The 56774-nt window shown below is 71.1% G+C and carries 59 protein-coding genes (1 of these 59 running past the window's edge); 29 read left to right on the top strand and 30 right to left on the bottom strand.

Translation table 11 applies throughout. The annotated features are described in order from the left end of the window. Positions 1-768 carry the final stretch of an aconitate hydratase gene (locus JOD51_RS09265; RefSeq protein WP_204607993.1) on the top strand. Its footprint begins 2070 nt before the window's first position, so only the last 768 of its 2838 coding nucleotides appear in the window; the start codon falls outside the window, past its left edge; its stop codon occupies positions 766-768. A 176-nt stretch (positions 769-944) separates the two neighbouring features. After that, a complete protein-coding gene (dxs, locus tag JOD51_RS09260; protein WP_204607992.1) occupies positions 945-2876 on the top strand; it encodes a 1-deoxy-D-xylulose-5-phosphate synthase in 1932 nt (643 codons plus the stop codon). Positions 2877-2981: 105 nt separating this feature from the next. Here dxs and JOD51_RS09255 read toward each other — a convergent pair whose 3' ends face one another. From JOD51_RS09255 to JOD51_RS09240, 4 genes are all read right to left on the bottom strand, one after another. Continuing rightward, positions 2982-5120: a 3-hydroxyacyl-CoA dehydrogenase NAD-binding domain-containing protein gene (locus JOD51_RS09255; RefSeq protein ID WP_204607991.1), complete on the bottom strand. Its 2139-nt coding sequence runs from the start codon at positions 5118-5120 to the stop codon at positions 2982-2984. 2 nt (positions 5121-5122) lie between these two features. Continuing rightward, positions 5123-6334 (bottom strand): thiolase family protein, encoded by a 1212-nt coding sequence (locus JOD51_RS09250; RefSeq protein ID WP_204607990.1) that lies wholly within the window; start codon positions 6332-6334, stop codon positions 5123-5125. Between the two features lie 126 nt (positions 6335-6460). Then, positions 6461-7843 carry an HRDC domain-containing protein gene (locus JOD51_RS09245; protein WP_204607989.1) on the bottom strand — a complete coding sequence of 461 codons (1383 nt, stop codon included), beginning with the start codon at positions 7841-7843 and terminating at the stop codon, positions 6461-6463. Continuing rightward, positions 7836-8432, bottom strand: coding sequence for a DUF3000 domain-containing protein (locus JOD51_RS09240; RefSeq protein WP_204607988.1), 597 nt, complete (start codon positions 8430-8432; stop codon positions 7836-7838). Before JOD51_RS09240 ends, JOD51_RS09245 begins: the two co-directional genes overlap by 8 nt. Positions 8433-8547: 115 nt before the next feature. On the opposite strand from JOD51_RS09240, the gene JOD51_RS09235 reads away from it, so the two are divergent. Next, on the top strand, positions 8548-9741 hold the full coding sequence (locus JOD51_RS09235) for an alpha/beta hydrolase family protein (RefSeq protein ID WP_204607987.1): 1194 nt from the start codon (positions 8548-8550) through the stop codon (positions 9739-9741). Between the two features lie 168 nt (positions 9742-9909). Here JOD51_RS09235 and JOD51_RS09230 read toward each other — a convergent pair whose 3' ends face one another. The 17 genes from JOD51_RS09230 to JOD51_RS09150 all read right to left on the bottom strand — a co-directional run bounded on the left by JOD51_RS09230 (position 9910) and on the right by JOD51_RS09150 (position 25002). Continuing rightward, entirely contained in the window at positions 9910-10704 is a 795-nt protein-coding gene (locus JOD51_RS09230) for a hypothetical protein (protein ID WP_204607986.1), read from the bottom strand. Between the two features lie 47 nt (positions 10705-10751). Continuing rightward, positions 10752-11147 (bottom strand): DUF6188 family protein, encoded by a 396-nt coding sequence (locus JOD51_RS09225; RefSeq protein ID WP_204607985.1) that lies wholly within the window; start codon positions 11145-11147, stop codon positions 10752-10754. A 38-nt stretch (positions 11148-11185) separates the two neighbouring features. Continuing rightward, positions 11186-11596, bottom strand: coding sequence for a DUF6188 family protein (locus JOD51_RS09220; protein WP_204607984.1), 411 nt, complete (start codon positions 11594-11596; stop codon positions 11186-11188). Further along, positions 11593-12393 (bottom strand): hypothetical protein, encoded by an 801-nt coding sequence (locus tag JOD51_RS09215; RefSeq protein WP_204607983.1) that lies wholly within the window; start codon positions 12391-12393, stop codon positions 11593-11595. Before JOD51_RS09215 ends, JOD51_RS09220 begins: the two co-directional genes overlap by 4 nt. A 122-nt stretch (positions 12394-12515) precedes the next feature. Beyond that, on the bottom strand, positions 12516-13037 hold the full coding sequence (locus JOD51_RS09210) for a hypothetical protein (RefSeq protein WP_204607982.1): 522 nt from the start codon (positions 13035-13037) through the stop codon (positions 12516-12518). After that, positions 13037-13363 (bottom strand): hypothetical protein, encoded by a 327-nt coding sequence (locus tag JOD51_RS09205; protein WP_204607981.1) that lies wholly within the window; start codon positions 13361-13363, stop codon positions 13037-13039. Before JOD51_RS09205 ends, JOD51_RS09210 begins: the two co-directional genes overlap by 1 nt. Then, positions 13360-13872 carry a hypothetical protein gene (locus tag JOD51_RS09200; RefSeq protein ID WP_204607980.1) on the bottom strand — a complete coding sequence of 171 codons (513 nt, stop codon included), beginning with the start codon at positions 13870-13872 and terminating at the stop codon, positions 13360-13362. The genes JOD51_RS09205 and JOD51_RS09200 overlap by 4 nt, the downstream gene beginning before the upstream one ends. Before the next feature lie 25 nt (positions 13873-13897). After that, on the bottom strand, positions 13898-14344 hold the full coding sequence (locus tag JOD51_RS09195; RefSeq protein ID WP_204607979.1) for a hypothetical protein: 447 nt from the start codon (positions 14342-14344) through the stop codon (positions 13898-13900). 105 nt (positions 14345-14449) lie between these two features. Then, positions 14450-14971 (bottom strand): Imm26 family immunity protein, encoded by a 522-nt coding sequence (locus JOD51_RS09190; RefSeq protein WP_204607978.1) that lies wholly within the window; start codon positions 14969-14971, stop codon positions 14450-14452. A 75-nt stretch (positions 14972-15046) separates the two neighbouring features. After that, entirely contained in the window at positions 15047-15565 is a 519-nt protein-coding gene (locus tag JOD51_RS09185) for a hypothetical protein (RefSeq protein WP_204607977.1), read from the bottom strand. A gap of 274 nt (positions 15566-15839) precedes the next feature. Then, on the bottom strand, positions 15840-16457 hold the full coding sequence (locus JOD51_RS09180) for a hypothetical protein (RefSeq protein ID WP_204607976.1): 618 nt from the start codon (positions 16455-16457) through the stop codon (positions 15840-15842). 243 nt (positions 16458-16700) lie between these two features. After that, positions 16701-17180: a hypothetical protein gene (locus tag JOD51_RS09175; protein WP_204607975.1), complete on the bottom strand. Its 480-nt coding sequence runs from the start codon at positions 17178-17180 to the stop codon at positions 16701-16703. Between the two features lie 96 nt (positions 17181-17276). Continuing rightward, a complete protein-coding gene (locus tag JOD51_RS09170) occupies positions 17277-17681 on the bottom strand; it encodes a hypothetical protein (protein WP_204607974.1) in 405 nt (134 codons plus the stop codon). A gap of 55 nt (positions 17682-17736) precedes the next feature. After that, positions 17737-18045: a hypothetical protein gene (locus JOD51_RS09165; protein ID WP_204607973.1), complete on the bottom strand. Its 309-nt coding sequence runs from the start codon at positions 18043-18045 to the stop codon at positions 17737-17739. Beyond that, positions 18042-23438 carry a DUF6531 domain-containing protein gene (locus tag JOD51_RS09160; RefSeq protein ID WP_204607972.1) on the bottom strand — a complete coding sequence of 1799 codons (5397 nt, stop codon included), beginning with the start codon at positions 23436-23438 and terminating at the stop codon, positions 18042-18044. Before JOD51_RS09160 ends, JOD51_RS09165 begins: the two co-directional genes overlap by 4 nt. A gap of 206 nt (positions 23439-23644) precedes the next feature. Further along, a complete protein-coding gene (locus JOD51_RS09155) occupies positions 23645-24094 on the bottom strand; it encodes a SufE family protein (protein ID WP_204607971.1) in 450 nt (149 codons plus the stop codon). Beyond that, a complete protein-coding gene (locus tag JOD51_RS09150; protein ID WP_204607970.1) occupies positions 24091-25002 on the bottom strand; it encodes a sulfurtransferase in 912 nt (303 codons plus the stop codon). Before JOD51_RS09150 ends, JOD51_RS09155 begins: the two co-directional genes overlap by 4 nt. A 148-nt stretch (positions 25003-25150) precedes the next feature. On the opposite strand from JOD51_RS09150, the gene zapE reads away from it, so the two are divergent. Both zapE and JOD51_RS09140 read left to right on the top strand, forming a co-directional pair. Then, positions 25151-26278 (top strand): cell division protein ZapE, encoded by a 1128-nt coding sequence (gene zapE / locus JOD51_RS09145; RefSeq protein WP_239539821.1) that lies wholly within the window; start codon positions 25151-25153, stop codon positions 26276-26278. Positions 26279-26465: 187 nt separating this feature from the next. Next, the gene (locus JOD51_RS09140; RefSeq protein WP_204607969.1) at positions 26466-27740 is read left to right on the top strand and encodes an ammonium transporter; all 1275 of its coding nucleotides are present in this window, start codon (positions 26466-26468) and stop codon (positions 27738-27740) included. Between the two features lie 147 nt (positions 27741-27887). On the opposite strand, the gene JOD51_RS09135 is transcribed toward JOD51_RS09140, so the two are convergent. After that, on the bottom strand, positions 27888-28859 hold the full coding sequence (locus JOD51_RS09135) for an aldo/keto reductase (RefSeq protein WP_204607968.1): 972 nt from the start codon (positions 28857-28859) through the stop codon (positions 27888-27890). Positions 28860-28974: 115 nt separating this feature from the next. On the opposite strand from JOD51_RS09135, the gene JOD51_RS09130 reads away from it, so the two are divergent. Together JOD51_RS09130 and JOD51_RS09125 are read left to right on the top strand one after the other, a co-directional pair. After that, the gene (locus tag JOD51_RS09130) at positions 28975-29367 is read left to right on the top strand and encodes a ChaB family protein (protein ID WP_204607967.1); all 393 of its coding nucleotides are present in this window, start codon (positions 28975-28977) and stop codon (positions 29365-29367) included. Between the two features lie 61 nt (positions 29368-29428). Beyond that, on the top strand, positions 29429-30397 hold the full coding sequence (locus tag JOD51_RS09125; protein ID WP_259556946.1) for a beta-ketoacyl-ACP synthase III: 969 nt from the start codon (positions 29429-29431) through the stop codon (positions 30395-30397). Between the two features lie 99 nt (positions 30398-30496). Here the strand turns inward: JOD51_RS09125 and JOD51_RS09120 are convergent, their stop codons facing one another. From JOD51_RS09120 to JOD51_RS09100, 5 genes are read right to left on the bottom strand one after another with little or no spacing between them, the layout of a single operon-like run. Then, positions 30497-31345 carry a hypothetical protein gene (locus tag JOD51_RS09120; protein WP_204607965.1) on the bottom strand — a complete coding sequence of 283 codons (849 nt, stop codon included), beginning with the start codon at positions 31343-31345 and terminating at the stop codon, positions 30497-30499. Positions 31346-31396: 51 nt separating this feature from the next. Next, positions 31397-31789 (bottom strand): flagellar assembly protein FliW, encoded by a 393-nt coding sequence (fliW, locus tag JOD51_RS09115; RefSeq protein WP_204607964.1) that lies wholly within the window; start codon positions 31787-31789, stop codon positions 31397-31399. Beyond that, positions 31786-32670, bottom strand: coding sequence for a flagellin N-terminal helical domain-containing protein (locus tag JOD51_RS09110; RefSeq protein ID WP_204607963.1), 885 nt, complete (start codon positions 32668-32670; stop codon positions 31786-31788). The genes fliW and JOD51_RS09110 overlap by 4 nt, the downstream gene beginning before the upstream one ends. Positions 32671-32672: 2 nt before the next feature. Next, a complete protein-coding gene (flgK, locus tag JOD51_RS09105) occupies positions 32673-34124 on the bottom strand; it encodes a flagellar hook-associated protein FlgK (RefSeq protein ID WP_204607962.1) in 1452 nt (483 codons plus the stop codon). A gap of 2 nt (positions 34125-34126) precedes the next feature. Beyond that, positions 34127-34612, bottom strand: a complete 486-nt coding sequence (locus JOD51_RS09100) for a flagellar protein FlgN (protein ID WP_204607961.1) — start codon at positions 34610-34612, stop codon at positions 34127-34129. A 380-nt stretch (positions 34613-34992) separates the two neighbouring features. On the opposite strand from JOD51_RS09100, the gene JOD51_RS09095 reads away from it, so the two are divergent. The 19 genes from JOD51_RS09095 to JOD51_RS09005 all read left to right on the top strand — a co-directional run bounded on the left by JOD51_RS09095 (position 34993) and on the right by JOD51_RS09005 (position 51355). Further along, positions 34993-35811 carry a sigma-70 family RNA polymerase sigma factor gene (locus JOD51_RS09095; protein WP_204607960.1) on the top strand — a complete coding sequence of 273 codons (819 nt, stop codon included), beginning with the start codon at positions 34993-34995 and terminating at the stop codon, positions 35809-35811. Between the two features lie 128 nt (positions 35812-35939). After that, positions 35940-36827 carry a flagellin N-terminal helical domain-containing protein gene (locus JOD51_RS09090; RefSeq protein WP_204607959.1) on the top strand — a complete coding sequence of 296 codons (888 nt, stop codon included), beginning with the start codon at positions 35940-35942 and terminating at the stop codon, positions 36825-36827. A 122-nt stretch (positions 36828-36949) separates the two neighbouring features. Continuing rightward, complete coding sequence (gene fliD / locus JOD51_RS09085; protein ID WP_204607958.1) at positions 36950-38350, top strand: flagellar filament capping protein FliD; 1401 nt, start codon at positions 36950-36952, stop codon at positions 38348-38350. Positions 38351-38367: 17 nt separating this feature from the next. After that, positions 38368-38850, top strand: a complete 483-nt coding sequence (gene fliS, locus JOD51_RS09080) for a flagellar export chaperone FliS (protein WP_204607957.1) — start codon at positions 38368-38370, stop codon at positions 38848-38850. After that, the gene (locus tag JOD51_RS09075) at positions 38840-39187 is read left to right on the top strand and encodes a hypothetical protein (RefSeq protein ID WP_204607956.1); all 348 of its coding nucleotides are present in this window, start codon (positions 38840-38842) and stop codon (positions 39185-39187) included. Before fliS ends, JOD51_RS09075 begins: the two co-directional genes overlap by 11 nt. A 159-nt stretch (positions 39188-39346) precedes the next feature. Then, a complete protein-coding gene (locus JOD51_RS09070; RefSeq protein WP_204607955.1) occupies positions 39347-39691 on the top strand; it encodes a flagellar basal body protein in 345 nt (114 codons plus the stop codon). Then, a complete protein-coding gene (locus tag JOD51_RS09065) occupies positions 39688-40083 on the top strand; it encodes a flagellar basal body rod protein FlgC (protein WP_111044204.1) in 396 nt (131 codons plus the stop codon). Before JOD51_RS09070 ends, JOD51_RS09065 begins: the two co-directional genes overlap by 4 nt. Next, positions 40083-40415, top strand: coding sequence for a flagellar hook-basal body complex protein FliE (gene fliE, locus JOD51_RS09060; RefSeq protein WP_204607954.1), 333 nt, complete (start codon positions 40083-40085; stop codon positions 40413-40415). Before JOD51_RS09065 ends, fliE begins: the two co-directional genes overlap by 1 nt. Next, entirely contained in the window at positions 40415-42091 is a 1677-nt protein-coding gene (fliF, locus tag JOD51_RS09055; protein ID WP_204607953.1) for a flagellar basal-body MS-ring/collar protein FliF, read from the top strand. The genes fliE and fliF overlap by 1 nt, the downstream gene beginning before the upstream one ends. Next, positions 42088-43125, top strand: a complete 1038-nt coding sequence (gene fliG / locus JOD51_RS09050; RefSeq protein WP_204607952.1) for a flagellar motor switch protein FliG — start codon at positions 42088-42090, stop codon at positions 43123-43125. Before fliF ends, fliG begins: the two co-directional genes overlap by 4 nt. Further along, positions 43118-43738 (top strand): FliH/SctL family protein, encoded by a 621-nt coding sequence (locus tag JOD51_RS09045; RefSeq protein WP_204607951.1) that lies wholly within the window; start codon positions 43118-43120, stop codon positions 43736-43738. The genes fliG and JOD51_RS09045 overlap by 8 nt, the downstream gene beginning before the upstream one ends. After that, positions 43735-45078 carry a FliI/YscN family ATPase gene (locus tag JOD51_RS09040; protein ID WP_204607950.1) on the top strand — a complete coding sequence of 448 codons (1344 nt, stop codon included), beginning with the start codon at positions 43735-43737 and terminating at the stop codon, positions 45076-45078. The genes JOD51_RS09045 and JOD51_RS09040 overlap by 4 nt, the downstream gene beginning before the upstream one ends. Further along, positions 45078-45503 (top strand): flagellar FliJ family protein, encoded by a 426-nt coding sequence (locus JOD51_RS09035; RefSeq protein ID WP_204607949.1) that lies wholly within the window; start codon positions 45078-45080, stop codon positions 45501-45503. Before JOD51_RS09040 ends, JOD51_RS09035 begins: the two co-directional genes overlap by 1 nt. After that, positions 45500-46255: a C40 family peptidase gene (locus JOD51_RS17360; protein ID WP_204607948.1), complete on the top strand. Its 756-nt coding sequence runs from the start codon at positions 45500-45502 to the stop codon at positions 46253-46255. The genes JOD51_RS09035 and JOD51_RS17360 overlap by 4 nt, the downstream gene beginning before the upstream one ends. Next, on the top strand, positions 46252-47757 hold the full coding sequence (locus JOD51_RS17355; RefSeq protein ID WP_204607947.1) for a flagellar hook-length control protein FliK: 1506 nt from the start codon (positions 46252-46254) through the stop codon (positions 47755-47757). Before JOD51_RS17360 ends, JOD51_RS17355 begins: the two co-directional genes overlap by 4 nt. A gap of 28 nt (positions 47758-47785) precedes the next feature. Further along, complete coding sequence (locus tag JOD51_RS09020) at positions 47786-48226, top strand: flagellar hook assembly protein FlgD (protein WP_204607946.1); 441 nt, start codon at positions 47786-47788, stop codon at positions 48224-48226. A 44-nt stretch (positions 48227-48270) separates the two neighbouring features. Continuing rightward, positions 48271-49446, top strand: coding sequence for a flagellar hook protein FlgE (locus JOD51_RS09015; RefSeq protein WP_204607945.1), 1176 nt, complete (start codon positions 48271-48273; stop codon positions 49444-49446). 322 nt (positions 49447-49768) lie between these two features. Beyond that, positions 49769-50551 (top strand): SDR family NAD(P)-dependent oxidoreductase, encoded by a 783-nt coding sequence (locus tag JOD51_RS09010; RefSeq protein ID WP_204607944.1) that lies wholly within the window; start codon positions 49769-49771, stop codon positions 50549-50551. Between the two features lie 147 nt (positions 50552-50698). Beyond that, positions 50699-51355: a hypothetical protein gene (locus JOD51_RS09005; RefSeq protein ID WP_204607943.1), complete on the top strand. Its 657-nt coding sequence runs from the start codon at positions 50699-50701 to the stop codon at positions 51353-51355. On the opposite strand, the gene JOD51_RS09000 is transcribed toward JOD51_RS09005, so the two are convergent. After that, a complete protein-coding gene (locus JOD51_RS09000; RefSeq protein ID WP_204607942.1) occupies positions 51352-52467 on the bottom strand; it encodes a sensor histidine kinase in 1116 nt (371 codons plus the stop codon). The two genes, JOD51_RS09005 and JOD51_RS09000, sit on opposite strands and share 4 nt — an antisense overlap. Beyond that, on the bottom strand, positions 52464-53162 hold the full coding sequence (locus tag JOD51_RS08995; protein ID WP_204607941.1) for a response regulator transcription factor: 699 nt from the start codon (positions 53160-53162) through the stop codon (positions 52464-52466). Before JOD51_RS08995 ends, JOD51_RS09000 begins: the two co-directional genes overlap by 4 nt. 123 nt (positions 53163-53285) lie before the next feature. On the opposite strand from JOD51_RS08995, the gene JOD51_RS08990 reads away from it, so the two are divergent. Together JOD51_RS08990 and JOD51_RS08985 are read left to right on the top strand one after the other, a co-directional pair. Beyond that, on the top strand, positions 53286-54437 hold the full coding sequence (locus JOD51_RS08990; RefSeq protein ID WP_204607940.1) for an acyltransferase family protein: 1152 nt from the start codon (positions 53286-53288) through the stop codon (positions 54435-54437). Positions 54438-54611: 174 nt separating this feature from the next. Continuing rightward, positions 54612-55028 carry a DUF4259 domain-containing protein gene (locus JOD51_RS08985; RefSeq protein WP_204607939.1) on the top strand — a complete coding sequence of 139 codons (417 nt, stop codon included), beginning with the start codon at positions 54612-54614 and terminating at the stop codon, positions 55026-55028. A gap of 13 nt (positions 55029-55041) precedes the next feature. On the opposite strand, the gene JOD51_RS08980 is transcribed toward JOD51_RS08985, so the two are convergent. Beyond that, the gene (locus JOD51_RS08980; protein ID WP_259556901.1) at positions 55042-55959 is read right to left on the bottom strand and encodes an aminoglycoside phosphotransferase family protein; all 918 of its coding nucleotides are present in this window, start codon (positions 55957-55959) and stop codon (positions 55042-55044) included. 116 nt (positions 55960-56075) lie between these two features. Here JOD51_RS08980 and JOD51_RS08975 point away from each other — a divergent pair, with 116 nt between their 5' ends. Then, positions 56076-56687: a class I SAM-dependent methyltransferase gene (locus tag JOD51_RS08975; RefSeq protein ID WP_204607938.1), complete on the top strand. Its 612-nt coding sequence runs from the start codon at positions 56076-56078 to the stop codon at positions 56685-56687. Positions 56688-56774 lie beyond the last annotated feature (87 nt).

Below are 56774 nucleotides of genomic sequence, written 5' to 3'. Positions count from 1 at the left end.
TTCGAGGGCATGACCATGCAGCCGGACGCGGTCTCGGACATCTCCGGCGCCCGCGTGCTCGCGAAGCTCGGCGACTCGGTCACCACCGACCACATCTCGCCGGCCGGTTCGATCAAGGCGGACAGCCCGGCGGGCAAGTACCTCGCCGACCACGGTGTCGACCGCAAGGACTTCAACTCCTACGGCTCGCGTCGCGGCAACCACGAGGTCATGATCCGCGGCACGTTCGCGAACATCCGCCTGCGCAACCAGCTGCTCGACGGGGTCGAGGGCGGCTACACCCGCGACTTCACCACGCCCGACGGTGCCCAGTCGTTCATCTACGACGCGTCCGAGCACTACCAGGCGCAGGGCACCCCGCTCGTCGTCCTGGGCGGCAAGGAGTACGGCTCCGGGTCCTCCCGTGACTGGGCGGCCAAGGGGACGAGCCTGCTGGGCGTCAAGGCCGTGATCACCGAGAGCTTCGAGCGGATCCACCGGTCGAACCTGATCGGCATGGGCGTCGTCCCGCTGCAGTTCCCGGCGGGCGAGTCGATCGAGTCCCTCGGGCTCGACGGCACCGAGTCCATCTCGATCTCGGGCCTGACCGCGCTGAACGACGGCACCACGCCGAAGACGGTGCACGTCACGGCCGAGCCGACCGAGCACTCGCCGGCCGGCAAGCAGCCGATCGAGTTCGACGCGGTCGTCCGCATCGACACCCCGGGTGAGGCCGACTACTACCGCAACGGCGGCATCCTGCAGTACGTCCTCCGTTCGCTCGTCTGACCCCTCCCGCAACACGCAACCTGGGCGGCTGCCCGCAGCGGTACTCCGTTGCGAGCAGTCGCCCAGGTTGCGTTTCGCGGAGGACGGGAGGCGCGTGGCGGGCTGGCACCGCGCCTCCAGTCCGTCTGCTGGTCGCGCGCATAGAGTGGGCCGACAGCCGTACGAAAGGAGCGCCCGTGAGCCTGCTCGCCAGCATCACGTCGCCGCGCGACCTGAAGCGTCTCTCCGACGCACAGATGATCGACCTCGCCGCCGAGATCCGCACCTTCCTGGTCGCCGAGGTCGCCAAGACCGGTGGGCACCTCGGGCCGAACCTCGGCGTCGTCGAGCTGACCCTCGCCATGCACCGGGTCTTCGACTCGCCGCACGACCCGTTCGTCTTCGACACCGGCCACCAGTCGTACGTGCACAAGCTCGTCACCGGCCGCCAGGACTTCTCACACCTGCGTGAACGCGGGGGCATCGCCGGCTACCCGCAGCGCAGCGAGTCGGAGCACGACATCGTCGAGTCCTCGCACGCGTCCTCGTCGCTGTCCTGGGCGGACGGCATCTCCCGCGCGTTCCAGCAGACCGGGCAGTCCGACCGCACGGTCGTCGCGGTCGTCGGTGACGGTGCCCTCACGGGTGGCATGACGTGGGAGGCGCTCAACAACATCTCGGACCAGAACGACCGCCGACTGGTGATCGTGGTCAACGACAACGGCCGGTCGTACGCGCCGACGATCGGTGGGATGGCCCGGTTCCTCAGCTCGGTCCGCACCCGTCGCGAGTACCGCACGCTGTACGAGAAGAGCCGTGCGGCTGCCGACCACTTCGGCGCGCCCGGGCGTGCGGTGTACCGCGGCCTCCGGGGCGGGCTGCACGGCTTCCTGTCGCGCTTCACGAACAACGAGGCGCTGTACTCCAACCTCGACATCAAGTACATCGGGCCGGTCGACGGACACGACCAGCAGGCGATGGAGGCGGCGCTCCGGCAGGCGAAGGGCTACGGCTCGCCCGTCATCGTGCACGTGATCACCGAGAAGGGGCACGGCTTCGAGCCCGCCCTGCGTGACCAGGCGGACCAGTTCCACGCCGTCGGGCACATCGACCCGGAGACGGGCGAGTCGCTCGACAAGGCGTCAGGGCCGTCGTGGACGTCGGTCTTCGCCGCCACGCTCGCCGAGGTCGGCCACGAGGACCCGCGGATCGTGGCCATCACGGCCGCGATGCTCCGGCCCACCGGCCTGCACCTGTTCCAGCAGGCCCACCCCGACCGGGTGATCGACGTCGGGATCGCCGAGCAGCACGCCGTGACGACCGCCGCCGGCCTGGCCTACGGCGGACTGCACCCCGTCGTCGCCCTGTACGCCACGTTCCTCAACCGGGCGTTCGACCAGGTGCTGATGGACGTCGCGCTGCACCGGGCCGGGGTCACGTTCGTCCTCGACCGGGCCGGCATCACGGGTCCGGACGGTCCCTCGCACCACGGCATGTGGGACCTGGCGCTGCTGCAGGTGGTGCCGGGCGTGCGGATCGCCGCCCCGCGTGACGCCGTCACCCTGCGTGAGGAGTTCCGGGAGGCAGTGGCCGTCGACGACGCGCCCACGGTCCTCCGGTGGTCCAAGGGTCAGGTCGGGTCGGACATCCCCGCACTCCGGCGGCTGGACGACGGCGTGGACGTGCTGCACGACGCCGCCGACGGGGTCGAGGACGTGCTCATCGTGGCCGTCGGGTCGATGGTGCCGACCGCGCTCGAGGCGGCTGCACTGCTCGAGGCGCAGGGCATCGGCGTGACCGTCGTCGACCCGCGCTGGGTGGTCCCGATCCCGGCGTCGCTCATCGACCTGTCCCGCGACCACCGGCTGGTGATCACGATCGAGGACGGCGTCCGCGTCGGCGGCGTCGGGACCCGACTGCGGCAGGACCTGCGCGCTGCCGGTGTCGACACGGGGGTGAACGAGCTCGGCCTGCCGGACGAGTTCATCGCCCACGCCAGCCGCAGTCAGATCCTCGCCGACGCCGGGCTCACGGCGCAGGCGATCGCGCGCGACGTCATCGACCAGGTCGTCGGCACGAAGGTGCCCCAGGCGAAGCCGGCGCGTTCGCGGGAGTCCGCGGAGCGCTGACGCGCGGCGCGCCCGGCCGCCCGGCCCGCAAAACACCGGTGTTCGTCCGTGACACCGCGTCATGACGCGATGTGTTGGACGAACACCGGTGTTTTGCAGAGGGGGCTAGCGGGAGGCGGGGCCGACGATCGGCGGCTCGTGGAACGTGCCGCCGAAGACGCGCTCGGACGCCCCGCTGCGGTCGAGGTACGGGCTGATGCCGCCGGCCTGGAACGGGTAGCCCGCGCCGAGGATGAGCCCGAGGTCGATCTCCTCCACGTGCTGGACGACCCCGTCCTCGAGCATGCGGTGCACCTCGTCGGCCAGGGCGTCCTCGAACCGGCGCTGCATCTCGGCAGCGTCGACCGGGTGGGCGTCCTTCTTCGACGGGGTGACGAGCTTCACGGCAGCGGAGTCGTACCCGGTCGCGTTGCCCTTCTTGTCGCGGGTCAGGATCGTCCCGTGCTCGGCGATCTTCTTCAGGCCGTCGCCGGGGTAGAAGCGCTCCGGCCAGGCCGCGTGGTGCGAGTCGAGCACGTGCGCCCCGACCGGCAGACCGACGAGCTCGAGCAGCTCGAACGGCGACATCGGCAGACCCAGGGGAGCGGCGCCCTCGGCCACGGTCTCGAACGAGGTGCCCTCCTCGACGCCACGCATGGCCTCGCCGAGGACGCGTGCGAGCACCCGGTTGACGACGAAGCCCGGCTGGTCGGCCGTGACAATCGCCGTCTTCTTCAGGGTCTTCGCGACGGCCAGCGCGGTGGCGACGGCCTCGTCGGAGGTCTTCGCCGCACGCACCACCTCGAGCAGCGGCATCACGGCCACCGGGTTGAAGAAGTGGAAGCCGACCAGACGCTCCGGGTGCTCGAGCACCGACGCCATCTCGTCCACCGACAGGGACGAGGTGTTCGTCGCGAGGATCGCGTCCGGTGCGATGACCTGCTCGATCTTCCGGAACACCTCCTGCTTGACGCCCATCTCCTCGAAGACGGCCTCGATCACCCAGTCGGCGTCCGCGAAGGCGTCGTACGACACCGAACCGCTGACGAGCGCGGTGATGCGGTTCGCGTCGTCCTGCGAGACCCGGCCCTTGGCGAGCATCTCGTCGACGGACTGGCGGATCCGGGCGACACCGGCGTCGACGCGCTCCTGCGAGACGTCGGTGATGACGACGGGGACCCCGAGCCGGCGGGCGAAGAGCAGCGCGAACTGGGAGGCCATCAGCCCGGCGCCGAGCACGCCGACCTTCGTGACCTTCTTCGCGTCGACGCCCCCGGGAGCGCCGACCGGACGCTTGGCCCGCTTCTGCACCAGGTCGAACGCGTACATCGACGCCGCGAACTGGTCCCCGGCGAGCAGGTCGGCGAGGGCGTCGTCCTCCCCGGCGAAGCGTTCCTCGAGCGACCCGGACTTGGCGGCGGCGACGAGGTCGAGCGCGCGGAACGGCGACTTCGGGACGCTGCCGATCTTCGACGTCACCTGCTGGCGGGCGACCTTGACGACGGTGCCCCAGGCGGCCTTCTCGATCATGCCGGGTTCGTTCTTCCGGACGACCTTGGTGCGACCGGACACGACGCCGTCGGCCCAGGCGACCGCGGACGGCAGGAAGGTCACCGAGGGGATCAGCGCGTCGCCGATGCCGAGGTCGACCGCGGCCTTCCCGTCCATCAGGCGGTTGTTCTTCAGCGGGTTCTCGACGATGACCCGCAGGGCCTTCTCCGGACCGATCAGGCGGGGGAGCAGCGTCGCGCCGCCCCAGCCGGGGATGATGCCGAGGAAGACCTCGGGCAGGCCGATGCCCTGGGCAGCGGACGAGAACACGCGGTAGGTGCAGTGCAGCGCCACCTCGAGCCCGCCGCCGAGTGCGATGCCGTTGACGAACGCGAACGACGGGACACCGAGCTCGCTGAACTTCCGGAGCGTGGCGTGGCCGAGCACGCCGAGCTCGTGCGCGACCTCGCGGGACGGCAGCGCGGCGGCCTGGGACAGGTCGGCGCCGGCGGCGAAGCAGTACTGCTTGCCGGTGATCGCGACGGCCTGGACGGTGCCCGCCGCCGCTGCAGCCTGCAACCCGTCGAGCACGTCGGACAGCTCACGCATGGTGCGCGGACCGAGCGTCGAGGGGCGCTTGTAGTCCTTGCCGTTGTCGAGCGTGATGAGCGCGAGCGTGCCACCGGAGGGCAGCGCGACGTGCTTGACGTACGAGTGGGTGACGACCTCGTCCTCGCTCAGGGCGGTCAGCTGGTCGATCGGGGTGGTGGTCATGGTCAGGCCGCCTTCCGTGCCGCGGACTTGCTGAAGTTCGGGTTCTCCCAGATGACGGTGCCGCCCTGGCCGAGCCCGATGCACATCGTCGTGATGCCGTACTTGACGTCCGGACGCTCGGCGAACTGCGCCGCGAGCTGGGTCATCAGCCGGACGCCACTCGAGGCGAGCGGGTGCCCGACGGCGATCGCACCACCCCAGGCGTTGACGTTCGGCGAGTCCTGCGCGATGCCGTAGTTGTCGAGGAACGCGAGCACCTGGACCGCGAAGGCCTCGTTGATCTCGAACAGGCCGATGTCGTCGATCGACAGTCCTGCCTTCGACAGGGCCTTGTCGGTCGCGGGGACCGGGCCGACGCCCATCACCTCGGGCTCGACGCCCGCGAAGGCGAACGAGACCATGCGCATCTTCGTCGGCAGCCCGTGCTCCTTGGCGCCGGCGTCCGAGGCCAGCAGGCTCATCGTCGCGCCGTCGTTCAGGCCGGCGGCGTTGCCGGCGGTGACCCGTCCGTGGGACCGGAACGGCGTCTTCAACGCGGCCAGGGCCTCCAGGGTGGTGCCGGGACGCGGCGGCTCGTCGGCCGAGACGATGTCCCAGCCCTGACCGGTGTTGACCTCGACCGGGATGACGTCCGGCTGCAGCTTGCCGGCGCCCCAGGCGGCGGCGTAGCGCTGCTGGGACTGCACGGCGAAGGCGTCGGTGCGGTCCTTCGTGATGGCGGGGAAGCGGTCGTGCAGGCGCTCGGCGGTGTTGCCCATCACGAGCGCGTCGGGTGCGACCATGCGCTCCGCGACGAAACGCGGGTTCGGGTCGGCGTTGAAGCCCATCGGGTGGCGACCCATGTGCTCGACCCCGCCGGCGATGGCGACGTCGGCGGCACCGAACGCGATCGCGCCGGCGAGGGTCGTGACGCTCGTCATGGCCCCCGCGCACATGCGGTCGATGGCGTAGCCGGGGACGGACTTCGGCAGACCGGCGAGCATCCCCACGGTGCGTCCGAGGGTCAGGCCCTGGTCGCCCTGCTGGGTGGTCGCGGCGACCGCGACGTCGTCGACGGCGGCTCCGTCGAGGGAGCTGTTCCGGTCGAGCAGCCCACGCATCGCGTGCACGGCGAGGTCGTCGGCGCGGGTCCGCCAGAACACCCCCTTCTCACCGGCGCGGCCGAACGGGGTACGGACACCGTCCACGAACACGACGTCTGATGTCTTCGGCAATGCGAGCCTCCAGATCCACAACGATCGGGCCGGAGCGACGTGTCACCCCGACCGGCCGGGCCTCGCCCGGCGACGCTCCGACGCTAGTACCCCCGGCTGGGCGGGGGCACGTCGGTTGGGCGGTTCCTACGAGGCGGTCGTCCCGGTGGCGTCGTCGGCCTGTCCGTCTGCGACAAGCGCGGCGTCGCCCGCCTGCACGTCGGCGTCCGGGTCCTCGGTCGCCCCGAGCGTGTTGGCGTCCGCCGTCGTGTCGTCCGGACGGGAGGCCGTGGTCGCCGTGACCTCGGCCGCCGGGTCCTCGACGGACCGGTCCGCGGCGACCTCGAACGCGTGTGCGATGACCGACGCGGTCTCCTCGACCTGCCACGGTCGGGCGTCGTGCGACGCGAGCGTCGCCCCGACGGTCTCGGTCGCCACGGTCTTCGGCGGCGTCCAGGACACCAGGCGGAGTGTCTCCGGCGTGAGCAGGTTCTCGACGGGCAGGTCGAGCTCGGCGGCACGCGCGGTGACCGCGGCGCGCGCGGCACGGTACCGGCGGTCGGCGGCCGGGTTGCGCTCCGCCCACGCGCGCGGCGGCGGGAGGCTCGGCTCGCCCCCGCCTCGGAGGCGCGGCAGGTCCTCGGTGGTGCGGCCCTCCTCGACGGCGGCCCACCACCGGTCGAGTTCGGCACGGCTGGCGCGTCCGGTGAAGGACTTCAGCGCACCGAGCTCGGCGCGCGAGGTCGGGGCGGCAGCGGCGGCGGCGACGATCGCCGAGTCCGGGATGGTCCGGCCCGGGGCGATGTCGGTCTCCTGCGCGTAGGCGTCGCGGGCGAGCCACAGCGACCGGGCGATCGCCAGGGCCCGGGCACCGCGGAGCACGTTCATGCCGGACAGCCGACGCCACGGTTCGACCCGCGGCGGCTTCGGCGCGCGGGCGAGGACGGCGGCGAACTCCTCCTCCGCGATGCGGGCCTTGCCGGCCGACTCGAGGACCTCGGCGAGCGAGTCGCGCAGGTCCGGCAGCAGTTCGACGTCGAGGGCGGCGTAGACGAGCCAGGCCTGGGGCAGCGGGCGGGTCGACCAGTCGGCGGCGGAGTGTGCCTTCGCGAGCGTGATGCCGAGCAGCTGCTCGACGACCGCGCCGAGGCCGACGCGGGGGAACCCGGCGATGCGCGCCCCGAGCTCGGTGTCGAAGATCCGGGTCGGGACCAGGCCGACCTCGCGGAGGCACGGCAGGTCCTGCGACGCGGCGTGGAACACCCACTCCTCGTCGACGAGCGCGGCCTGCAGGTCGCTGAAGTCGCCGATCGCGATCGGGTCGAACAAGAACGAACCGGACCCGCGGCGGAACACCTGGATCAGGTACGCCCGCTGCGAGTAGCGGTACCCGCTCGCGCGCTCGGCGTCGACCGCGACCGGACCGTGCCCTGCGGCGAGCCGCGCGACGGCCTGGAGGTACTCGTCGCGTTCCTCGATGACGTGGACGGCGGCGTGCGCGTCCTCGTAGGCGGGATCGGCGTCAGTCACGGGCGAGCCTCCGGGGAGCCAGGAGCGAGACGCCGTCGGAGGCCGGGGGGAGTCCGGCGAGCATCGCCACGATCTCCTCCCACGCCTGCACGTGCGGCGTCAGGTCGTCGTCGAGGGGCGTCCAAGACGCCCGCAGTTCCAGTTGGGCACCGTCGCCCTGTGCCGCGAGTTCGCCGTACCCGCGCGAGATGATCTTCGTCGCCGTGCCGGACGCGTTGCCGTACCGGGCGCCGTGCGCGTCGAGGGCGTCGACGAGCCAGCTCCAGGTGACGTCGGCCACGAACTCGTCGACGCCGATCTCCGGCTCGAGCGGGGCCTGCGCGAAGGTGACGATGCGGTACGCGCCGCCCCACCCCTCCGGCTCCGCGGGGTCGTGCAGGGCGATGAAGCGTCCGGTGCCGAGGTCGGAGTCCACACCGTGCACCGCGCCCGACACGTCCGCCGCCAGGGCGAGCGAGAACGGGGCGATGCGACTCGGCGACGGGATCTCGGTGACCGTGGTCTCGGTGCGGGTCCTGCCGCTCGACACGAACGCGCGGAGACGCGCGAACGCCTCCGGTTCGGCGTCGGGGTCTCGGGATTCGGGCACGGATGCAGACTAGGCTCCGGACCCAGCACCGGTGCGGGCGGCACGCCGTCCGCCGCGCAGTCGTGCTGCCCGCAGTCGCCCTCGTCCTGAGTCGTCCTCGTCCTGGAAGGCCCGCATGGCCCGCCGTCCCGATGCCGTCCGGTCCGTCGGCCTCCTCGCGCTGGGTGCCGGCCTCACCGCCGCCGCGGTCGGGGTCGCCGTCGTCGCCGGGTCGGTCGCCGCCGTCGCCCGGGCCGTCGTCACTCCGGACCGCAAGCGCACCGAGCGAGTGCCGATCACGGCCGTCGACCTGGAGGCACGCACCGTCTCCCTGGGACGCAGTCCCGACACCGAGTCCCCGGGTCGGTACAGCCTGTGGTTCGGTGGCGCGACGGGGCACATGCGCGTCGGCGAGGTGCTCGACACCACCGACACGACCGTCACCCGTCGGGTCATCGCCGTCGACGCCGGCGACCCCACCGTGGCCCGACGCGGTCGGTGGGGTGGCTGGTTCTACCTGACCCCGGGGGAGCTCGGGGTGCCGGTCGAGGACGTCGACGTGCAGACCCCGAACGGCCCTGCCCCTGCCTGGGTCGTCCGTGCCGAGGACCCGGACGCGCCCTGGGCCGTCCTGGTGCACGGCCGGGGCGTGACCCGCGCCGAGACGATCCGCGCGGTGCCGGTGTTCCGCGCCGCCGGGTACTCGGTGCTGCTGGCGTCGTGGCGGAACGACGGGGTCGCACCCCCGAGCCCGGACGGTCGCTACGGCCTGGGGTCGACCGAGTGGGAGGACGTCGACGCCGCCCTGGACTGGGTCGCGCAGCAGGGCGCCACGAGCGTCGTGCTGATGGGCTGGTCGATGGGCGGTGCCGTCGTCCTGCAGACCCTGGTGCGCTCGGGCCTCGCCGGACTCGTCAGCGGCGTCGTCCTGGAGTCGGCGGTCGTCGACTGGCACGCGGTCCTGAAGTCGCAGAGCCGGGCGCTCCGCCTGCCCCGGCCGGTGCGGAAGGTGGCGCAGTGGGTCCTCCGCACACCCGTCGTCCACCGGGTCGCCGGACTGGACCAGCCGATCGACCTGCGGGAACTCGACATGGTCGCCCGCGCCGACGAACTGCGGGTACCGATCCTGCTGCTGCACAGCGACGACGACGGGTTCGTGCCCGCATCGGCGTCGTACGCCCTCGCCGCCGCCCGGCCGGACCTGGTGCAGCTCGAGGTCGCCCACGTCGCGCGGCACACCAAGCTCTGGAACCACGACGCCGAGTGGTTCGACGCGCGGATCCGGGCGTGGCTCACCGATGTGGTGCGGCCGGCGGCCGACGTGCGGTGACATGCGCGCGGTGACGTGCGCGCGGTTCCCGACGTACGGTGACCGACGTCGGCCGGGAGGCGCGGGACGAGCCATGACGCGCCTCCCGTCCGACGGGTGGTGACCACCCGACGTGCGCGCCGCGACCGGCCCGTCTGCAGCGCCTGCCCGCCTCAGCGGCCACCAGCTTCAGCGGTCGGGGAAGAGGTCGACGGACCGCGGGGTGGAGCGGTAGCGGAGGTGCTCGAAGTCGGGGTGCCAGTCGACGAGGCCGACCACGGCGCGGACGGCGATGTCGATGAAGTACGGCGACACGACGATCCGGCGGGGGATCGTCGTCGCCTCGATCTCGGTCGCGGGTCGAGAACGCGACCCGGAGAAGTCGGTGACGTGCACGCCGTCGAGGTCCGTGCCCCAGGTGTACGCGGGCAGCAGCCGGGCGGTGTCCGGGGCGACGTTGCCGACGACCTCCCACATGCCCGGCTGGAACCGGGCCGGCAGGGTGAGCCCGGCCACCACCGGCTGCGTGGCGAGCACGACGAGCGGGTCGGCCGGGCGGGGGAGGTCCTCGGGGCGCTGGAAGACCGCGACGTAGACGGCGTCGTGCAGCGTCGCGAGGACGTGCCCGAGCAGCACGCGGCCGCCGCCGTCCGGGATGAAGAAGACGTCACCGATCTCGGCGGTGAACGGCTGGCGGTTGAGTGGGACCAGCTCGTCGGCGGAGGGAACGGCGCGTGCGGACGAGCGGTCTGCTGCTGCTTCCGTGGCTGGCGGATGCGACGCCGTCACACCGGAGCGTCGAAGTCGTTCGACCTGTTCGTCGAGGTCACGGCCGGGTGTGCCGCGACCGACCATGTCGATGGTGAAGACCTTCTCGGGGTCCGCCCTGGTCTCGGCCAGGAGCTGCGCGAAGAGCTGCTGTTCGCTGTCAGCCTGGTGGAACTCGGAGCCCGATGGCTGGTCCTTCTTGCGCTTGCCGAACATGTCGTCCGTTCCCCTCGTCCGATGACACCCCATCGTGGCACGACCGGTCAGTCGGACGTCGCTGGTGGGTCGACGACTGCCAGGCCACCGCCGGGCATGGCGATGATCATCCGGCGCTCCGGCCCGGCGCCGCGGTAGTTCCAGGACTCGTACGACTCGTCGGGCCAGGCCTGCAGGACCGTCCCGGATGCGAAGTCGAGCCGGAGGTCGGCGCCGTCGAGTGTCGCGTTCCTGACCGTGTCGCCGAGCAGGGCCAGGACGGGTGCGAGCGATGCCTTCTGCCCCGGATCCACGAGCCGGCGTTCCCCGTCCGGACCGGTGATCGCGAACTCGGCCTCGAACTGCATCGTCGTGCCGTTCGAGAAGCCGATGGTGGTCTGGAAGCTGACGGTCAGGACATCCACCCGGGCGTCGGTGAACTCGAGCCCGTGGTCGTCGTTCACGGGGTCTCCTCCGGGGCCGTCGTGACCCACTCCCGCGCTCATGACGGCGTCCCTCCGGGCAGCGTGCGGGCGACGACCTCGCCGCCGGTCAGGACGTCGATGTCCAGGCGCGCTCGTCCTGGTTCGGACCAGTGCCACGAGGGCCGGTCGCGGTGGGACCACCCCTCCAGCAGCTCACCCGATGCGAAGCGGACGGCGATGCGGGCGCCGGTGACGGTGCCGCGTTCCACCACCGTCGTGTGGAGGGCGAGGAGCGGCAGGAGCGAGGGCGGGTCGCCGGGCTCCATGAACGTGTGCGTGCCGTCGGTCTCGGTCAGGGAGAAGGCTGTCTCGAACCGGAGGGTCGCTCCGCTCGAGAAACGGACGGTGACGGCGGTGTCGACCGTGACGGCGTCCACCGTGTCGCCAGCGACGTGCAGCTGGATGGGGGCCGACGTGGTGTTCGTCACGGTGTCCTCTCGCCGTCTCCGGCGTCTCGCTCTGCGGGGAACACGAGCTGATCGAGCCGAGGCAGTTCAGTCGGCATCTCGTCGGTGAACCACGGGAGCTCGACCATCTGCATCCTGCCGTCGTGCACCCAGATGAGCAACTCGCCCCCGACTGCCACGGCGTCGGTCCGGTAACTGACGGCTTCCGGCAGTGGTCCGTCGGGGAGGTCGACGCGGGGTGCGTCGTCGCGTTCGAGCGCGAGCGTCCACGCACGCGGCCCGGACGGCGTGACGTCGACCACTGCGTCGAGCTGGGTGAGGAGCGCCGGCGCCTCGTCGATCGGAGCGTTCTGGAGGCACGCGCGGACGAGTGCGCGGATCTGCTGACCGTCGCGTGCCTCCTGTGCGCGGCGTTGCTCGTCCTGTGTGCGGCGCTGCTCGGTGGCGATCTCCTCGTCGCGGCTCCCGATGCCGGACGCGGGAACGCCGGGTCCGAGGAACAGTTCGAACTCCCAGGAGGTCCCGATCACCGAACGATCCAGGGTCACCGTGACCGTCGTGCTGTCGAAGAAGTCGATGCGGATCACTGCCTGCGAGGCGTCCGTCGTGGTGCTGCCGATCGGTGAGCCGAAGAACTCGCCGTCGATCATCTGGTGGTTGTCCCGGACGAAGCGCCGCAGGTCGTCGTCGGTGATCCACAGCCCGGCGCCGCTGCTGTCGCGGACCTTCTGCTCCCACTCGAGGACGTTGAGGTCCGAGTGGGGCAGCGCGACCATGTCCAGGTCGGTGACGAGCCAGCGCAGGGGAGGGATGGTCATCCCGTTGACGACGTTGCGGAACTCCAGGACGCCCGTCGGTTGCGAACCGATGAAGCGGTGGTAGCTGACGAACTCCGGCTCCGGCCGCCTGGTGGCCGGACGGCCTGATCTGCTGCGGGAGGTCATTCGTCGAACAACTCAGCAGAGGACGGGACGGGGACGTAGCGCGCTTCCTCGAGCGCTGGGTTGTAGGGACCGATAGCCGCGTGCATGAGCAGGAAGTCCTCGATGAGCATGGGTGATCGCGTGGTCTTCAGCGGGATGGTCGCTGCTTCCTCGGCGGTGGCGAAACGCGTCCTCGATCCATCGAAGTTCGTGATGCGCACACCCCCGGTCTCGGGGAAGCCCCAGGTGCGGGCCGGCAGGAAGCGCCGACGGTCCGCCGGCGCATTCGTCACGATCTCCCACATCCCAGGGCTGAACCGCGCGTCGAACGTCAAACTGGCGACGAGCGGGTCGTGCTGGAGGGCGCGGAGAGCCTCTGCAGCTCTGACTGGAACATCGACCGGATGGTCGAAGACGACGACGAAGAGGACGTGTCGACCGGCGTCCACGACCTGCCCGACGTAGGCCGTACCGTCGCTCAGCGGGACACAGAACACATCACCTTCCGTGACGTCGAAGATCGTGCGCTTCGGGCTCATCAGGACCAGCTCTCGCTTCCACGCCGGGTGAAGGGCGCCCCATCGGTTCCGGCGCCGAACCACTTCCGGAAAGTCGTATCCACCTGTACCCGGGCCGGGTCGAGGATGACTGTCCACTCGGAGCTGTCGAATGCGTCGATCCGAACGAGCGGGTCGCGCACAGTCGAGGCGTCGGCTTCGGACCCGAAGCCGATGAACTCCCCGTCGTTCACTTGATCCGACGCGTCCGTGAGGATCCGGAAGAACGCATCGGTGACGATCAGACCGCGGGTCCCAGCCGACTCGACCTGACCCTGCTCCCTCGTTGATGTTCGCGGTGTGTTCACGAGCCGAAGATACTTGCGGACGTCGGCGTCGGACGGTAGGTCATTTCGTCGTACGAGGGCAGGTGTGGCACAAGACCTTCGCGAGCGCGAATCGCTTTCTCGAGGCGCATGGGCGAGCGGTACTCGCGAGTCGGAATCGCTGCCGCTTCGTCCGGTGTCGCGTCTCGATGGACCGTGTCGAAGAAATTGGTGATCCTCACCCGCCCGGGATCGATGGTTCCGTAGGAGAACGCTGGGAGGAATCGATCCGCATCAGCATCCGCGTGACCGACGACACTCCACATGCCCGGACGGAACCGGCTGTCCAACGTCAACGTGGCGAACAACGGATCCGCGTCGGGGACTGCGCTGATGTGCGGGACGTGCGCCAGGTCCTTCTCGATCCAGTCGAAGACGACCACGTAGAGGGAGCCGACGGTCGTGGCCACTACCTGCCCGATGTAGGCCCGTTGACCGTCGACGGGGATTGCGAACACGTCACCGGCGTGCACCGGTTCGATCTCGGGCAACCGAGCGCTCATGAAAGGCCTTCCCTCAGGTGTCGTGTGGGCGGCGCGACATGGCCGCCGCCGATGTACCGTTTCCGAAGATCGCCGTGAACCGGTCTTGCACGCCGACTCGATCCAGGTCGAGGATCACCGTCCACCACGCTCCGTCCACCACATCGAGGACGATCACGGCTTTGTCGAGCTGACCGACATCGGCTTCGTCGAAGCCGATGAACTCGCCCTCGATGAACTGCACCGTGGCTGCGACGAGACGAGTGAACGTGGCGTGGTCGAGCACCGGATTCGGAAGACCTGGCGTGCCGGACACTCGTTCGAGTTCACGAATCTCCAATCCGGAGCCAGGGGAGACGTTGACGAAGATGTCCTCGGCTGTCCAAGAGAGTTCGGGGAGACACAGAGATCCCAAGATGTCGTCGAGTTCGACATCCACGTCTTCGTTCTGGATCAAGTCAAGAGTGAAGAGGCGCAGCATCGGTGACCTTTCTGCTCAAGGGAAGACAGGGCGATCCTGCTGTGACAGCTGGTGTCTGTTCTTTGCATGGGTCCCGTGCATGCAGGCGGCGATGCGCGATCGGAATCAGGAGCCGAACAGCTCGGCTGATGTCGGCGTCTTCGTGTAACGAATCTCGTCGAACACCGGGTACCAGGGGTCGAGGCCTGCGTGAGCACGCAGGGCCCTCTCGAGAAGCATCGGAATCCGATAAATCTCGGGTGAGATGGTCTGCATCTCCGCCGGCGACGCTGATCGGCTGGTCGTCCCGGTGAAGTTGGAGACTCGTGCTCCTCCGGGTTCTGGAGATCCGTAGCTGAACGCTGGCAGGAAGCGATCCGGCTCCGGAGTTGTCTGCCCGATGATCTTCCAGTCGCCGTGGTAGAAGCGAGCATCGAACGTGAGCGCAGCGAAGAGCGGATCGACCGTGAAGTTCCAGGAGGACGCGTTGCCACTGCTGTGCAATGGAAGGGTTTGGTCGTACACGAGGACGTAGAGGCTGGCGTTGCGTTCTGCAACCACCACGCCTGGGTAGCCCCGGCTGCTGTCCACGGGGATGAGGAACACGTCGCCGGCATTCGCGAGATTCCCCGGTTTCGTCATGTCCAATGCGGGCCTCCTCCTGCAAATCGGTGACGTTGCTCGCGCATGTGGTGTCCTCTGCTCGCCAACCAGCCATTTGTGTCATGCGCCGAAGAGCTCTGCAGAAGTAGGCGTTTTCTTGTATCGGATGCCGTCGAAAGCTGGAAGCCACGGTTCCAAGCCAGCCTGCGCACGAACGGCCATCTCGAGCAGTAGCGAAGAGCGAGTGATCGTGTGTGGGACAGTTGCTGACTCTTCCGGCGTCGCGAGGCGTTCTCGAGTGCCACTGAAATCGGTGACGCGCACCCCTCCGGTCTCCACGAGGCCGTGCGTGAAGGCCGGAAGGAAGCGTTCACGGTCTGGCTCAGCGTGGCCGATCACTTGCCATGCTCCTTCGTCGAATCTCCCATCGAAGGTCTGGATGGCGAACAACGGTTCCGTATCGAGCTGCCATGAGCGACTGTCGCTAAGTGCATCGATCTGCACGACCTGGTCGAACACGATCATGTAGAGGCTGACGCCGCGTTCCGCGATCACCTGTCCCAGATGCGCCGATGAGTCGCTGATCGGGATCATGAAGACATCGCCTGCGGTGGCATGCAGCGCCTTGCTCGTACTCAATAGGGGTCCTCCGCCTATGTCGAGTGACACCAGGATAGGGCTTTCCGGTCGTCAGTCGAACAGTTCTGCATGGCAGTGCCGGCCTTGGAACGGTATGCCGAACACGTCTCCCGGCCGTGCTTCGTACGGCTGTTTCCTGCTGCTCAAGCTGCGTCGCCTCCTCCGGGCCACTTCGGCAATCATCGGGCGGGGGAAGTGCGTCCGGCCGGGGGCAGAAAATCAGTGATGTAGAGCACGCCGACGATCTGACGAGCAGTCGCGTCCAGGGCTGCGGTCACCAATGAGTCCTGTAGCCAGATCGAGCCCAGCAGAACGTCCATGGATCCAGCATCAGAGAGGTCCTTCGTGAACTGTTCCAGTCCGACCACCACGACGCCCTTCTCGCGCGCCAGGTTGTACTTCGTCCAGAGCGTCCTCGCGATGCTGGCCGCCTCGGTCTCGCGAGGCGGAGGAGCCGGCCATCGGGCAGCGCTTCGATGGCGGCCACGGCGCGAGCCGCTGCCGGGAGTGTCGAGGCCAGGAGGAGCACGCGGAGGTACCGGACCGAGACCGTCCTCGTCGTCCGAGATCGATCGAGGTAGGTCGCAGCGAGCACCTCGTTTTCGTGCTCGTCGAGCACGAGCGAAACGACCTCCTCACCGGACTCCACCTGGCAGAAGAGGACTGGAGCGCTGCCCAGTCCACCAAGCGGCTCGATCAGCTCGCGGAGATTCGGTTCGCGAGCCAGGTACTTGGAGCGCACCATGGTGACGAACTCCGCTGCGCTGAAGCGGTCGGCGAAGACCTCGTCGTCCTTCTGAGCACGAGCCATCACCGACTCCACCTCCGGGGGAACCGGCACGGTGGAGTGCGCGAGGATCCGGTCGAGGTCCCGAACGGTCAATACACCCATCAGTCGCCGTACCTCTCAACTTACGCATCGCGGACCACTCCGCGGATGAGGACTTCCGATTCGATGAAGATGTCGGGCGCGGGGGCAACGGGTTTGGTGCTCATCGTGGCTCCAATTGTCCCCGCGACGATCATGTTTTGCGTCACTTGAGATGGGCTGCCGTCAATGATTTGCTGAACAAGCTCCGCATGCCAGGTGGGAACAGAACACAAATCTTGGGCTTCTGTGGAGACGCATCATCGTTCAGGAGCGGAAAAGACTTGCAGACGTTGGGGTCGGATGGTAGATGAACTCGTCGTAGGACGACAAGTGTGGAAGTAGACCTTCGCGTGCACGCAGAGCTTTTTCCAGGCGCATAGGCGAGCGGTACTTCCGGGTCGGGATCGCGGCCGCTTCCTCCGGGGTGGCGTCGCGATGTATCGTGTCGAAGAAATTAGTGATCCTCACCTGTCCAGGATTGATGGTTCCGTAGGAGAACGCTGGCAGGAATCGATCTGCATCAGGTTCAGCGTGACCTACGACCTTCCACATGTGCGGCCGAAAGCGGCTGTCGAATGTTAGCGTGGCAAACAAAGGATCACTATTGGGAACATTACTGATGTAGGAGATTTCATCGAGTTTAGGTTCAATCCAGTTAAAAACGATCACGTACAATGCGCCTTCGGTGTTTGCTACAACCTGACCGATATAGGCGCGGTCAGTGTCGATGGGTATGGCGAACATGTCTCCGTCATGGACTGGTGTGATCTCAGTTGTCGGGGACAATTGGATCGCCTCCTGCTGCGTTGTAACGGCGCTCGCTCATCTGACGCCGCTCCTTCAAGGGTCGTGTGGCCGGCGGGACATGGCCGCCGCCGGTGTTCCTTCCCCGAAGATCGCAGTGAACCGGTCTTGCACTCCGACTCGATCCAGGTCGAGGATCACCGTCCACCATGCTCCGTCCACCACATCAATGACGATGACGGCTTTGTCGAGCTGACTCACATCTGCTTCCTCGAAGCCGATGAATTCGCCCTCGATGAACTGCACTGTGGCTGCGACGAGACGAGTGAAGGTGGCGGGGTCGAGTACCGGACTGGGGAGACCGGCTGTGCTCGACACCTGTTCGAGTTCAGTAATTTCCAATCCGGAACCGGGGGAGACATTGACGAATATATCCTCTGCTGTCCAGTAAAGCTCGGGCAGGTACAGAGACTCCAGAATGTCGTCGAGTTCGACATCCACGCCTTCATTTTGAATCAAGTCAAGAGTGAAAAGGCGCAGCATGCGGAACCCCCGATCAGGTACTCGGCCCTTCGGGTGGCACATCGCCGCGGAGCAGATCAGAGCCGTGCGTCTCGAAGTCTTCGGGAAGCTCAGCGAGTTCCTCTGGCCACTCTTGCAAGAGACGTTTGATGTCCTCGACGATCCACATGGGAACAGTGAGGTTGCGCTCCGCGATGAGCCCTGCTGCGATGCTCAGACCGATAGGGGCTTCGTCGCATTCAACGAGATCGCGCGCATCTTCCAGCGCTTGAATTCCGAGCCGCTCTTCGAGTCCGCTAATGATGTGGAGTGCCTGATTTCGGTAATTGCCAAATTCGTTCATTGTGGGTTTTTCGGTGTGTTGGTAGGGAATCCGGAAATGATCTCATCGTTTCTGATGACTACTCGAATCGCGACGCCGTCCCGCATGCCGTTCGCGATGAAGGTCGTCCCGGCCTTACCCTGCCGCACCCACTCGAGATTTGGGTCAGTCGCGACGTCAGAGATATCGTGGATGATTCTGCCATCGCTCCAAGAAGCAGGGAATTCCGACTTGCCGGGGAATCCGGTGCCGTGCCGATGCCCGCCACCGAATGACCCGTCCCCACGAACCTCGCCATCGAGGATGTGCTTGCGTCGAACAGTTGAAACCAGGTCCGTGACGTATTGACCATTCGGTGGTGACGGGGTGTCATCTCCAAGCTTTTCAATCGCATGCGGCAGATGCACCTTGTTGAGCACCCCACCTGTCACCGCGGATGTGGCCGCACCCTCTGCGGCGTTCTGCAGCAGGCTGCCCGGTGTGACCGGCTGCCCACTGACGACGGTGTTCGCGACGTTCTCGACGGCACCCTCGACCGCGTTGCCGACGAAGTGCTTCCCGATCGCCGCACCGAAGCCGCCGCCGACCGCGCCGAACGCTCCGCTGACGGCGACCTGCCCCCAGTTGACCTCGCCGGTGGTGGCCTTCTGGATGATGGTGTCCGCGCCGGCGCTGATGAGCATCATGCCGACCGGACCGCCGACGCCGGTGGCCATGAGGAGCCCACCGCCGACGACCATCGCGCCACCGGCGACGTACTCCCAGTTGTCCTTGAACCATTCGCCCGTGGCCGCTGCGGCCCGGGCCAGGGGACCCTGCTCGCTGGCGGCGTAGGCCTCGAGCTCGGCGTCGGTGATCGGCGCGAGCCCGAGCGGGTCGAGGGCGTGCAGCGGGTCGTTGCCGGCGAACGAGTACGGGTTGCCACCCCAGGCGGCTCCGGCGGGCGGAGCGAGCGGGTCGACGGAGAGGAACCCGCGGGTGGTCGGGTCGTAGGCGCGGGCGCCCATCCACTCGAGGCCGGCGACCTGCAGGGTGCCGTCGGCACCCACACCGACGGCCGCGGGCAGGGACGCGCCTCCGACGTCGGCGAGGACCTGCCACGGGTCCGCTTCCGAGGCCGCACGGGCGCTGCGCCAGCCGGCGGTCGTCCAGGCGTCACCGACTCCGGTGATGCCACCGGGAGCACGGAGGACCGGGGCGTCGCCGACCGCGAGGAGCGTCGGCGTGGCCGCCGCGGTGTCCCACGTGATCGGGACACCGTCGACGTCGGCGAGTTCGCCGAGGGCATCGACCGTCAGGTTGGTCGACGCTGAGCCATCCGGACCCTGCGTCCGGGTGCCCGTGAGCCACCCGCGGGCGTCCCAGAGTGAGTCGGTGGTGCTGCCGTCGCTCCGGAGTTCGCGCGTGCGCTGGCCGCGCCCGTCGTACTCGTAGGTGACGGACTCGTCACCGTCCTCCACCCGCAGGAGCTGACCGGCCGCGTCGTGGTGGAACCGACGAACTCGATCATCGGTGCGTTCCTCGACGAGTCGTCCGGCTGCGTCGTAGACCCAGTCGGACCGGCGGTAAGGGCCCACCGCTGACACGAGTTCGGCGGAGACCAGCTGTGCCCCGTCGTCGTGGCCGTACCCGGTCCGTCCGGCGGGGCCGTCCACCGACAGGATCCGCCCGTCGGGATCACGCTCGATACGGGTGACGTCGGACCCGTCGGCGTCGGTCGTCGTGTGCTCGACGAGCTGGCCGTCCGCGTAACGCCAGGACTGCAGCCGGTGCCCGGCCCGGAGGCCCGTCAGACGTCCGGCGGGGTCGTGGTCGTAGCGGACGTCGCCGAAGGCGGTGTGCTCGACACGGCTGACACGACCGACGGCGTCGCGGTCGTACCGGGTGACCGTGCCGTCGGGGGAGTACACAGCGGTCCGGAGGCCGTCGGCGTCGTAGCGCCACCGGGTCTCGCGGGATCCGGTGCTGCGGCGGACGAGCTGTCCGAGCCGGCTGTACTCCAGCGTGTGGGTCGCCGGTTCGCCGCCACGTGTGTGGTCGGTGATCGTGACGGTCCGGGAACGCGGGTCGCGGTCGATGCGGGCGAGCAGTGCATCGTCGGCGTACTGGGCGACCTCGAGCCCGGCGGCGTCGTGCTCCCATCGCAGGACCTTGCCATCGGGATCGGTCTGGGTCAGCTGGCGCCCGCCCGCGTCGTACGTCGCGGTGGTCGTTCGTCCCAGTGGGTCGGTCGACGTCGCCACCTTGTCGAGCTGCGTGTACGTCCGGACCGTCACGCCACCGAGGGGGTCGGTGGTGCGGACGAGTCGGCCGCGCTCGTCGTACTCGTAGCGGGTCACCCCACCGAGTCCGTTCACCGCGGCGGTCAACTGGCCGGCGGCGTCGTACCGGAACGACCGCTGCCCGAACCGGGAGTCCCGTGCCGAGACGATCCGACCGACCCGGTCGTACCGGTACTCCGCGGTGCCGACACCCGGCACCTGGGAGCGCACGACACGGCCGACGGCGTCGTACTCGGTCCGCGCGACCGTCCCGTCGGGCATCGTCCGCGCGGTGATCCGCGAATCGGCGTCGTACGTCAGCGTGGTGCGGGCGCCGGCCGGGTCGACGGCGGCAACGGGACGACCACAGCGGTCGTACTCGTAGCGGCTGGTCCGCCCGGCGGGCGTGGTCACCGCGACGACCCGACCGGCCCGGTCGCGCTCGATGACCGTGAGGCCACCCTCGACGTCGACGAGTTCCACCGGCCGCCCAGCGGCGTCGTAGGTGGTCAGTTCCGCGGAGGTGTCGGCGTGTTCGACCGACAGCGGCCGACCGAGTTCGTCCGTGCGGACGGTGACGTCCTCGAACGCGTTCCGCACGACCGCGACGCCGTCGACGCGTGCGCGCTCGGTCTCGGTCCGGACGCCGGTGGGGTCGACGGTCGCGCTGACCTGCCCGGTTGCGTCGTACTCGCGGGTCCAGCTGCCGCCGGCCGGGTCGACCACGGTGCCGAGACGCGAGAGCGCGTCGTGGACGAAGCCCCACTCGGCCCCGTCCGGCAGGGTCGCCGTCGTCACGTTGCCGAACGCGTCGAAGTCCTTCGTGACGACCCGACCGAGTGGGTCGGTCGTGGCGACGACCTGGCCGTGTGGCCCGTACGTCAGCTCGGTCCGTGCCCCGGTGGGGTCGACCGTCGCGGTGACCCGACCGCCCGGACCGTGTTCGTACCGCCAGACACCGCCGTCGGGCTCCTCGCGGGAGGTCAACAGCCCGGTGGCGTCGTACCGGTAGTGCGTGCGGTGGCCGAGGGGCGTGCGGGCTTCGACGACACGACCGGCGTCGTCGCGCACGAGTCGTGCGACCGCGCCGTCGGCGTTCTCGATGTCGACGACGTCGCCGAACCGGTCGTGGTGGAAGGTGACGGTCACCCCGGTCGGATCGGTGCACCGGACGAGCGTGCCGCCGCGCCACTCGAGCTCGGTCCGACCGCCGACGGGGTCGACGACGACCGACGGGTTGCGGTCCGCTGCGTCGGCGTACTCGTACTCGACGACGCCACCGGCCGCCGTGACGATCGTCGTGACGCGGTCCTGCTCGTCGTGGCCGTACGTCAGGTCGGCGCCCTCCGGCGTCACGGTGCGGACGCGTCGGCCACGGTCGTCGTACCCGTGGACGGTCGTCTGGCCGTCGCGCTCGGTGACCGACACCAGGTTGCCGTGCGGGTCGTACGACATCGACTGACGGCGGCCGTCGGCGTCGACGATGCCGACGACGCGGCCCTTCCGGTCCGAGATCCACGTGTTCGTGGCGGTTCCGTCGGTGTCCGACACCGAGGTCACCCGGCCCTGCAGGTACGCGAACCGGACGGTGCGTCCGAACGGGGTGCGCTGCTCGACGACGCGGCCCTGCGCGTCGTACACGTTGACGCACTCGACGACGCCGGAGGCCGCGGTCACCTGGTCGACCAGGCCCGCGTCGTCCCACCGGTAGCGTCGCGTGCCGACCGCGTCCTGCGCGGCGACGAGGCGGCGGGCGTCGTCGTACCGGTACTCGACACGGCGGCCGTCCGACGCCGAGACGGAGGCGACACGGTCGTCCTGGTACTCGACGTGGACCGCGCGGCCGAGTTCGTGCTCGAGCCGGGTGATCCGGTCGTCGGCGCCGCGGACGACCGAGACGCCGGTGCCCGGCCCCCGGTCGGTGCCGAGCCAGAGCCCGGCGGGCGTGAACGTCCATCGACCGCCGGCGTTGTCGGCGACGACGAGCACGGCGTCCTCACGGCGGAGCCAGAGGTCCTCGCCGACCCCGCGTCCCCAGCCGTCGCCGTCCCGGGGGAAGTCGACCTGGCGTCCGTCCTCGAGCACGATCGACGCGACCTCGTCGCCGAGCTCCAACCGGACGTCGAGCACCGACGACCAGCCGATGCCGAACCACCCGACCCGGGTGTCGAGCGAGTTGTACATCCGCGAGACGTGCAGCGCTGCCGCGGCCCCGCCGAAGCGCAGGTCCGTCTCCGGCTCGAGGAAGTTGCCCGTCGCGGTGTTCACCGGGTCGTCGGCGAAGCCGTTCGTCGGCGGGGTCCCCATCGCCGAGAACGGGCCGATGGTCAGGTCGTCGCGGGTGGCGTCGATGCCGGCCGCCGCCAGGGCCGCCGAGATCGAGGCGTCCGACAGCGTGGCGGGTCCGGTGCCACCGCCTGCGGCCTCGAACTGCGCCGCGACGGTCCCTGCCCAGGCCGCGTCCTGACCGTTCGCGGTCAGCCAGTCGTTCACGGCGGTCACGAGCGACTGCGCGTTCAGCGTGCCCCAGCACGGGTTGCAGCCGGACTCGTAGTCGGTCAGGGCGTTGCGGAAGGTCGAGACCGCACCGGCCAGTAACTCGTCGCACGACCGGATGCCGGACTGGAACGACCGGAGGTCTGCGGGCACCGCCGACGACGTGCCGCCGCCTCCGCCGCCCCCACCGGCCGGGATGGTCCGGCCGCTCACGGTCACGGCGTCGGCCTGGCGGTGCGGCTCGGGCTCCGGCTCCGGTGGCTTCGGGTCGTCGTCGGCGCCGAACCAGGTCCCGACCTCGTGGGTCGCGGCGACGAAGAAGTTGTCCTCGCGCTCCTTCTTGCGCGCCGCCCAGGCCTTCGCCTTCGCCCGCCGGTCGTCCTCCTGCTTCGCGGCCTCACGCAGCTGCTCGACGAAGCCGGACAGGCTCTGCAGAGCGCCGACGAGCTCGGACGCCCCTCGGGAGGCGACGTCCGCGTTGTCCGCGAAGACCTGGGAGAAGTACCCCCGGAACTCCTGGCTCGCGGTCGTGACGTACGACGCCCGTGACCCCGATTGGCCGCTGATCGCGTTCGCGAGCCCCGTCGCAGCGGACTTCAGTCCGTCGGCGTCTCCGTAGGAGTACCCCGTCGGGTCGTTGCCGTGGATTTTCCCCATGTCGTCCCGTTCCCCTCGTCGGTTGACGGGCCCATCCTGTCACGTGCACCGTGCGTTCCACCGGAACGCTCAGCAGACGGCGGGAACGACGGACGGGAGGCGCGGTACCAGCTGGCACCGTCCTCCCTCGCACGCTCGGTCGGCGCGGCCCGCGTGACGCTGGCGCGTCACCGCTGCGCGGGCCGCGCCCGTCCGGAACGAGGCGGCTACGCGACCGCCGCCGTGACCTGCCGCTGCACCCGGCCGAGCATGCCGACCATGCCGCGGATCCGCAGCGGACTGACCGCCTCGGACAGCCCGATCGTGAGCGGGTAGTCGGCCGGCACCGCGAGGACCTGCTCGGCGGTCAGACCGGAGAGGCCCTGCGCCAGGATCGAGGCGAACCCCCGGGTGGTGGGGGACTCGCGCGGCGCCGTGGCGTGCATCCGGACGACGTCGGGAGCGTCACCGTCCTCGCCGACCGTGACGGTGATGAAGACCGGGGACTGGCACTCCTCGACACGTTCGAGTTCGTCCTCGTGGCCCTGCAGGCGCGGCGGCAGGGCCGGCAGCTCGTCGGAGAACTCGAGCAGGAGCTGCAGGCGGTCGTTCAGCGAGAGGGCCAGGAAGTCGTCGCGGATCTCGGCGAGGGGCTGGGGGAGTGCTGCTTCGGTCATCGAGCAGGCAGCGTACCCGGCTCCGAGCCCTGCACGATCGGGACGCGGACGGCGCTGCCCCACTCCGTCCACGAGCCGTCGTAGTTGCGGACGTTCTCGTAGCCGAGCAGGTGCTGCAGCACGAACCAGGTGTGGCTCGAGCGCTCACCGATGCGGCAGTAGGCGATGACCTCGTCCGCGTCGCCGATGCCGGCACCGTCGCGGTAGACGGCGTCGAGCTCGTCGCGGGACTTGAACGTGCCGTCCGCGGCGGCGGCGGTCGCCCAGGGGATGTTCACGGCGGTGGGGATGTGGCCGCCGCGGAGGGCGCCCTCCTCCGGGTAGTCCGGTGCGGTGGTGCGGGAGCCGTCGTACTCGGCGGCGCTCCGGACGTCGATGAGCGGCTTGCCGAGGTGCGCGAGGACGTCGTCCTTGAAGGCGCGGACCGGCTCGTCGTGGCGCTCCACGACCGGGTACTCCACCGGCTCGACGGTCGTCCGGTCAGTGGTCGTCGCGCGGCCCTCGGCGATCCACTTCGCCCGGCCGCCGTCGAGCAGGCGGACGTCCTGGTGCCCGAAGAGCGTGAAGACCCAGAGGGCGTAGGCGGCCCACCAGTTGTTCTTGTCGCCGTGGATGACGACGGTGGTGTCACGGCCGATGCCCTTGCCGCCGACCAGACGGGCGAACGCCTCGCCGTCGATGTAGTCGCGCTGCACCGGGTCGTTGAGGTCGGTGTGCCAGTCGATCTTCACCGAGCCCGGGATGTGACCGGTCTCGTAGAGCAGGACGTCCTCGTCGGACTCCACCACGACGAGCTCCGGCGATCCGGCTCCGGCGTCGAGTTGCTCCTGCAGCCACTCGGTGGACACCAGGCGCTCAGGGTGCGCGTAGGAGCGGAACTTCTCGGACGGGTCGACCGGTGCGGTCATCGGGGGTACCTCCTGGGGATCGGTGGCGTGCGGACTACGATCGGTCCTTGCGCGTCGACGGCAACGGTACGCGGGCGGACCGAGTCCCCGCCGCACCGTGACACCGCACGACGTGCACGACACGCTCGCTCCGCACCGGAAGGCCGTCTTGCCTGAACTCGCTCCCGTCGCCCACCTCGTGGACCGCGACCCGCAGGTGACCCCACAGCAGATGGCCGACTCGCTGGTGCCGCCGCCGCAGTTCACCACCGCGTCGTTCTCCTCGTACCGCCCCGACCCGGAGTACGCGTCGCAGGCCGAGGTCCGGGACGCGGTCGAGGCATTCGTCACGACCGCGCCCGAGCCGGCGAAGCGGGGGCTGTTCGGCCGGAAGCGCAAGGAGCCCGAGACGCCGACGCGTTCGGGTGTGTACCTTGACGGAGGGTTCGGCGTCGGCAAGACCCACCTGCTCGCCGCCGCCTACCACGCAGCGACCGGCCGGAAGACGTTCGGCACCTTCATCGAGTACACCGCCCTCGTCGGCGCGCTCGGCTTCCAGGGCACCGTCGACCTGCTCCGCGGCACCGCCCTCGTCTGCATCGACGAGTTCGAGCTCGACGACCCGGGCGACACCATGGTGATGACGCGGCTCATCAAGGAGCTGTCCGAGTCCGGCACCCGCTTCGCCGCCACGTCGAACACCCCGCCGGGCGCACTCGGCGAGGGCCGGTTCGCGGCGCAGGACTTCCTGCGCGAGATCCAGGCGATGTCGGACCGGTTCGACACGATGCGCATCGACGGCCTCGACTTCCGTCGCCGTGCCGTCGACGAGTCCGCCTCGGTCGTCGACGACGTCCCGTCCGTCCTGGCGTCGCTGTCGTCGTCGGCGGCGTCGTCATCCGGGACGGGAGGCCCGGCCCGCGTCACGCAGGACGACTTCCGGTCCGTCGTGGCCCACCTGGCGTCGGTGCACCCGTCGAAGTACGTCGCGCTGGTCGACGGCCTGGACGCCGTCGGGCTGACCGACGTGCAGGCGTTCACCGACCAGACCGATGCGCTGCGCTGGGTGGCGCTCGTCGACCGGCTCTACGACGCGCAGGTGCGGATCGTTGCGTCCGGCATCCCGCTCGACACCGTCTACCCCGAGGTGATGCTCGAGGGCGGGTACCGCAAGAAGTACCTGCGCGCGGCCAGCCGCGTCGTCGCGCTGACGCGCGCGGAGACCGACGCCCGTCCGGAGACCGGTGCCAGCGCGGAGACGGACGCCAGCGCGGAGACCCAGCCCCGGGCCTCCTGACCGTCCTCGCACGTCGCTCGGGGCACCTGCACACCGCGCTGACCGGTCCACGAAACACAGCGTTCACAGAACGCGCCCTGACGTTACCTCCGCGAAACAGACCGAGCGCTCCGGCGAAACACGCCGTCGCCAGACTCGGTCGCACCCGAGGCGGACGAGAGCCGCACAGCTCACGAGAGGTGCACACATGCTTGATCAGGGCAACACGACGTTCGTGTTGGTCATGGCGGCGCTGGTGTTGTTCATGACACCCGGCCTGGCCTTCTTCTACGGCGGATTGGTGAAGGCCAAGTCCGTCATCAGCATGATGATGATGTCGTTCGGAGCGATCGCCCTGGTGAGCGTCCTCTGGGTGCTCTACGGCTACGCGATCGCCTTCGCGAACCCCGGCGACCACACGGCGATCTCCGGCGTCGTCGGGTTCTTCAGCATCGACTGGAACCAGCTCGGCCTCGGCCAGGCGTTCGAGGAGGCGCGGGCCTCCAAGATCGACGCGGCCTACCCGTCGATGGCCTTCGTCGGCTTCCAGGCCACGTTCGCGATCATCACCGTCGCACTCATCTCCGGCGCCATCGCCGACCGTGCCAAGTTCGGCGCGTGGATGATCTTCGCCGGTGTCTGGGTCACGGTCGTCTACTTCCCGGTCGCCTCGTGGGTCTTCAACCTGACCTCGGGTTGGGCCGCCACGTGGGGCGTCATCGACTTCGCCGGTGGCACCGCGGTGCACATCAACGCCGGTGCCGCGGGCCTGGCCCTGGCGATCGTCCTCGGCAAGCGCGTCGGCTTCGCCAAGGGTGCGCACAAGCCGCACAACCCGCCGTTCGTCCTGCTCGGTGCCGCCATCCTGTGGTTCGGCTGGTTCGGCTTCAACGCCGGCTCCGAGGGTGCTGCTGACGGCATCGCCTCGATCGCCTGGGTGAACACGCTCGCCGCTCCGGCCGCCGCGATCCTCGGCTGGCTGCTCGTCGAGAAGCTCCGGGACGGCAAGGCCACCTCGGTCGGCGCCGCCTCGGGTGCCGTCACCGGTCTCGTCGCGATCACCCCGGCCTGCGCTGCGCTCACCCCGGGTTGGGGCCTCGTGCTCGGCTTCCTCGCCGGCATCGTCTGCTGCTTCGCCATCGACTGGAAGTACCGCCTGGGCTTCGACGACTCGCTCGACGTCGTCGGTGTGCACCTGGTCGGCGGCATCTTCGGCACGCTGTTCCTCGGCTTCTTCGCCAACGACACCGGCCTGATCTACTCCGGCTCGTTCGCTCAGCTCGGCAAGCAGGCCGCGGCCGCCGGTGCGGTCGGTGCGTACTCGTTCGTCCTGGCCTTCGTCATCGGCTTCATCATCGAGAAGACGATCGGCTTCCGCGTCAAGACCGAGGACGAGGTCGCCGGCATCGACACCGCGGTCCACGGCGAGGAGGGCTACGTCCTCTACGACGAGGAGGACAAGAGCCCGGTCGGCGCCCGCTGACACCTGCTCGCGCGTGACGACGGCCCCCGCTCTCCGAGCGGGGGCCGTCGTCACGTGTGCGACCCGCGAAACGCAACGTGGGCGATGCCGCGCAACGGAGTACCGCTGCGTGATGCCGCCCACGTTGCGTTTCGCGAGAGGGTCAGGTCACCAGGCGTAGTCCTCGGGGGACGTCTCGTGACCGGGGAACAGCTCGTCGAGGCGCGCGAGTGCCGTGTCGTCGAGACGGACGTCGACGGCGCGGACGGCCGACTCCCACTGCTCCATCGTGCGCGGGCCGGTGATGGGCGCGGTCACGCCCGGCTGGTGCAGCAGCCACGCCAGCGCGAGCTCGCCCGGGGTGTGGCCGAGTTCCTTCGCGAACGACTCGTACGCGGTCAGCTGGTCACGGTGGGCATCGACGTACTCGGCGCTCCGCCCGGACAGGCGGCGCGACCCGTTCTCGGACTTCTCGATGACGCCACCGAGCAGTCCGCCCTGCAGCGGCGACCACGGGATCACCCCGAGGCCGTAGTGCTGCGCGGCCGGCAGGACCTCGCGCTCGACGTCGCGGACGACCAGGTTGTAGATCGACTGCTCGCTGACGAGCCCGAGGAAGTTCCGGTGCGCGGCGGCCTCCTGCGCCTGGGCGATGTGCCACCCGGCGAAGTTCGACGACCCGACGTAGAGGACCTTGCCCTGGCCGACGGCGATCTCCATCGCCTGCCAGATCTCGTCCCAGGGTGTGTCCCGGTCGACGTGGTGCATCTGGTAGAGGTCGATGTGGTCGGTCTGCAGGCGACGGAGCGAGGCGTCGATCGACTGGCGGATGTTGTACGCGCTGAGCTTGCCGCCGTTCGGCCAGCCGGTCATGTCGCCGTAGACCTTCGTGGCGAGGATCGTCTTGTCGCGCCGTCCGCCGCCCTCGGCGAACCAGCGGCCGATGATCTCCTCGGTGGCGCCCTTGCCCACCGAGCCGCCGTAGGCGTTGGCGGTGTCGAAGAAGTTGACGCCGAGCTCGTGCGCCCGGTCCATGATCGCGTGCGAGTCGTCCTCGCTGGTCTCCGGTCCGAAGTTCATCGTGCCGAGCACTGCCCGTGACACCGACAGCCCTGTCCGTCCGAGATGTGTGTAGTCCATCACCCAGGTCTACGCCTGCCCCTCGACCGGCTGCCAGGCCCTGCGAGTACCGGTGGAGACCACCGCGCCGGCGGCCGACCGGCGCCCGACCCGATCCGATCCGAAGGAGCCCGACATGCCCGCCGACGACGACCTCCCCAGCACCCTGCAGCGGTCCCCGGAGCACGCGCAGGACGTCTACCGAGCCGCCCGGAAGTCCGCCGAGGCCGAGTACGGCGACGGGCAGCGCGCCGGCCGGACCGCCTGGGCCGCCGTGAAGCACGAGTACGAGAAGGTCGGCGACCACTGGGAGGAGAAGGAGTCCGCCGGCCCGTCGGACTCCGGCGCCGCCGGCTCGCGCGGCTCCGGCACGACCGAGGAGGGCGTCGACGCGAACGCCTCGAAGGCGCACCTGCTCGACGTCGCGAAGCGCCTCGACGTCCGCGGACGGTCGACCATGACGAAGGACGAGCTCGTCGACGCGATCAAGAAGGCGAACCGCCGCGCCACCGCGGCGGCCCGGGACTGACCGGGGCGCCGCATGCCGTGCCGGGCATGCGGCGATGGACGACAGGCGTAGCGTGCCGGGTGTGAACATCCCAGCACTCCGAGGCAGCCGGATCATCGGGTTCGGCCACCACCAGCCCGACCGGATCCTCACCAACGACGAACTGTCGACCATGGTCGACACGAACGACGAGTGGATCACCACCCGCACCGGCATCAAGACCCGGCACATCGCCGGCCCCGACGACAGCGTCACGTCGATGGCCACCGAGGCCGCGCGCAACGCCCTGGCGGACGCCGGGGTCGCGCCGACCGACGTGGACCTGGTCGTGGTCGCGTCCACCACGCACCGTGACCGCTCGCCGTACACGGCCGGGCGGGTCGCGGCGGCACTCGGGATGTCGAACGGTCCGGCGCCGATCGACATCAACACCGCGTGCAGCGGTTTCGAGTACGCGACGGCGCTGGCCGACCAGGCGATCCGCACCGGATCCGCCGACACCGCGCTCGTGATCGGGTCCGAGACGCTCTCCCGGATCGCCGACTGGACCGACCGGTCGACCTGCGTCCTGGTCGGTGACGGTGCCGGCGCCGTCGTCCTCGGCGTGTCCGACGAGCCGCAGATCAGCTCCGTCTCGTGGGGGAGCGTGCCGCACCTGCAGGACGCCGTGCGCGTCACGCACGACCCGGAGATCTTCCAGCAGGAGGGTCGCTCGATCTACCGGTGGGCGATCACCGAGGCCGAGGGACACGCCCGCGCCGTCGTCGAACGCGCCGGCCTGACCCTCGACGACATCGGCGTGTTCGCGTTCCACCAGGCGAACCTGCGGATCATCGAGCCCCTGGTCACCGCACTCGGCGGCGAGGACAAGTACGTCGTCCGCGACGTCGTCGAGTCCGGCAACACCTCGGCGGCGAGCGTTCCGCTCGGGCTGTCGAAGGCGTGGCACCGCGGGGATCTGCCCGAGGGCGTCCCGGCGCTGCTGTTCGGCTTCGGCGGCGGCTTCGCCCACGCCGGCCAGGTCGTCGTCACGCCGACCCGTCGTCACTGACTGGGTCGCGGGAGACGACCGGCAACCGGCCCGACGCAACGGGAGGCTCCCCACCAGCTGGTGGGGAGCCTCCCGTTGCGTCACGTCGCGCGCGCCGCGTCAGTGGTCGCGACCGCGCTCCAGGGCACGCTGCTGCCGCTTGCTCAGCCGCTTCGGCGGCTGCTGCTCCTCGCCACCGGAGGGCTGCAGCACGACGGTGAAGTGCGCGGGCGGCGGGCCGAACGCGGTGCGTGAGGACTGCACGACCTTCCGGCCGAGCGCGTGGTTGCCGAGGCCGCCGACGACCGCACCGATGCCGAACGGGATCGCGCGGCCGAGGATCGACGTGCCCTGACGGGTCAGGAAGCGCTTCACGAACGAGGCCCGGAGCTTCCCGCCGATGCCGCTGATCGCCGACTTCGGCAGCGACGACGTCACGAGTTCACCCCAGAAGGCAGTGCGGCCCTGGCCGCCGCTGGCCTGGCCGGCGAGCTGCTTCACGAGCTGGGTGCCCGGCGCGCCGAGCATCATCGCCATGACCAGGGCGCGGGCGCGTTCCGGGTCCTCGACGGTGATGCCGTGCACCTCGGTGACGGACTGGGCGAACAGCGCGCTGGCCTCGAGGAAGCCCACGGTCTCGGCGCCGCTGAGCCCGAGGCTCGCGATCATGCCGACGCCGGGGATGACCGCACTGGCACCGACCGCGGCGCCACCGGACGTCACGGCGGTGAGGTACTGGCGTTCCAGGATCTCGACGACCTGCGCGGGGGAGGCGTCCGGGTGTCGGCGACGGACGCGGGCGACGTGGGCGACGACGACCGGACGCTGGACCGAGATCGCCCGGTCGAGCCAGCCGTTCCAGGCGGGGGCGTCCGGTTGGACGCGCTGGCCGTCGGGCGTGGTGGCGGACTGCACGGGCGCGGGCGGCATGGGCACGAGCGCGTCGTGGTCCTTCGAGGAGCTGGACATGCGGTCGACGCTACCCGTGGGGTGCCCGGGGACGCTGGGCGCCGACGTCCCTCAGCTGCGCACGAGCTCCGCGCGGACCGGCAGGTCCTGGTCCTCAAGGATGCACTGCGCACCGACGCCGGTCCGGGCGTTCACGACGACGGGGGCGAGCAGGTTGACGGTGGTGCCCGCGGTGTCCGGGTTCGCGACGACGAGCAGCATCGCGTCCTCGGCACGGGTCAGCCCGATGCCGTCGGCCTGCTCGTCGGACAGCAGCGGGGCGTAGTCGGGCAGGTGCACCGCGGCGTCGAGCAGGTAGAGCCGCGGGGCGTCGACCCCGGCGGCGGTGGTGCCCGAGCCGACCAGGGCGAACAGGCCCTCGGTGCCCTCGACCAGGTCGAGCGTGAAGGCGTGCAGCGGCTCGAGGCCGAACGGTGCGACGGGGAAGGTGAGGTCGATGCTCATCGGAGGTAGTCCATCAGGGTCGGCTGCAGGACCTTCGCGGTGACGGCGAGGGCTGCCTGGTAGTTGGTGCTCTGGATCTGCAGGTCCAGGACGGCCTGGGCGAGGGCCTTGTCCTCGACACCGGAGCGGCGGCCCTCCAGGGTGGTGGACAGTGTCTTCAGCGAGTCCTGTGCGGACAGCGCGGCGGAGTGACGGACGCCGACGTCCGCCTGGGCACCGCGCACGGCGAGCTGGGCGGCGTCGATCTGGGCGAGTCGTGGGTTCACGTTCGTGCCTGCCTGCAGGTCGGCGACGATGCCGTCGAGGAGCGCGAAGACCGACGAGCTCCCGGTCCCGAAGACGGCGCTGCCGTCGGTGTCGACGCGGACCTGGTCTCCAGTGCCGATCGTCCGGGTGACGCTCGTGCTCGCGCTGCCCGCCCACGTGGTGTCGTCGGCGTAGGCGGTGCCCGCGGGTGAGGACCCGGCGAACACCGAACGGGTGCCGTACTTCGTGTTCGCGGTGCTGAGCAGGTCGGCCTTCAGGCCCTGCAGTTCCGTGACGAAGGCGTCGCGGGCCGTGGCGTTGCCCGTGCTGTCACTGGCGGCCTGCACGGTGAGGTCGCGGACCTTGCCGAGGACGTTCCCGACGTCGGCCAGGGCGGTGTCGGTCGTGGCGAGCCAGCCGACGGCGTCGTCGGCGTTGCGGGCGTGCTGGGCGGCCTGCGCCTGCTCCTTCCGCACCTGCATGGCGGTCGCGGTGCCGGCCGGGTCGTCGGACGGCTTCCGGATCGCCTTGAGCGTGGTGGCCTGGTCGGTCAGGTCGGCGACCTTCGCGGCTCCGGCCTGCAGCCGCGCCTGCGCGGCGGCCATGGTCATCTGGGTGGTCACACGGGTGATCACGGTCAGCTCCTCCCGACGAGGCCGAGGCGGTTGATGATGGTGTCGAGCATCTCGTCGACGGCGGTCAGCACCCGCGCCGCACCCTGGTAGGCGTGCTGGTACGCGAGCAGGGAGACGTTCTCCTCGTCCATGTCGACGCCGGCGCTCGACTGCTGCTGCGTGCGCGCGTTGGTCAGGGCGAGTCCGGTGAGCGTCGATTCCGACGAGGCCGTCCGGGAGGCGCTGCCCACCCCCGTCACGAACGTCGCCCAGGTCGCGTCCGGGCCTCCGGCTCCCGAGCCGATGCCCGCGATGGCGGTGAGCACCGAGGCGTCGAACTGCCCGGTGGCGCTCCGGGTCGCGAGGCCGGAGCCGTCGGTGGGGACGACGGACAGCCCCCGGGCGGCGGGGACCCCGGGCGCGAGGGCGAAGAACGCGGCGCCGGTCGTCCCCGAGGGGGTCGTGCCGGTGGCGTGCAGCGCGTTGACCCTGGTGGCCAGCTCGGTCGCGACGCGGTCGTGGGCGGCGGAGGCCTCGGCCAGCGCACCGCCGGTGTGGGTGTCGTTCGCCGGCGCGAGCAGGGACAGGCCGCCGGCGATCGAGCCGCCGTCGAGGGCGACCGGACCGACCGAGCCGCCGACCCAGCTGAGGGACGGGGCGGTCGGCTTCCCGGTGCCCGCCGCCGTGTTCATCGCACCGAGGGTGGGCGGCCCGTCGAGCGTGACGCCGCGCGCGGTGGTGCCCTGGACGAGCGGGTTGCCGCCGATGACGACGTCGACCGTGCCGTCGCCGTTGTCGCGGACGGCCGCGCCGGTCAGGGTCGCGATCCGCTCGGTGAGCTGGTCGCGCTGGTCGAGGAGCTCGTTCGCCGTGCCGCCGGAGGCCACCGCGGTGCGGATCGCCCCGTTGAGGTCGGCGACCTGCTGCGCGGCGTCGTTGAGCTGGCCGACCTGCGTGGCGAGGGCCGAACGGGTGGCGGACCACTGCGCGTCGACGGCGGACGACCCGGCGGCCAGGGCGGTGGCGACGGTCGTCGCCGCACCGATCAGGGCGCTGGCCGAGCCCGGGTCGTCGATGTGCGTCGCGAGGTCGCTCCAGGCGGACCAGAGCCCGTCGAGCTTCGCGGACAGCCCGTCGGCACCCGGTTCGTGCAGGCCGGTCTCGAGCTGGTCGAGAGCGGCGGCGCGGGTGTCGGCGTACGCGGCGGCACCGGCCGAGAACCGGACGCGGGTGTCCAGCGTCGAGGACGCCAGGCGGGCGATCGCGTCGACGGACACGCCCTGGCCGGCGAGCGCCGCGGTGCCGCGGACGAAGCCGGTCTGGGCGGGGGCGCCGACCTCGGTCTGCACGATCCGCTGCCGGGTGTACCCGGTGGTGCCGACGTTCGCCATGTTCTGGCCGGTGACGTCGAGGCCGGCGCGGGCTGCGGCGAGCCCGGAGTACGCGGTCTGCAGCGAGCCGAAGGTGCTCACCATCGCTACAGGCTCCCGTCGAAGAGGCGTGCGCCGTCGGTGGCGGTGCCGGACGAACCGCTGGCGTCGTAGGTGTCGGCGTCGGTCACGGTGCCGGCGAGGGTCTCCTGCGTGGCCTGGGCGGCGATGCGGAGGAAGCGGTCGTTCTCGTCCCGCAGCGAACCGATGCGGGTGGTGAGCTCGAGCATCGCGGCGAGGTGCGACGCGAGGATCTCGCCCCACGGCCCGGACGGGGCAGCGGCGACGACCTCGCGGAGCGGGGCGTCGGAGGGCATGCCCCACTCCTCGGCGACGGCGGCGCTCTGGGCGCTGCGCTCGAGTCCGGTGGTGCGGAGCCGGTCGAGGACCTGCTCGACCTCGCGGCTGGCGTGCGAGATCCACCGGGAGCGCCCGGCGGCGAGCAGGAGCTGCTCCTCCTCGAGCTTGAACGTGAGCAGTTCGAGTAGTTCTCGTTCGCGCCACAGGACGGCGGACAGGTCGTTCACGCTCATCAGCTCCCTCCGGGATCGGTCGCGACCGCCGGCTGCGGTCACCAGGGGTTATCGACGGGGACGGCCCGGGCGTAAGCGCCGGACGCCATGTCCTCAGATCGGGGGACACACTGTCCGATGTCCGCAGAAGTGCGGACACTGCTGGGGTGTACCCACCCCCGCACTGGGTACGAACGGGGACTCCCTGAGCACTCAGGCAGCCGATAGGTTCGAGAACAGCACCGGGGGACGACCCCGGCTCGTGTCCAGGGCTCGCGTCCGGACACGAGCGCACCGCGGGGACGGACCCCCGCGGTTCTCCGACGTACCCGGCGGTCCCGACGCCGGCGTTCGTCATGCCCACGGACGGGTCAGCCACACAGGACGACCAGGGGAACACCATGGACCGCACCGCACGCAACGCGATGATCGTCGAACACCTGCCGCTCGTCGGGTACATCGTCGCCGAGACCTGCGCCCGCGCCACACACCTCAGCCGCGACGACCTCGGACAGGTCGGCTCGGTCGCCCTGGTGCAGGCCGCCGACGCCTTCGACCCGACGCTCGGCGTGCCGTTCGGCGCCTACGCCCGGACCCGCATCACCGGCGCGATCGCCGACGACCTGCGTGCCGGCGACTGGGCCAGCCGCGGCACCCGGAAGCGCATCCGCGAGACCCTCGCCACCCAGGAGGCGCTGTCCGCCGGTCTCGGGCGTCGCGTCACCCCGCAGGAGATCGCCGACGCGATGGGCGTCGACCGGCAGACCGCCGTGGACGCGCTCACCGACGCCGCCCGCACCGTCGGCACGATCGACGAGACCGTGCACGACACCGTCGCCGCCGACCTGCCGCTGCCGGGTGAGGACCTGCTCGAGGCCGAGAAGCGCCGCTACCTGGTCGCCGCCGTGCAGGCGCTGCCCGACCGGATGCGCCTGATCGTCGAGGCCGTGTACTTCGGCGACCGCACCGTCACCGACGTCGCCGCCGAGCTCGGCATCACCCACTCCGCCGTCTCGCAGCAGCGGTCGGAAGCGATGCGCCTGCTCCGCGACGGTCTCGCCGAGCACTACGGCGACGGCGGGTTCGCCCCCGCGCCGGCGTCCCGCACCACCGCGGCCCGACGGAGCGCCTACCTGGCCCGCGTCGCCACGAACGCCGCCGCCGGCATCACCCGCGCGGTGCAGGACGCGACCTCGGCCGGCGTCGTCGCGGCCAGTTGACCGACCGGCGGTCCGACGGCGAAATCGTCGGACGGATCGTCTAACGCCTCCGGCCACACGGCCGAGAGGGACCCCTGTCAGCCCACGGACGGACTGACGATCGGCCCAGTTTCACGGAGGAACACATCATGGGTATGTCCATCAACACCAACCTCTCGGCACTCAACACGTACCGGAACCTCAACGCGACGCAGAACGACCTGTCGAAGTCCCTCGAGAAGCTCTCGAGCGGCCTCCGCATCAACCGTGCTGCCGACGACGCTGCCGGTCTGTCGATCTCCGAGGGTCTGAAGTCCCAGGTCGGTGGCCTCACGGTCGCCGCCCGCAACGCGCAGGACGGCATCTCCGTCGTGCAGACCGCTGAAGGTGGCCTCACCGAGACCCACTCGATCCTCCAGCGCATGCGCGACCTGGCCGTCCAGGCCGGCAACGACTCGAACAACGCCGACTCGCGCACCGCCATCACCACCGAGGTGGGGGAGCTGCAGAAGGAGCTGGGCCGCATCGCGAGCTCGACGAACTTCAACGGCATCAACCTGCTCGACGGCTCGGCGGGAACCGCCAAGGACGGCAAGCTGACCTTCCAGGTCGGTGCGAACGCGGGTGAGTCCTCGCAGATCTCGGTCGACCTCGGCAAGGCGAACGTCAAGGACATCGCCAGCAACCTGACCGTGGCCGGCGGGACCGACGCGGACGGCAACGCCGTCGCCGCGAAGATCAGCTTCGCCAGCAACGCCGACGCCCAGGCGGCGATCACCACGATCGACGCCCAGATCAAGACCGTGTCCGAGGCACGCTCGAGCATCGGTGCTGTCCAGAACCGCTTCGACCACGCCATCAACGTGACGAACGTGGCCAAGGAGAACCTCACCGCGGCGAAGTCCCGCATCACCGACGTCGACATGGCGGAGGAGATGGTCAAGTACACGCGCGACAACATCCTCAGCCAGGCCGGCACGTCGATGCTCGCGCAGGCGAACCAGAGCACGCAGGGCGTCCTGTCGCTGCTCCGCTAGTCGCACCGGTCGCCACCACCGCGGAGCCGTTCGCGTGCTCCCCGGTGGTGGCGTCCACCCCTGCCGACTGACCACGGTCGGTCCACCCGTCCTCCGAGCCGCCGACCACCGGGGAGCCAGCGATGTCCACCACGTCCGCGACGAGCAGCTCGCTCGCGATCGACGGTCTGGTCTCCGGGCTCAAGACCACCGACCTCATCAACTCGCTGATGAGCGTCGAACAGGTCCCGCAGTCGCTGCTCAAGGCGAAGGTCACCACGACCAACTCCTTCATCTCGTCGCTGCAGACCATCAACGGGCTCGTGCAGTCCCTGGCCACCAAGGCCGCGGTCGCCGCGAAGCCCGGCTCGCTCGACCTGTACACGGCGTCGTCGAGCGCCACGAACGTGACCGTCTCGGCGAGTGCGACCGCCACCGCCGGGTCCGTGTCCGTCACGGTCGGGCAGACGGCCGCCGCACAGGTCGGTGTCACCGCCGCGATGTTGTCCTGGGGGGACACCGCGTCGGCGCTGACGTTCACGAAGCCGGACGGCACGAGCACCACGGTCACGCCGGCGTCGGGCTCGCTCGACGACACCGTGACGGCGATCAACGGCTCCGCCGCCGGGGTCACCGCCACGAAGGTCGCCGCGGGGACCGACGCCGACGGCACGAAGCTCTACCGGCTGCAGCTGACGAGCACCACGACGGGCGCCGCGAACGGCTTCACCCTGCACCGGGGCACCGCGGCGGACGTGACCGCCGGGACCGCGACCGACGTGCTGGCCGAGCCCGGCGCGGCGGTGGTGACCCGGGCCTCCGACGCGTCGGTCACCCTGTGGGCCGGCACGGCTGCAGCGCAGACCGTCACGAGCGGGACGAACACGTTCGCCGACCTGCTGCCCGGTGTCAGCGTCACGGTGTCGAAGGCCTCGACCGACCCGACCACCGTCACGGTCGGCCGGGACAGCACGAAGGCGCAGGCCGTGGCGTCCGGGCTCGTCGACGCGCTCAACGCCGTCACGTCGTACTACGCGTCGAACACCGGTGTGACGAGCACGACCAGCCCGACGAACGGGACCACGAGCACCACGGCCGGTGTCCTGCTCGGCGACGCCACCACACGGTCGGCCGTCCAGCGCCTGACGAGTGCGATGTCGACCCCGGTCGACGGGAGGTCGCCGTCGTCGATCGGCATCGTCATCTCGAAGGACGGCGACTTCGACTTCGACGCCGCCGCGTTCCAGAAGGCCCTGGCCGCCGACCCCGCCGGCACGCAGGCGATCATGTCCGGGGTGGCGCAGGCCGTCGCGGACGCCGCCACGGCCGCGAGCGACAAGTACACCGGCTCCATCACGACCGCGATCACGGGCAAGCAGTCCGTGGTCACGGACCTCACCACCCAGATCGACTCGTGGACCGACCGACTGACCATGCGCCGGGCGACGCTGCAGACGCAGTACGCCGCGCTCGAGACCAGCCTCAGCAAACTGCAGTCGCAGTCCAGCTGGCTCGCCGGTCAGCTCTCGTCGCTGTCCCAGTGAGCCGTAGGAGAACCGTCATGAACGCCTTCGACCTCAGCGGGTCCGCCGCCTTCCGGCAGGCCGCGAAGCCCCGCACCGTCACCGACCAGCGCCGCGCCCAGTACACGAACGAGGCGGTGCTGTCGGCGACACCCGCGCAGCTCGTCACGATGCTCTACGACCGGCTGCTGCTCGACCTGCACCGCGCCGAGACCGCCCAGGTCGCCGCCGACTGGGACACTGCCCGCGAGCAGCTCCTGCACGCGCAGGCCATCGTCGGGGAGCTGTCCTCGACGCTGAAGATCGACGTCTGGGACGGCGGCGAGGGACTGCTCGCCGTGTACAACTACGCGTCGACCTCGCTCATCACGGCGAACGTGCACCGGGACGTCCAGGCCACCCGCGACTGCATCCGGATCCTCGACCCGCTCCGCCAGGCGTGGCACGACGCGGCGGCCTCGTTGCCGGCGACCCCGGTCGCTCCGCAGCACACCGCGGGTGGGGCGCTCGGTGTCGCCTGACGCCGAGGCCGTCGCGACCGTCGACGACACCGTGTCCGTCGACGCCGCCGTGTCCATCGACGACACCGCGGCGCACGCCCGCTGGGAGGCGGCCCTCGCCGACCTCGAAACGAGCCTCGGCGACGCGACCACGACCCCCTGGTCCGAGCCGACCGGGCTGGGACCGGTGCCGCGCGAGCTGGTGGGCCGTGCCTCCCGGCTGCTCGCCGCGCAGCGCGACCGGATCGCCGCCGTCGAGGACGCCCGCCGGGTGACGCTCGAGCACCTCGCCGCGCTCCGCGCGGTCGACGGGACGCGCACCCCGCAGGCCGCCGTCTACCTCGACGCGAGCGCGTAGCGGGCGGACCGGCCCCCGTTCGGGGCGAGCGCTAACACCGCTCGGACGCCGCGCCGATAGCCCCTGTCGAGCACGGATCGCTCGACCACCCGGCCACGGATCGGCCACCACCGCCTCGGCGACGTCCCGCTGGACGACGCCCGACGAGGGGACCCATCCGTGTTCGACTCCGTGACGTCGGCCGCGCTGCAGAGCGCACTCGACGGTCTGTCGATGCGCCAGCGCGTCATCGCGAACAACATCGCGAACATCAACACCACGAACTACCACGCCGAGAAGGTGCAGTTCGAGGACGCACTGGCGAAGTCCGTCGTCGAGGGCGACGGCCACACCACGCCGACCGTCGCGCGGAGCCTCGAGCCGACGAACACGAACGGCAACAACGTCGACCTGGACGAGGAGACGCTCTCCAACGTCGACACCGTGCTGCGGTACCAGTTCGCGACGCAGGCGATGAACTCCGAGCTCACCCAGGTCCGTGCGGCGATGCGGACGAACTCGTGACGACCTTCGACGCGATCGGGATCGCGAGCACCGGCATGACCGTGCACCGGAAGTGGCTCGACGCGATCTCGGACAACATCGCCAACGTCAACACCGTCCGCTCGATGGACGACTCCGCGTTCCAGGCCCGCTACGTCGAGGTCCAGGAGGGCAACGGCGTCTCCGGCGCCTACGTCAAGGGCGCCGCGTTCGGCAGCGCCGCCGGCCGCGTGACCTACGACCCGGACAACCCGCTCGCGAACGCCGAAGGGTACGTCCGGATGCCGGACATCGACCTCGGCACGCAGATGGCGGACCTCATCATGGCCCAGCGCGGCTACCAGGCGAACGCCGCCGTGGTCGACCGTGCCAAGACCGCCTACGAGGCGGCACTGCAGATCGGGAAGAACTGATGCCCATCGACGCCGTGAACGGTGTGACCACCAACGCGATGACGAACGCCGTGACCGACGTCACCGGCACCAGCAGCGACCGCGGCTCGTCCGCGGTCTCCGGCAGCGGGGGCGACGGGTTCGCCGCGAGTCTCGGCAACGCCGTCGACGGCCTGCAGCAGCTGCAGAGCGACTCGAAGACCCTGGCGCTGCAGGCCGTCACGGGCAACCTCGACGACATCCACGACGCCACCATCGCGTCCACCCGCGCCCAGGTCACCCTCGAACTCGTCGCCGCCGTCCGCAACAAGGGCGTCGACGCGTTCAACGAGATCATGCGGATGCAGGCCTGATGCCCGCCGGCATCCAGAACGTGCTCGGCCGTCTCGGCGCGTACGTCAAGGGGTTCACGGCCGCGCAGCGGACCATCGCGGTCATCGGCATCGCGGCGCTCGTGCTCGGCGGGATCGCGCTGGCGTCCTGGCTCGGCAAGCCGTCCTACGCGCCGCTGTTCACCGGTCTGGCCGCGGCGGACGCCAGCTCGGTCACCGACCAGCTGACGACCGACGGTGTGCCGTTCCAGCTCACCGACGGCGGCGCGACGATCCTGGTGCCGCAGTCGAAGGTCTACACCGAGCGGCTCAAGGCCGCCTCGAACGGGCTGCCGTCGTCGAACGAGGGCGGCTACTCGCTGCTCGACACCATGGGCGTCACGAGCTCCGAGTTCCAGCAGGACGTCACCTACAAGCGCGCGATCGAGGGCGAGCTCGCCAAGACGATCTCCGCGATGGACGGCGTGCAGACCGCGAGCGTGCAGCTGGCGATCCCGAAGAAGTCGGTCTTCGTGTCCGAGGAGAAGGACCCCACCGCGTCCGTCTTCATCGCCACGAAGAACGGTGCCCAGCTCGACACCGACCAGGTCCAGGCGATCGTGCACCTCACCAGCGCTGCCGTCGAGGGCATGCAGCCGACCGACGTCTCGGTGGTCGACCAGAAGGGCCAGACCCTGTCGGCCGTCGGCACCGGAGCGACCGGGTCCGGCACCGACCAGGCCGCCGACTACGACGCCGCGACGAGCAAGAAGGTCCAGGACCTGCTCGACACCACGCTCGGGGCGGGCAACGCCAGCGTCGTCGTCGCCGCGACCATGAGCGACAACTCCGGCACCCGCACGACCGAGTCCTTCACGACGCCGACGACCGGCCCGGTGGCGCTCAACGAGTCGTCCACGAAGGAGCAGTACGGCGCCGGCGCGAGCGGTGCCGGCACCGGTGCGACCGGTGTGCTCGGCCCGGACAACATCGCCGTCCCGAACGGCACCGCGAAGACGGGCACCGGGACCGGCGACGGTGGGTACGAGAACCAGTCCGCGACGAAGAACAACGCCGTCGACAAGACCACCGAGACCACGCAGATCCCGGCCGGGGCGATGGACCGCCAGACGATCTCGGTCGCGCTGAACGCCAAGGCGAAGTCCGTGCAGGGCGTCAACCTGCAGAGCATCAACGACCTGGTGGCGAACGCCGCCGGTGTCGACGCGACCCGGGGCGACCAGGTCAAGGTCGCGGTGATGGACTTCGACACCAGCGCCGCCGACGACGCCGCGAAGGCGCTCGAGGCGCAGCAGCAGGCCGACCAGCAGGAGGCGCTCTGGTCGGCGATCCGCACCGCCGGCATCGTCGTCGGGATCGTCCTGGCCCTCATCGCCCTGATGGTCTTCCTGGCCCGCCGTGGTCGCCGCCAGCAGCGCGAACAGGTCGACATCGGCGAGCTCGACGCGTTCGGCGAGGGGTTCCCGCTGCCCCTCGCCGTGGAGCCGGCCGACGTCCGCACCGGGCTCGACGCCGGCGACGCCCCGACCGTCGCGCTCCAGGCGCTGCCGCACGACGACGCCCCGACCGAGGTGCTGACGACCGACGAGATCACCGCGGAACGCCGCCGCCAGGACATCGCGGCCCTCGCCGAGCGTGACCCGAAGCGGACCGCCGAGCTCCTCCGCGGGCTGCTCGACGACCGGGCCTCGGTGTGAGCGCCGTCGTCCCCGCGCCCGGCACCGACCGACCGCTGACCGGGGCGCAGAAGGTCGCGCTCATCCTCATGCAGATGGACACCGAGCGTGCCGCCGAGGTGATGAAGCAGTTCACCGAGCTGGAGGCCGAGGAGATCTCGCAGGAGATCGTTCGGATGCGCCGCGTCGACGACGAGGTCGTGGACCGCACGCTCGGCGAGTTCCACCGCCTGACCCGCACCGGTCGCACCAGCCGTCGCGGCGGCAAGGAGACCGCGCTCGGCCTGCTCGAGGCGTCCTTCGGCGCCGAGCGCGCCGCCGGCGTGATGGACCGGCTCGCGTCCAACCTGGCCGGCCAGTCGTTCGAGTTCCTCGACGACGCCGAGCCCGGGCAGGTCATCGCCCTGCTCGAGGGCGAGCTGCCGCAGACCATCGCACTCGTCCTGGCGCACCTGCAGCCCGCCCAGGCGAGCGCCGTGCTCGCCGGCGTCGACGAGCGCGTCCGCACCGACGTCGCGCAGGCCTTCGCCACCATGGGCACCGCGACACCCGAGTCGGTCGGCATCGTCGCCGGCGTCCTGCGCTCGCGCGCCGGGGCCGTCGTCTCGCCGCGCGAGAGCGTCGAGGTCGTCGGCGGCATCGCGCCGCTGGTCGAGATCATCAACCGCTCGGACGTCGCCACCGAGAAGGCCGTGCTGGACGGTCTGGAGGCCCGTGACCCGGAACTCGCCGAGGACATCCGTTCGCGGATGCTCACCTTCGAGGACATCGTGAAGCTCGAGTCGCGCGACATCCAGCAGGTGCTCCGCGGCATCGACTCGAAGATCCTGGCCACCGCCATGAAGGGTGCGTCCACGCCGGTCGTCGAGACGATCCGCGCGAACGTGTCCGAGCGCAACCGCGAGCTGCTCGACGACGAACTGCAGTCGATGGGCCCGGTCCGGGTATCGCAGGTCGAGGAGGCCCGCGCCGAGGTCGTCCGCTCCGTCCGCGAGCTCGAGGCCCAGGGCGTCATCACCGTCCACCGCGCCGAGGAGGACGAGCTCGTTGACTGACCACTTCGCCCCGGTCGCCTTCCCGGTGATCACCGACGCCGCCCTGGCACGCCGAGCCGCCAGCGCCGACGTCCGCGGTCACGCCGCCGGGTACGCCGCCGGACTCCGCGCCGCCCAGGTCGAGACCGAAGCCGTGCGCGCCCGGATGGACGCCGAGCACGCCGCTCGGCTCGCCGACCTCGAGGCGCTCGTCGTCGACCGGCTCGCCGTCCTCGAGCGGACCGCCGCGGCGCTGCGGGACCGGGTCGCGCCGGTGCTCGCCGCCGCGGAGGAGTCGGTCACCAGCGCGGCCGTCGACCTGGCCGAGGCCGTCGTCGGGTACGCGGTGCGGGCCTCCCGGACCGACCCCACCGTCGTCGGCGGGCCGTCGGTCGCCGCCGAGGCGACACTCCGCCGCGCGCTCGACGTCGCCGCCGCACCCGTCGTGACCGCGGTCCGGCTGAGCCCGGCCGACGCCGCCGCGATCGCCGACCTGACCGTGCCGGTGCCCGTCGTCGCCGACCCGACCCTGCGCGACGGTGACGCCGTCGTCGACCTGCCGGACGGGCTGCTCGACGCCCGGATCGACGCCGCACTCGCCCGCGCCCGTGCCGCACTCGGCGGTGCCCGGTGACGGCCGCGACGCTGCTGCGTCCGCGCGGCCTCGACGACGCCCTCCGCGCCGCCCGGCCACAGCGGGTGGGGACCGTGACGAGCGCCGTCGGCCTCGGCCTGACCGTCGCCGGGCTCGACGCCCACGTCGGCGAGGTCCTCACCGTCGGTGCCGACGAGACCCCGCAGACCGCCGTCGAGGTCGTCGCCACCGACGCCTCCGGTGTCCGCTGCATGCCGCTCGGCCGACTCACCGGCATCACCGCCGGCACCCCCGTGCGCTCGACCGGGCGACCGGTGCTCGTACCGACCGGCACCGGTCTGTTCGGCCGGGTGCTCGACGGACTCGGGCGGCCGATCGACGACCGCGGCCCCCTCGACGCCGATGCCTGGGTGCCGCTCGACCACGACACCCCGAACGCGATGGCCCGCACCCGCATCGACACCCCGGTGCAGCTCGGCGTCCGCGTGCTCGACACTTTGACCACCGTCGGCCGCGGGCAGCGCATGGGCCTGTTCGCGGGCTCCGGCGTCGGCAAGTCCTCGCTGCTGTCGATGATCGCGCGGGGGAGCGACGCCGCCGTCACCGTCATCGCCCTGGTCGGCGAGCGTGGCCGCGAGGTCCGGGAGTTCCTGGAGGACGACCTGGGCGCCGATGGCCTGGCCCGCTCGATCGTGGTCGTGTCGACGTCCGACGAGCCCGCCCTGATGCGCCTGCGCGCCGCGTTCGTGGCGACCCGGATCGCCGAGTCGTTCCGCGACGCCGGGCAGGACGTCGTGCTCATGATGGACTCGCTCACCCGCGTCGCGATGGCGCAGCGCGAGATCGGCCTGTCCGTCGGCGAAGCGCCGGCCACCCGGGGCTACCCGCCATCGACGTTCTCGGTGCTCGCCGGGCTGCTCGAGCGCGCCGGCACCGACCGGGTCGGCAGCGTCACCGGGATCTACACGGTCCTGGTCGACGGCGACGACCACAACGAGCCGATCGCCGACGCCGCCCGCAGCATCCTGGACGGGCACGTGGTCCTCGACCGGAAGCTCGCCGTCACCGGACACTTCCCGTCCGTCGACGCCCTCGGGTCGATCTCCCGCGTCGCCTCGAAGGTCACGACCCCCGAGCAGCGTGCGACCGCGACCGCGCTCCGGAAGGTGATGGCCGCACGACGTGCCGCCCAGGACCTGCTCGACGTCGGTGCGTACCAGCGCGGCACGAACCCGCTCGTCGACGCGGCCGTCGACCACCAGGACGCCATCGACGGGTTCCTCCGGCAGGGCATGGCCGAGCAGGTCACCGCCGCCGGCTCGTGGGAGCGCCTGGCCGGGCTCGTCCGCACCCTCGGTGTCGGCGGAGGGCTCGTCTGATGGCCCGCCGCTTCCCGCTCGCCGGACTCCTGCGCCTGCGGCACGCCGAGCAGGACCGGGCAACCGCGACCCTGGCGGACGCCAACGGCCGGGTCCGCGACGCCGCCGACGCCCGGATGGCAGCCCGCCGCACCCTGGACGACCAACCGTCGACGATCACCGACGCCGCGACGCTCAGCGCCGTCGCCGCGGCCCGGGCAGCGACGCGGGGGATGCTCGAGGAGCTCGACGCCGTCGTCCGGTCGCGCCGCGCCGACGCCGACCGAGCGCAGGAGACCTACAACGCCGCACGCCGCTCGGCACTCGGGCTGGAGAAGCTCGAGGGCCAGCACACCACGCGGGTCACCGCCGAGGACCTGCGTGCCGAGCAGAACGCGCTCGACGAGATCGCGGCCCGTCGCCGCACCGAGGGGGGACACCGATGAGCATCGACGCCGTGCTGTCGCGGATCAGCGAGATCCGCAGCCAGATCGAGACGCTGCAGGGCAGCACCGCCGGGACCGCCGCCGGCTCCGCCGCTGCGTCGTCGGCCGCCGCGTCCACCTTCGCCGACGCACTCGCGACCGAGAACGGGGCCTGGTCGGGCCTCGGAGCGGCGGCCACGTCCGCCGGGACCACCGGTACCGGACCGAGCGCCGCCGCACCCGCCACCTCCGTCGACGCCGGGCGCGGCACCCTGGCCACCGGCAGCGGTGCGACCGGGGACGCCGTCGTCGCCGCGGCGAAGAAGTACCTGGGCGTGCCGTACGTGTTCGGCGGCGAGACCCGCGCCGGCATGGACTGCTCGGGCCTGGTGCAGACCGTGTTCAAGGACCTCGGCGTCACGATGCCCCGTGTCGTGCCGGACCAGGCCGACATGGGCGTCGCGGTGCCGTCGCTCGCGCAGGCGCAGCCCGGCGACCTCATCGTCCCCAGGGGCGAGGGCCACATCGTCATCTACGTCGGCGACGGCAAGGTCTTGCACGCCCCGCGCCCCGGCAAGGACGTCCGGATCGTGGACAACTGGTACAAGGACTCCGACATCGCCACGATCCGCCGCATCGTGCCCTCCGGCCAGGAGGCTGCGGCCACCTCCGCCGCGCAGGTCGCCCGCTCGGTCGGTGCGCCGAGCGCCCCGAAGGCCACCGATGTGCAGATGGCCGCGCTGCAGTCGCTGTTCGCCGGGAGTGCCGCATGAGCGCCCTCGCGACGGGTTCGCTGATGCCGTCGGTGCCGGCCGTGGTGCGGCCGCGTGCATCGGGGGAGCGATCCGGTGTGGGCGAGGCCCGGTCGGGCGCCGCGTTCGGAGCCGCGTTGACCGCGGTGTCCGGGTCTGGCCAGCGCGACCGGGGACGACCGGAACCGACGCGGGACACGAGCGCCTCGGATGCTGCGCCGACGGCGAGCCCGACGGCGAGCGCGGCCGGACTCGTCGCGCCGACGCCCGGGACCCGGGGTGCCGCCGCGACCGGTACCACCACGAACGACGCCGTCCCGAGCGACGCCGCCACGATGGAGGCCGTCGCCGCCGAGTCCGCCCCGACCGTGCTCACACCGGGCACCACCGCCGCCACACGCACGGGCACGGGCACGGCCGGAGCCGTCGTCGAGCAGGACCCGGCAGCGGGGACGGTCACCACGCTCGTGACCACCGCCACGACCGGTGACGACGCGGGCGCGGAGACGCCGGGGCCCAGCGTCGACGCCGCGACCGGCACACCGACACCGGTCCTGCCGACCCCGGTCCTCCCGAGCCCCGTGTCGCTCGTCGCCGCCGCTATGGGCACGGCCCCGGCGGCCCCGGTCGCGACATCGTCGTCGGCTCACGACACGGCGTCCACCGCCCCGGCTGCGGGCATCGTCGGGACTCCGGCGTTGGTACCGGCCGGGTCAGCACTCGCGTCCAGTGCCGCCACCCAGCCCACCGCTCCCGCCGGACAGTCGACCGCAGCAGCAGCGGTGGCTGCGCCAGCGGCTACGACCCCGGCAGCGCCCGACCAGCACGCAGCCACCCGGCACGCAGCCGCCGCGCTCCCGGGCGCGCAGGCGGCCGTCGCCGCGCCGGCGACGGCCGCCACCCCGGTCGCCACCCCGGCCGGCCACCCCGCGACCGCAGCCGGTGCGGACCAGGGCGCGGCGAGCCTCCCGGCCGGTACCGCCGCGACCGATGCGCCCTCCCTGCTGGCGGTCCCCGCGACCACCACTGCCGTGAGCGGCGCGCTTACCGCAACGCCGTCCGCGCCGGCCGCGCCCGCCTCCGCACCGCAGCCGCTAGCGCAGCAGCTCGGGCGTCCGCTGTTCACCCTCGCGCACGCCGGCCCCGGCGAGCACGTCCTGACCGTGCAGCTCACACCGGAGGCCCTCGGCCCCGTCACCGTCCGCGCCCACGTCACCGGACACGGCATGCACGTGGAGCTGTTCGCCGCCTCCGACGCGGGGCGCGACGCGGTGCGGCAGATCCTGCCGGACCTCCGCCGCGACTCCGGTGGGAGCACCACGCTCGACCTGTCGGCGCAGAACCACCCGGCGGACGCCGGCACCGACGGCCAGGGCCGTGCCGGCGCCGACACCGCCGGGCGCGAGGGGACCGGTCGCGAGCCCGACCACCCCGCCAGCCGGGAGGCCCGCACCGGCACCGCCCCGGCCCTCCCGTCCGCCCCGACCACCGTCCGCACCGCGGGACTCGACGTCCTCGCCTGACCGGCCACCACGACAAGGAACGAGAACCATGCCACTCGACGGGATCACCGGCTCCGTGGACACCGCCACGGCCGCCGCCGCAGTCGCCGCCAACCCGACCTCGTCGCGGTCGCAGACGATGGACTCCGAGGTCTTCATGAAGCTCCTCGTGACGCAGCTGCGCAACCAGGACCCGTCGTCGCCGATGGACACGAACCAGATGATCAGCCAGCAGACGCAGCTCGCGATGATGGAACAGATCACCAACCAGACCACGACGGCCAACGAGGACTTCTCGCTGCAGATGCGCATGGCCGCCGCGAACCTCGTCGGGAAGCAGGTCAGCTACACCGACGCCGCCTCCGGCGCGGCCGTCACGGGGACCGCCACCGCGGTGTCCTACGCGAAGAGCGTGCCGACCGTGACCGTGAACGGGAAGGAGGTCGATCTCGACGTGATCTCCGGTATCACCACCGCCTCCGGTTCCTGACCCACCCTCTTCCCACACACTCCTCGTCCACGAAGGGACGCACCATGCTCCGCTCGCTCTACTCCGGGATCTCCGGCCTCCGCTCCCACCAGGAGATGCTCGACGTCACCGGCAACAACATCGCCAACGTCAACACCGTCGGCTTCAAGTCCTCGACCACGGTCTTCCAGGACACCCTGTCGCAGATGACCCAGGGTGCCGGCGGCCCCCAGACCGGCATCGGCGGCACCAACCCGGCGCAGATCGGCCTCGGCGTGCAGGTCGCCGGCGTCTCCACCAACTTCGCCCAGGGCTCCGCGCAGGCCACCGGCAAGGCGACCGACCTGATGATCTCCGGCGACGGCTTCTTCGTCACCCGCCTGGGCAACGACACCGTGTACAGCCGCGCCGGTGCGTTCGACTTCGACGCCGACGGCCGCCTGGTCACCGCCGACGGCAAGATCGTGCAGGGCTACTCGGCCACCGACGGCGTCGTCGACGACGGCGGGCAGATGAGCGACATCACCCTGCCCCTGCAGGCCGCTGCCCCGGCCACCGCGACCAGCACCGCCGGCGTCACCGGCAACCTGCCGTCCGACACGAAGACCGGCGACGTCCTCAACCGCGACGCCACCGTCTACGACCAGTCCGGCACCAAGCACACCCTGTCGCTCGCCTACACGAAGACCGCCACCGGCTGGAGCGTCGCCGCGTCGAACGGGCAGGGCGCCTCGGCCACCGGCACCGTGACCTTCGGCGCCGACGGCAAGATCACCCGCGGGGCCACCCTGCAGGTCGGCGGCGTCGCGGTCGACATGACCCAGCTGACCGGGTTCGCCGCACTGAACACCGCGTCGATCTCGTCGCAGAACGGGCACGAGGCCGGGTCGCTGAAGAGCTACTCGATCGCGAAGGACGGCACCGTGATGGGCACGTTCTCGAACGGCACCTCGCTCGCCGTCGGCCGGATCGCCCTCGCCACCTTCGCCAACCCGGCGGGCCTCGAGAAGACCGGCGCGTCGGGCTACCGCGCGACCGCGAACTCCGGCGCCGCCACCGTCGGCGTCCCCGGATCGGCGGGCGTCGGCTCGCTGGCCGCCGGCACGCTCGAGATGTCGAACGTGGACCTGTCGCAGGAGTTCACCAACCTGATCGTCGCGCAGCGCGGCTTCCAGGCGAACGCTCGCATCATCACCACCTCGGACGAAGTGCTGCAGGAGCTGACGAACCTGAAGCGCTGATGACCGTCGAGGGCCCCCGGTCCTGCCGGCCTCCGGGCAGGGGAGCGGGGGTCCTCGTCGTCCGTCGTCCGCTGCCGGTCGCGGCGGCTCCGGCGTCGGCTGCTCGATCACTCAGGGCATGCCCTGGCGATCATCAGTTCCAGCGCCCTCGTCAGCGGACGGAACCGCCTACTGTTCTGCGTGTCAGACGATCGTCTGACGGAGCTGCCGGTACCTCGTGCAGCGTCGCCCGCGCTGGCCACCACCCGTTCCTGACCACCGGCGACGTCGTGGACGTCCGCATCGAGGGCCCGGGACGTCGACGCCAGGAAACGAGGCAGGCATGAACGACGAACCGCTCTCCACCGATGGGCAAGCAGCCGGTCACGCCGGGCTCCGCGCGATCGTCACCGGCGGCGCGTCCGGGATCGGCGCCGCGGTCACCCGTGCGCTGCTCACCCGCGGCGCAACCGTGTCGGTGCTCGACATCGACACCACCGGAACGCCGACGGGTGCGTTCCCGTTGGTCTGCGACATCAGCGACGACAGCGCCGTCGCGACAGCCGTCACCGAGGCCGTGGCCGCGATGGGCGGGCTCGACGTCGTCGTCAACAACGCCGGCATCGGCGCGCAGGGCACGGTCGAGACCAACGACGACGCGGAGTGGCACCGCCTCTTCGACGTCAACGTCGTCGGAGCGGTGCGGGTCAGCCGTCACACGCTCCCCTTCCTCCGCGCATCGAGTGCCGCGTCGATCGTCAACACCTGCTCGATCGCCGCCACCACGGGACTGCCCGACCGGGCGCTCTACAGCGCCACGAAGGGCGCGATCCGCGCACTCACCCGAGCGATGGCAGCCGACCACCTCCGCGAAGGGATCCGGGTCAACTGCATCAGCCCGGGAACCGCAGACACACCGTGGGTCCAGCGACTCCTCGACTCCGCAGCGGACCCAGCCGCGGAACGGGCCGCTCTCGCCGACCGGCAACCCCATGGTCGACTCGTCGCCCCGGCGGAGATCGCCGAAGCCGTCCTCTTCCTCACCAGCCGAGACGCCGGCTCGACGACCGGCGCCGACGTCGTCGTCGATGGCGGCCTCCAGACTCTGCGCCTCCGCCCCCGCTGACCCACGCGCCCCGACTGACCCACGCGCACCGACGAGCGCCCGGTCCGGAGGTGCCGGACCACCGGTGCGCGGGCCGCGTCCCCGACCTCTAAGCTCGGATGGGTACTCGCCGGTGCACGGGGCGCACGGCGGAACCAGGGGGAACACATGTCGATCACGTCCAGGATCACCACCGCGGGCGCAGCCACGGTCATCGCCGTCATCGCGCTGGCCGGTTGCGCCGGCCCCGGCAGCACCACGCCGGCGAGCGAGCGGCCCACGTCGACGGCATCGTCAGCAGCAGCAGCAGCAGCAGCGACGCCGACGCCGACGCCGACCGCTGAGGCGGCGATGCCGACCGACCTGACCTTCGAGGACGGCGCCGCGCTCTCCACGACCAAGCTGCCGGCGTTCAGCCTCGAGGTCTCCGCACTCGGCGACTGGAAGCAGACCGGTGAGGACCCCGCCTCGGGGACGCGTGAGTACACGAAGTCCGACGGCTCCGTCGCGACGATCACGCAGCAGCGCATCACCGACCTGGACCCGTCGATCGGGGACCGTGCAGCCACCGAGCAGCTGTTCACGGCGTCCGGGCTGCCGGCCGCACAGCTCGAGGAACAGCTCCTGCCGACCATGACCGACGGCACCGCGCAGTTCCTGTCGATCGCCGGCCACAACTCGGACGGCTCCTGGTCGGCGACGGTGGCCCGCGCGTTCGCGAAGCCCGGAGCGGCGCTCATCGTGAAGGTGCAGACGTCCTCGCAGGAGGCGCTGCGTCCCGACCTGCACGAGATCCTCGTCCACGCGCAGGTCGTCATCGTCTAGTCGACGGCGTTCCGCTGGTCGCCGGCGCCGAAGGTCACGGCGACCAGCAACCCGCCGCCGTCCCTCGGCGTCAGCTCGAGCGTCGCCCCGTGCGCGGTCGCGACCTTCTGCACGAGGGCCAGGCCGAGTCCGAAGCCGCTGCCGTCACTGCGCGCACGGTCCAGTCGGCGGAACGGTTCGGTCAGCGTCGCGGCCTCGGCGGACGTGATCGCCCGACCGTCGTTCGCCACGGTCAGCCGGACGCGGGGCTGCGCGGTGACGGCGATGTCGATCGCGCCGCCCGGGACGTTGTGCACGACGGCGTTCCGGACGAGGTTCACGACCAGCTGGCGGAGCAGGACCGGCTCCCCGGTCACGACCACGTCGTCCAGGCGCACCGTCACCCGGAGACGGCGGGCGACGAGCTCGGCGTCCACCGTGTGCAGGGCGGACGCGACCTCGTTCCGCAGCGCGACCGGCCGAGCTGCCAGGTCCGAGTCACCGCGGGCGAGCTCCAGGAGCGCAGCGGTGATCGAGGTCATCTGGTCCACCGTCGTGTGGAGCCGGTCGAGGGTCCGTGCCGTCTCGGGCGGGTGCTCCGTCCGGAGTGCGACCTGCAGCATCGTCTTCATGCTCGCCAGCGGGGTGCGGAGTTCGTGGGACGCGTTCGCGGTGAACCGGGACCGGCTGGTGAAGGACGCCTCGAGTCGGTCGAGCATCGCGTTCACCGTGTCGGCCACGTCACGGATCTCGTCGTGGGGTCCGTCGACCGCGATGCGCGCGTCGAGGTTCCGGTCGTCGAGCCGTTCAGCGGTCGCGGCGATCTGCCGGAGCGGCTGCAGCAGTCGTCCGGCCACGAACCAGCTCACGATGCCGCCGATGCCGCCGATGACGACCAGGGCCGGCAGGGACACGATGAGGAACAGCCGCAGGACGTCGTCGCGACCGTTGATCGTGTAGAGGTCGTGGGTCGTGCCGTAGGGGAACGGACCGGCGGTGAACGCGTACCCGGGCACGATCGCCAGCACCGCGAACACCGTCGCGAGCATCGCCCCGCCGGTGAGCAGGATGAGCGCCGTGTAGGTGAGCGTCAGACGGAGGCGGATCGTCAGCCGTCGCGGCTGCCCGGTCACGATCGCTCCTCGGTGTCGTCCGTAGCCTCGGCGCCCTCGGGCGCGATCGCGTACCCGACCCCGGGCGTGGTGCGGATCGGGTCCGGGTCCCCGAGCCGTCGCCGGAGGCCCGAGATCGTGACCCGGATGGCGTTCGTGAACGGGTTGGCGTTCTCGTCCCACGCCTGCTCGAGCAGTTCCTCGGCGCTGACGACACCACCCTCGGCACGCAGCAGGACCTCGAGCACCGCGAACTCCTTCCGCGGCAGCCGCAGGTACCGGTCGTCCCGGTAGGCCTCGCGCCGGAACGGGTCCAGGCGGATCCCGGCCCGTTCGAGCACCGGGGGCAGGCGTCGTCGGCTGCGTCGGTTGAGGGCACGGAGGCGCGCGACGAGTTCCTCCAGGTCGAACGGCTTGCCGAGGTAGTCGTCGGCCCCGAGCCGCAGGCCGTCCACCCGGTCGCCCAGCGTCGTCGCCGCGGTGAGCATCAGCACGGTCGGGCCGTCCTCGGAGGCGACGATCCGGGCACAGACCTCGTCACCGTGCATACCGGGCAGGTCTCGGTCCAGCACGACGACGTCGTACCGGTTGACCGCCAGGCGTTCCAGGGCGTCGAGACCGTTCCCGACGACGTCGGCGGAGACCGCCTCGAGCCGGAGGCCCGCCTGGATGGCGTCCGCGAGGAACGGTTCGTCCTCGACCACGAGTACGCGCACCGTGCTCCTCCCGCCGCAGTGCAGGGGGCACGACGGCATGGTCATCAGAACACACCCGGTGTAACGACGCCGTAAGGAGGAACCCCGACGCTGCCGCAACGGCCGATCTCGTGTGCTGGGCGCATGCACCCCTCCCGAACCGACCGCGACTCCGCCCGCCGCGACTCCGTCTGCCCCGCTGCCGTCGACCCCGCCCTGACCACGCCGCTGCTGCCGTCGCTCACCGGCCTCCGGTGGGTGGCCGCGTTCGTCGTCTTCGCGTACCACGTGCGGAACCTGGGCTACTTCTCCGGACGCGCCCAGGGCCTCCTGTCCGACACGATGGGTGCCGGCGCCACCGGCGTGTCCCTGTTCTTCGTCCTGTCCGGGTTCGTCCTCGCCTGGGCGCACCGGCCCGGTACGGGGCCGGTGACGTTCTGGTGGCGACGTGTCGCCCGCATCTACCCGCTGCACTTCGTCGGCGTGGTCCTGGCCGTCCTGGTCGCGCACTTCCTGATGCCGAGCATCGTCACGACGTCGTCGAAGGCGCTGCTGGCGAACTTCCTGCTGGTGAGCTCCTGGCACGGCCCGTGGTGGCAGGCAGGCAACCCGGTGTCGTGGTCGCTGGTCTGCGAGGCGTTCTTCTACCTCGTGTTCCCGCTGCTGATCCGCGTCCTGCACCACGCTCGTGCCGGGTTCCTCTGGGGCACTGCCGCCCTGTCGGTGCTGCTGACCCTGGCGGTGCCGTCCCTGCTCGCCGCCCTGCCCGGCCAGCTGTCCGCGGGGAACTGGCCGCCGGCGCGCCTGCCCGAGTTCGTGCTCGGCGTCGCGGTCGCGTGCCTGATCCGCTCCGGTGCCTGGCGCGGACCGGGTCCGGTGGTCTCCGCGGTCGTCGCGGTCGCCGGCTTCGTCGCTGCCGACCGGTTCCCGTCGTCACCGTTCGCCCTGGACGGCTTCACCCTGCTCGGGTTCACGCTGCTCATCGCGGCCCTCGCCCGGGCGGATGTCGCCGGCGTCCGGACCGGGCTGTCGTCGCGGCCGCTCGTGGCGCTCGGCGAGCGGTCCTTCGCGTTCTACCTCGTGCACCTGCTCGTCATCGACACGCTCGGCGCGCTCTGGCCGGCCGCCGATCCGCGCCCGGCGATCGGCGGGCTGGCACTCACCGTCCTGGCGCTCGGCACGGCGCTGCTGGTCGCGTCCGTGCTCCACCGGCTGGTGGAGCGGCCGGCACGCACGGCACTGCTGGCGGTCCCCGGGCTGTTCGCCCGGTCCACGGTGTCGGTGGTCACGCGGTGACCTGCCGTCCGCCCGACGCACCCGGACGCAGACCGACGCCAGGACACGGACGGGAGGCGCGGGACGGCCGGGGAGCACCGGTGCGGCACCAGACGTGGCGGGTCCACCCCGACGGAGGCCGGGGTCCGGCCGCGTCACCGGCCGGAGTGCGCGTGCGGTGTCTAGTCTGGGCGCATGGGGACCTGGAGCGCAGAACCGGTGGGCAACGACGCGGCGGCCGACTTCGTCGGTGATCTCGAGGACGAGCGCGGGTGGTCCGTCGTCCAGGCGGCCCTCACCGCGGCGACCGAGGCCGGACCCGAGATCGACAGCGACGACGCGGAAGTCGCCCTCGCCGCTGCCGAGGTCGTGGCCCACGGACTCGGACGCCCGACCCAGGACGACGCGTACACCGCGAGCATCGCGCAGTTCGTCGACCGTGCGGGCAAGCCCGACGCAGCCCTCGTCAGCCTCGCCGCGCAGGCCGTCGCCGCTGCAGCGAGTCCCGACGGTGAACTCGCCGAGCTCTGGGACGACGCCGGGTCGGACGACCTCGCCGAGTGGCGCGAGTCCATCACCCGACTGACCGCCAGCCTCAGCGCCGACCGGTAGGCCAGGCGGGTCGTCAGCGTCCCGTGAACTCGGCGAACACCTGACCGACGGCACGGCGTGCGGCCACCGCGGCCGGCTCGTCCGGGTCGGGAGCGTTCGCCACGGTCGACAGTGCCTTCCACAGCGCCCAGCCGCGGCCGCGTGCCCAGCTCGCCTCGTCCACGTCGAGCAGGGCACGGAAGCGCCGGCGACTCGTCGTGTCGAGGAGCGTCCAGGCGACGGCGAGGTCACACGCGGGATCGCCGACACCACACGTGCCGAAGTCGATGACGGCCGCGAGGTGCCCGTCTCGCAGCAGGAGGTTGCCGGCGGCCAGGTCGCCGTGGAACCACCGCACGTCGCCGTCCCAGGGCGCGTCGACGGCCTCCGACCAGACCGCCCGAGCGAGGTCGACGTCGACGCGGTGCCGCAGCGTCGCCAGCGCGCGGGTGGTGAACGGTTCGAAGGTCCGGAGCGATCCACCGCGGAACCAGTTGTGGACGCCCGGACCCGGACCGCCGCTCGGGTCGATCCGCTGCAGCGCGGCGAGGAAGCCGGCGAGGTCGGTCGCCAGGCGGTCGAGGTCAGCGATCGCGGTCGTCGAGGCGGGTGTTCCCTCGATCCACCGCCGGACCGACCAGTCGAAGGGGTAGTCCGCGCTGGGGCGACCGAGCGCCACGGGCACCGAGATCGGGAACGGGAGCTGCGGGGCGAGCCGGGGGAGCCAGTCGTGCTCCTTCGCGACCGCGAGTGCGTACTCGGCCGCGCTCGGCATCCGGACCGACAGGTCGTCGCCGAGGTGGAAGGTCCAGTTGTCCCAACCGCCGTCGTCCACCGGTCGCACCGGTCGATCGCGCCACTGCGGGAACTGCTCGGCGACGAGGCCGCGGACGACCTCGGTCGTGACCGGGAGGCGCTCCGGTGCCGGCCCGAACACGAAGACGTCGCTCACCGGGGCACCTGGACCGCGTCGGGACGGGGACGGGGCTGCGGTCCGACGTCGTGCTGCACGTGCCGAGCCTCGCACACCCCTCCCGCGTGCGTCGCCCCGGTCGGTAGCCTGCCCGGATGGGGACGAACGTCGAGGCCGCGTACACCGACCGGGCCGCCGAGTACGTCGAGCACCTCGGGACGATGGCGTCGGTGCACCCGTCGGACGTGCAGCTCGTCAGCGCGTGGGCAGCGGACGTGGAAGGCCCGCTGCTCGACGCCGGGTGCGGTCCGGGACACTGGACGGCGTTCCTGGCGGAGCAGGGCCACGACGTCCACGGGATCGACAGCGTGCCGGCGTTCGTCGACCACGCCCGCGGCAGTCACCCGGGTGTCCCGTTCGCGGTGGGCAGCCTCGACGCCCTCGACGTGGCGGCGGACACCCACGGCGGGGTGCTCGCCTGGTACTCGCTGATCCACCACGACCCGGAGTCCATCCGGGTGCCGCTCGACGAGTTCGCCCGGGTCCTGCGGCCGGGCGGGACGCTCCTGGTCGGGTTCTTCGTCGGCTCCGTGGTCCAGGCCTTCGACCACGCGGTCGTGACGGCCTGGTGGTGGTCGGCCGAGGCGCTCGAGCAGGAGTTGCACGCCGCGGGCTTCGACGTCGTCGAGACCCACACCCGCGTCGCAGCGAGCGGGTCACCGCGGCCGCACGGAGCGGTCCTCGCCCGACTCCGCGCCACGGCCTGACCTGGTGCCGACCGCCACGCGTGACTCCCGCCCCGCGCGAGCGCACACTGTCGTCAGGAGCGGCAACGGTGCCGCCCCGGATCGGCA

The organism is Curtobacterium herbarum (assembly GCF_016907335.1).
GTDB classification, from domain to species: domain Bacteria; phylum Actinomycetota; class Actinomycetes; order Actinomycetales; family Microbacteriaceae; genus Curtobacterium; species Curtobacterium herbarum.
Note: the sequence above shows the minus strand (reverse complement) of the source record. Positions and strands in the feature narration are given on the sequence as shown.

Coding starts and splice junctions, on each gene's coding strand:
- JOD51_RS09255 (WP_204607991.1), bottom strand. CDS start 5,120: ATGACCACCACCCCGATCGACCAGCTGACCGCCCTGAGCGAGGACGAG.
- JOD51_RS09235 (WP_204607987.1), top strand. CDS start 8,548: ATGGCCCGCCGTCCCGATGCCGTCCGGTCCGTCGGCCTCCTCGCGCTG.
- JOD51_RS09230 (WP_204607986.1), bottom strand. CDS start 10,704: ATGTTCGGCAAGCGCAAGAAGGACCAGCCATCGGGCTCCGAGTTCCAC.
- JOD51_RS09215 (WP_204607983.1), bottom strand. CDS start 12,393: ATGACCATCCCTCCCCTGCGCTGGCTCGTCACCGACCTGGACATGGTC.
- JOD51_RS09210 (WP_204607982.1), bottom strand. CDS start 13,037: ATGAGCCCGAAGCGCACGATCTTCGACGTCACGGAAGGTGATGTGTTC.
- JOD51_RS09195 (WP_204607979.1), bottom strand. CDS start 14,344: ATGCTGCGCCTCTTCACTCTTGACTTGATCCAGAACGAAGACGTGGAT.
- JOD51_RS09180 (WP_204607976.1), bottom strand. CDS start 16,457: ATGGGTGTATTGACCGTTCGGGACCTCGACCGGATCCTCGCGCACTCC.
- JOD51_RS09175 (WP_204607975.1), bottom strand. CDS start 17,180: ATGTTCGCCATACCCATCGACACTGACCGCGCCTATATCGGTCAGGTT.
- JOD51_RS09165 (WP_204607973.1), bottom strand. CDS start 18,045: ATGAACGAATTTGGCAATTACCGAAATCAGGCACTCCACATCATTAGC.
- JOD51_RS09160 (WP_204607972.1), bottom strand. CDS start 23,438: ATGGGGAAAATCCACGGCAACGACCCGACGGGGTACTCCTACGGAGAC.
- JOD51_RS09155 (WP_204607971.1), bottom strand. CDS start 24,094: ATGACCGAAGCAGCACTCCCCCAGCCCCTCGCCGAGATCCGCGACGAC.
- JOD51_RS09150 (WP_204607970.1), bottom strand. CDS start 25,002: ATGACCGCACCGGTCGACCCGTCCGAGAAGTTCCGCTCCTACGCGCAC.
- JOD51_RS09140 (WP_204607969.1), top strand. CDS start 26,466: ATGCTTGATCAGGGCAACACGACGTTCGTGTTGGTCATGGCGGCGCTG.
- JOD51_RS09135 (WP_204607968.1), bottom strand. CDS start 28,859: ATGGACTACACACATCTCGGACGGACAGGGCTGTCGGTGTCACGGGCA.
- JOD51_RS09130 (WP_204607967.1), top strand. CDS start 28,975: ATGCCCGCCGACGACGACCTCCCCAGCACCCTGCAGCGGTCCCCGGAG.
- JOD51_RS09120 (WP_204607965.1), bottom strand. CDS start 31,345: ATGTCCAGCTCCTCGAAGGACCACGACGCGCTCGTGCCCATGCCGCCC.
- fliW (WP_204607964.1), bottom strand. CDS start 31,789: ATGAGCATCGACCTCACCTTCCCCGTCGCACCGTTCGGCCTCGAGCCG.
- flgK (WP_204607962.1), bottom strand. CDS start 34,124: ATGGTGAGCACCTTCGGCTCGCTGCAGACCGCGTACTCCGGGCTCGCC.
- JOD51_RS09100 (WP_204607961.1), bottom strand. CDS start 34,612: ATGAGCGTGAACGACCTGTCCGCCGTCCTGTGGCGCGAACGAGAACTA.
- JOD51_RS09095 (WP_204607960.1), top strand. CDS start 34,993: ATGGACCGCACCGCACGCAACGCGATGATCGTCGAACACCTGCCGCTC.
- JOD51_RS09090 (WP_204607959.1), top strand. CDS start 35,940: ATGGGTATGTCCATCAACACCAACCTCTCGGCACTCAACACGTACCGG.
- fliD (WP_204607958.1), top strand. CDS start 36,950: ATGTCCACCACGTCCGCGACGAGCAGCTCGCTCGCGATCGACGGTCTG.
- fliS (WP_204607957.1), top strand. CDS start 38,368: ATGAACGCCTTCGACCTCAGCGGGTCCGCCGCCTTCCGGCAGGCCGCG.
- fliE (WP_204607954.1), top strand. CDS start 40,083: ATGCCCATCGACGCCGTGAACGGTGTGACCACCAACGCGATGACGAAC.
- fliF (WP_204607953.1), top strand. CDS start 40,415: ATGCCCGCCGGCATCCAGAACGTGCTCGGCCGTCTCGGCGCGTACGTC.
- JOD51_RS09035 (WP_204607949.1), top strand. CDS start 45,078: ATGGCCCGCCGCTTCCCGCTCGCCGGACTCCTGCGCCTGCGGCACGCC.
- JOD51_RS17360 (WP_204607948.1), top strand. CDS start 45,500: ATGAGCATCGACGCCGTGCTGTCGCGGATCAGCGAGATCCGCAGCCAG.
- JOD51_RS17355 (WP_204607947.1), top strand. CDS start 46,252: ATGAGCGCCCTCGCGACGGGTTCGCTGATGCCGTCGGTGCCGGCCGTG.
- JOD51_RS09020 (WP_204607946.1), top strand. CDS start 47,786: ATGCCACTCGACGGGATCACCGGCTCCGTGGACACCGCCACGGCCGCC.
- JOD51_RS09015 (WP_204607945.1), top strand. CDS start 48,271: ATGCTCCGCTCGCTCTACTCCGGGATCTCCGGCCTCCGCTCCCACCAG.
- JOD51_RS09010 (WP_204607944.1), top strand. CDS start 49,769: ATGAACGACGAACCGCTCTCCACCGATGGGCAAGCAGCCGGTCACGCC.
- JOD51_RS09005 (WP_204607943.1), top strand. CDS start 50,699: ATGTCGATCACGTCCAGGATCACCACCGCGGGCGCAGCCACGGTCATC.
- JOD51_RS08990 (WP_204607940.1), top strand. CDS start 53,286: ATGCACCCCTCCCGAACCGACCGCGACTCCGCCCGCCGCGACTCCGTC.
- JOD51_RS08985 (WP_204607939.1), top strand. CDS start 54,612: ATGGGGACCTGGAGCGCAGAACCGGTGGGCAACGACGCGGCGGCCGAC.
- JOD51_RS08975 (WP_204607938.1), top strand. CDS start 56,076: ATGGGGACGAACGTCGAGGCCGCGTACACCGACCGGGCCGCCGAGTAC.